The organism is Bradyrhizobium manausense (assembly GCF_018129685.1).
GTDB lineage: Bacteria > Pseudomonadota > Alphaproteobacteria > Rhizobiales > Xanthobacteraceae > Bradyrhizobium > Bradyrhizobium manausense_D.
The window spans coordinates 1-56,249 of sequence record NZ_JAFCLG010000003.1 but is presented as its reverse complement, the minus strand read 5'-3'; the positions used below and the strand labels follow the sequence as shown (position 1 = coordinate 56,249).

Here is a 56,249-nt window from a genome sequence, read left to right as displayed (position 1 = left end):
GCCGGCCATTGGTGACGCGATCGAGCGTCGCGGTCATGCGTGCGGCGACCGTCGGCGATTGCAGGCCGGGGCGGACGGCGACGAGATAGCACAGCCGCTCGGTGAAAGGCGCGACGCTCGAGGCGACGATCCAGGAGTCCTCGCAGGAGCGCCCGGTCGGCAGCAGCACGCCGTAATAGCCGAGCTGGTCGGCGGCCTGCGCGACCTGGCGCAGATAGTTGAAGTTGACCTCGCGGCCACCGATGCCGGTGCCGAGATAGCGGCCGTCGCCGTGGGTCGGCAGGAACCAGAGGATGTTGCTCTTGCTCATTGATCTGCTCCTATCCGTAGGACGTGCCGACAGCGGCAGCGACGATGCCGATCGACATGACGATGGCTGCGATCACGCGTTGAAGGATGCGCCTCATGTTGGGACCTCTTCATCTTTGCAGCATGATGGTGCGGGGCCGCAGGGGTGTCGAGACGCTCGGGAAAATAGCGATGCGAGCACTGCGCGCGAGGCGAGACGCATGATTAATCTTTCAAGCGCGCGCCACGATGCAGATGGAATTTTTCCGCACGCGAATGTGAGAGCTTACGCGCGCGGAACGAAGCCGCGAAAACAACCCCATGCACAGTAGCCGGAGCGCGCCAAAACAACGACTTGCGAATTATCCGAAATATATTTGACTCGTCGGGCAAAACAGGGATAGGATGGCATGATGGCAGCGTCCGGCTGGGGGGCCCTGCCCGGCTATTGCAGCCACCGCACCGGCAAATTCTGCAGGCCCCGGAACGCCCAGCCGCCGATCCGCACCGGCTCGTGATCGGACAGCTCGATATGCCCGGCGCGCGCGAATACGGTCGGCAGCGCGACGTCGGCGATCATCGCGCGTGAGGCCCAGGCGCCGGCGCAAAAATGCGGGCCCGCGCCGAAGGCGACGCTCTTGGAGGTATCACGCCGCACGTCGAACTGATCGGCACGCTCGAAATGCTTCTCGTCGCGGTTGGCCGAGCCGAACATCAGGAACACGCGCTCATCGATCTCGAACGACACATCGCGGATCGTCCACGGCTTCGCGATGCGCCGCGGCGACATGCCGATCGGCGATATCCAGCGGGCATATTCCTCGAACGCCGCGAGCCACGTCACCTCGCCTTTGCGAACGAGATCGAGTTGCTCGGGATGCGTCAGCAGCGCCCATACCGTGCCCGCGATCGCCTTGCGCGGCTCGTTCTGGCCGCCCGAGATGGCGAGTTTGACATTGGCACGCACGCTCTCCATCGGCATGCCTGAGGCAAGCAGAACACCGAGAATGCTTTGATCCGGATGCTTCCGCATCACCGGCAGGATGTCGTCGATCGCAGCATCGATGCCTGACGTCGCCGCATGACAGCGCGCCTCGATCGCGGGATCTCCGCCGTAATTGGCGATGCCCTCGATCATGCCCTGCGACCAGGCATCCATGTCGGCGAAACCGATGTTGGTGAGGCCGGTGATCGATTTCAGGCATTCGCCGGAGAACGGCAGCGCGAAGTCGCGCATGAAGTCGATCCGGCTGCCCGGCTCGATTGCATCGATGATGCGATCGGCGTGGGCCTGGAACAGCGCCGTCCAGTGCGCCTTCACCGTTTTCGGAGACACCGTCGGAAACATCGCGCGCCGCTCGACCTGATGCGCCTCGCCATCCTTGCGCATCATGTTGTGGCCCATCAGCCGGTTCATCAGCCCGGCCGGCTGGTGCGAGGAGAACACGTCGATCTGCTTTTCGGAGATCGAGATGTCGTCGCGGCTCGTCAGCAGCGTCGAGCCAAGCTGCGGCACGAAGGCGATCGGCGCCTCCTTGCGCATTTTGGCAAGCATCGGATAGGGGTCGGCCCAGAACGCGGCAGGGTCGATGTCGATGCGCGGCGCGGTGCTCAAGCGTGCGTCCCCCGGGCTGATTTGTACTCTCTGGCCTATTCGCACACCATAATGCGCCGATAACGCCTGTAAACGTAGTAGCAGCCGCTATCGGAGGAATAGCGCGAGCCACCATAGGCGTAGGCGGCGTAAGCGCTGGCCGCATAGGCGGCGCGATAGCCGTACCGGGATTCACCGTAGCGGCCGGAGCCTCCGATGCGGTTGTAGGTCACCGATGTGGAACGCGCCGCGTTCGCCACTGCCGGTCCGCCCCGACCGGCTACTCCGAGAGCACCGCGCGGCGCAGGCGCACCAAGGCCGGCACGCGGCGCACCGCCCGCCGCCATCGGAGGACGAACCGCGAAGGCCGGAGGACCTCCGGCTGCCGGCGGAGGCGGCCCGCCGGCCGCAACAGGCGGAGGCCCCGCCATCGGGGGCGGCGGAGGAAACTGTGCGAACGCCGCATTGGACAACAACGTCATGGTTGCGAATGCTGCGGGGATCGACAGCATCAATGATATCTTGCGGGACATGGTCGCTTCTCTCGTTAGGACTGAGTTTCGAGCACGGGCACCGGCCTGGAGACGGAGATCGCCTCCGTGGCCGGTGCGTCGTGCGCAGGCGGGACCGGCTCATCTGTGGATTGGTCATCGCTGTGGGCAGGGTGAATGCAGAACCAGGCCACATACAGCGCCGGCAGGAACAGGAGCGTCAGCAGCGTGCCGACGATGATGCCACCCATCATCGCGTAGGCCATCGGACCCCAGAAGATCTCGCGCGCGATCGGAATCAGCGCGAGACTTGCGGCCGCTGCGGTCAGCAGGATCGGTCGCATGCGATGCTCCGTCGCCTCCACGACAGCGTCCCACGCCGGACGCCCCTCCTTTCTCAGATCCTCGATCTGCACGATCAGGATCACCGAGTTGCGGACGAGGATGCCGATCAGCGCGAGGACGCCGAGGATGGCGACGAAGCCGAGCGGTGCGCCGCTCGGCAGCAGCGCCATGACGACGCCGATCACGGCGAGCGGGGCGACGGCGAACACCAGGAACAAGCGATGGAAGCTCTGCAGCTGGATCATCAGGACGGTGGCCATGACAAAGAGCATGAGCGGAACGACAGCCACGATCGGTGCCTGACTCTTGGCGCTCTCCTCCACGGAGCCGCCGAGCTTCACCGAATAGCCGGCCGGCAGCCCCCTGGTGAATTCCGCGACCTTCGGCGCGAGCTGATCCACCACCGTCTTGGGCTGCACGTTGCCAACGATACCGGCCTTCAACGTGATGGTGGGAATCCGCGCACGCCGCCAGATCGTCGGCTGCTCGAGCTCGTAACGCAAATTGGCCACGGCCCCGAGCGGCACGGATTGGCCGCCGAGCCCGGTCAGCTGCAGGTCGCGCAGCGTGTCGATGGACGCACGTTCCGGCGCGGTCGCGCGTCCCGTGACATTGACGAGATAGATGCTGTCACGCACCTGCGTGATCGGCGTGCCCTCGAGCACGGAGTTCAAGGTCGTGGCGATGTCTTCCGACGTGACGCCGAGCTGGCGCGCCTTGTCCTGGAGAACGTCGACCTTGACGACGCGGGCCGGCTCCATCCAGTCGAACACGACATTGCCGAGATCGGGATTGCTGCGCACGATGCCGGCGAGCTTCTGCGACAGATCCCGCACCTTCGCGATGTCAGGCCCGCTCAGGCGATACTGCACGGGACGCCCCACCGGCGGACCGACCTCGAGCAGCTTGACGTAGGTGTCGGTCCCCGGGAACGTCCTCTTCAGGTAGTCCTCGAACCGTGCCTTGACCTGGTCGCGCGCCTTGATACCGCCCTTGGTCACGACAACCATCTGGCCGAACCAGGTGTTGGCGGTCTGCACGTCGAAGGACAGGACGAAGCGCGGCGAACCGGTGCCGACATAGGTCGACCAGTGATCGACCGCATTGTCGCCCTGGAGCTGTTCGCGCTCGAAGCGCGCCATCTGCGCATTGGTATCGGCGATCGAGGCGTTCTGCGGCAGGTTCCAGTCGATCACGAGCTCGGCGCGGTCCGACGACGGGAAGAACTGCTGCTGGACGAAATTCATGCCGAACAAGGCGAGCAGGAAGGCCGCAACCGTCACGCCGATCGTCATCCAGCGGCGATGCATGCAGAACAGCAGGAGACGCGCGAACAACTGCGCCGCGCGCCCCTTCTGCTCATGATGACCCTTCATCCTGGCGGGCAGGATGGTGACACCGAGCAAGGGCGTGAACAGCACCGCGACGATCCAGGAAACGATCAGCGAGACGGCGATGACCACGAACAGCGTGAAGGTGAATTCGCCCGCATTGCTGCTGTTGAGCCCGATCGGAATGAAGCCGGCAACGGTCACCAGCGTGCCCGTCAGCATCGGGAACGCCGTCGACGTATAGACGTGCGTTGCCGCCTTCTCGAGGGGATCGCCGATCTCGAGCCGCGCCACCATCATTTCGACGGCAATCATGGCGTCATCAACCAGCAGACCCAGCGCGATGATCAGCGCGCCAAGCGAAATTCGCTGAAGCGAAATGCCGGCATAGGCCATCACGACGAAGGTGATGGCGAGAACCAGCGGGATTGCGATCGCCACGACAAGTCCGGCGCGCATCCCGAGGCTGAGAAAGCTGATGCCGAGAACGATGATCACAGCCTCGAACAGCGCCTCGGTGAAGCCGGAGACGGCATGCTCGACAACGATGGGCTGGTCTGCGACGAGGTGAACGCCGACGCCGACCGGCAAGTCGGCCGTGATTCTCGCCATCTGCTCCTTCAACGCCTCGCCGAAGTGCAGCAGGTTGGCGCCGGACTTCATGCCGATGGCAAGTGCGATCGCCGGCTCACCGTTGTATCTGAACAGGGTCCTGGCCGGGTCGGCATAACCGCGCGTAATGGTGGCGACGTCGGTCAGCGGAAAGAAGCGATCATTGATGCGCAGGTTGACCGCCTTCAGGCTTGCCTCCGACGTGAACTGGCCGTTCACCCGCACGCTGATCCGCTCCGGCCCCTCCTGGAACACACCGGACGGCGCGACCGCATTCTGCCCCTGCAGGGAATTCATGATGGCGTGCACGTCGAGACCGAGGGCGGCGATCTTGCGGGTGGAGAATTCGAGATAGATCACCTCGTCCTGCGCGCCCAGGATATCGACCTTGCCGACATCAGGCACGGTCAGGACCTTGGCGCGGATGTCCTCCACCTGGTCGCGCAGCTGACGTTGGCTCAGGCCGTCGCTGGTGAACGCATAGATGTTGCCGAACACGTCGCCGAAGCGGTCGTTGAAACCGGGTCCGATCACCCCTTGCGGAAAATCGCCCTTGATGTCCGCAATCATGTTGCGGACGCGAATCCAGGTGGGCTTCACGTCGGCAGCCTTGGTGCTGTCGCGCAAATACACGAAGACCGTGGTCTGGCCGGCGACGGTCACGCTCTTGGTGTAGTCGAGCGATTCCAGCTCCTCGAGTTTCTTCTCGATCCGGTCCGTGACCTGGCGCGTCATCTCCTCGGGCGAGGCACCCGGCCACTGGGCCTGGATCACCATGGTCTTGATGGTGAAGTCCGGGTCTTCCTGCCGCCCGAGCTGGAGATAGGCGAAAAGGCCCGCCGCCATGAACGCGATCATGAAATACCAGACGAGCGAACGATGCCCGAGCGCCCAGTCGGAAAGGTTGAACGACTTCATGGCTTTTCATCCTGTTCAATGCGGACTCGCTGTCCTTGCTTGAGGCTGTGGATTCCGGCGGTGACGACGCGCGCACCGGGCGCGAGTCCGCCGGTGACGCGCACGCCCGCCTGTTCAGCCACCAATTGGATTTCCTGCAGCAACGCCGTGCTGTCGCGTTGATCGACAGTCCAGACGAAATTCGCGCCGCCTTTGACGAGCACCGCGGAGGCGGGCAGGCGCAGGATCGTGCCCTGGTGCTTGTCGAGCTTTGCCGTGACGGTTGCACCGAGGCGAAAATTGTCAGGCGGATTGCTCAGCGCAATGCGGACCCGCCGCAGGCGCGTCATCGGATCGGCTTGCGGCGCAATCTCGCGAATCCTGCCTTCGGCCTGAACTGAAGGCAGCAGCTGCAAACTGACCGTGAATGGCAGGCCGACTTCCAGCGGCAGCGGGAATTCCTCGCCAATATCGACGACGGCCTCGCGAACATCCGGCCGTGCGATCGTCACCACGCTTTGGCCGGGAGACACCACCTGTCCGACTTCCGCACCGACGGCGGTGACCACGCCGGCGAAATCGGCCTTGATCTGCGAATAGCCGAGCTGTTCGATCGCCTTGGTCAGGTTTGCCTGTTCGTGCGCGACCGTCGCTTCGGCGCCGGCGCGCGCTTGCTCGGCGTTGTCGAGCGTCTGCTTTGTTGTCGCGTCGGTGGTGATGAGCGTTCGCTGCCGCTCCTCCGTGGCTCGGACGGTCGCAAACTGCGCCTCGGCCTTGGCAAGCTGCCCTTTGGCCGCGCGAACGGCGAGCTCAAGGGCCGTCGAGTCGACGATGCCGACCGTCTGTCCTTCGCTCACGATATCGCCGACATAGACCGGGCGCGCAGTCAGGCGTCCGAGCACGCGGAAGCCGAGATTGGTCTTGTAACGCGGCTCGATAACGCCGACCGCAACCACATCGTCGGCGTGGTCCGCCTCGAGCAGCACCGATTGGACGGGCCGCACGGGCTCCGGCGCAGCGGTCTCCTGCTGACATCCGGCAAGTGCGAGGGCGCATGCAAGCGGCCCTGCGACAATCACTGCACGGCGCGTCATGAGCGGTCTCCTTCATAAGTCACGGGCTGGCCCACGCTCAAAAGCTTGCCGCCGTCGACGACCACGCGCTCGCCCGGCTCGAGACCTGCCTTGATCAGGACTTCTCCGGCCTCGTAGCCACCGACCGTCACCGGCTTCAGCGAGGCTGTCCGCGTTGCCGGATCGACGGTCCACACTGCAGGCCTGGTGCCCGCTGCCATCAACGCACGCCAGGGCAACGCGATTTGTCGCTGGGCCCTTGCTTTCACGGATCCTGCGACGGGGCTTCCAAGCGTCATGGCGGCAGGCGGGTCCTTGATCGCCACCTTGACCCGAATGGTCGAACTCCTGGGGTCGACGGCCGGCGAGACCTCGCGGACCTCGCCGCTTGCGGTCACGCCCGCATCGGAGAGCAGCGTCAGCGAAACGCTGCGCTCGCCTTCATTGCCGAGGAAAATGGACTCGTAGACGTCAAAGACAGCGTCCCGCTCCCCATCCTGCGCCAGCGAAAACACGGGTTGCGCAGCCTGTACGACTTGGCCGGTTTCCAGATTGCGAGCGGTGACGACGCCGTCCGCTTCGGCGCGTAGCGCAGTGTAGCCAAGAGCGTCCTTCGACGTTCCGAGCTGTGCTTTTGCCGCTTCAAGCGCGGCCTCTGCGGTCCGCAATCCCTCCTGCGCCTGATCGTAGGCGGTACGCGTGGTGAAGCCGCTTGCGATCAGCGCTTTCTGCCGCTCGAAAGTCGCCTTCGCCACACGCAGCTGCGACTCCGCGGCGAGGACGGCCGCGGTCGCGGCATCCACATCCGCCTCCTGCTCGGAGGGATCGAGCAGCGCCAGCACCTCGCCGGCCTTGACGTGGGTCCCGACTTCGACATAGCGCGCGATCACGCGGCCGCTGACGCGGAACGACAGGTCGGCACGGAAGCGAGGCTGGACCTCGCCGGTCAGGGTGATCGAGGCTTGCCGGTCCTTCGGCTGAACGACCTCCGTGCGCACGAACGCGGCGTGCGCGGACGGAGCGGCGGTGCGATCGTTGCAGCCGCCGAGCGCCGCTACGATAAGCGCAAGCGCCAAGGCCGCGTGCGGCCTCGGCGCGCGGGCGATCGAATCATGTGTGGAATGGTTCGAGGAGCGGAATTTCATGACGCGTCCATAGGTTGAGAGGGTGACAACAACTCGCCCAGGACGTCCGCGCCCTTGCAAAGCGGAGCCTGTTCGTTCGGACGCGGTCGCAACACGTCCGGATCCGCTCCGACGGCGGCCGCTCGTCCGGCCTGTTCCGACGGGCCGGAGCCCAGGGCGGACGACGACCTGGCCTTCAGCAGGCGCGGCGACCTGATGTGGCGCCTCGCCATCGACCAGCTCGCCCGCTGCTCCCGCTCGCTCAAGTAAAACGAGAGAACGACGGAGGTGTAGTCGGCGGCGAAGCCGTGCTCGATCCGTCCACCGAGCCCCCTGGCAAGGTCGCTGCTGATCTCGAGCTCGCGGCCCCGAGGCGCCCGCGCCGACCGCGAGCCGTTGTCCAACACGACGCAGTTCGCCACGGCGCCGATGCGCGTCAGCTTGACCTTGATCTCGCCGCGGCGCGCGTCGAAATACGCATGCTTGGCTGCATTCAAGATGAGGTCGTGGAGGATCAGGCCAAGCCGATGGCACCGCTCCGACTGAAGCGGGAGAGATTCAGTGGTGAATGCCAGCCGGATCCCCATTCGATCGAGCAGAGTCTCGCGCAGAGCGCGTCCCAGTCTGCGGATGTAAGTCGCGGCGTCATTGAGGGCTTCGCCCCGGGGCGTCGCGAGCGCGCGATGCAGCTCGGCATGTCCGTGCAGCAGTTCGACCACATCGCTCAAGGCCGCCTTGGCTTCAGCCCCGTCGGCCCGGACGACGGCAGCGGAGACGAGTTCGATCGCCGAGGCGATCCCCTTATCGACCCTGTGGTGCAATTCGCGCAGCAGGACGCCGTCTTCCGGGCGGCGCGGGTCCTGGCTCAACATCGTCACGGCGATCTCCTGACCTCGATCTGTCGATCGGGACCGACCCGCACGCTCTCGCGGGCGTCCCTATTAAATAAACTATACCGTATATTTTCTTTTTCTTGCCTTTTCCGGGGAGGCGTGTCAAGTGCGATTCAGATGCGCACAGACTCGTGATTGGGAGATCGACGGATGGCAAAGAAGAGCAGCCCGAAGCGGGGCAGACCGCCCAAAGACCTGGCCGGCGACGTGCAGGCCCGCATCCTCGACGCAGCCCAGCAGCTCTTTCTCGAGAAGGGCTATCGCAGCGCGAGCATCGACGACATCTCCGAGATGGCACCCGCGAGCAAGCCAACCATTTATGCCCACTTTCCCGGCAAGGAAGCATTGTTCGCCGCCGTTGTGGCCCGCACGATCGGCGGGCTGACGGATTTCGGAGGCTTTGAACCCGAAGGCCGTACCCTTCACGACAAGCTGACGAGCCTCGGCACGGCGATCGTGGAAAAGGTCATGGAAGAATCGTTAGGCATGGTTCGCGCCACGATCGCGGAAGCGCAGCGCTTCCCTGAGTTGAGCCGCAACGTCCACGATGCAGCTCGCGACCGCTCCGTCAACGCCGTTTCCCAGCTTTTGAATGAAACGACGCAGAAGCTCGCGCGCGCGCCAAAAGGCCCCTTCAGCGGCAAGCGAAGCCTTGCCACCGCTCAGATCTTCCTGGATCTGATCCTGCTGCCTATGCTGTTCCGTTCGCTGGTGGGAGAGCCGCCGAGGGAACTGAGACGGGAGTTGTCGTCCTTCATGCACGAGCGGGTCGGCTTTTTCCTTGCGGCCTGCGAGGCGGACTGGACCCCGTGAGCGGGCAATCCGCCGCCTGAACTTTTCGTCTGCGCGTAAAAGACGTTCCAAGCCGGCGGGCAGTTTGCACGTTTCGGCAGGCTCTGTCTCAATGCGCCAGAACCGCGTGCATTTCGCGCCGGCAGGCCTCGCTGAACTCGCGCAACGGATCCATCTCCTCGATGAAGCCCGGCAGGTCGACGAACGATTTGTTCGGGGCAAGGTAGGTTTCCACGATCAGCCGGCCCACCCGCTCGGCGGCATGGACCACCTCATCGTCGGACAGGATTCGCATACGCCCGACCAGCGCATACAGATTCACCAGGGCCGGAATCTCGGATTTGTCGCTGATCAGCGCGTCCGCATAGAGCCGGGACGCCTCCTCGATGAAGCATCGATAGAGCTTTTCGCGCTTGGAGACCGCGTCGGCATGATGGCGCTCGCGCTGCCTGCGGCGACGTCTCGCCCACCCCGTCACGATCGTGGAAATCGCTCCAAAGGCCGAGCCCCCAAACGCCGCGAACGCGGGAGCATAGATCGTATTCATCCGGTCACTCCTCATCTTCGACGCCGCGATACCGCTGCGACCTCGTGGTCCTGAGCGAAGCAGCAGGTGCGGCATGGTCGAAGACCGCTCTGCAGGCCTCGCCGAGGTCCGACTTCCTTTGCCTGAGACAGGCTTCCACATTCGTGGCGTCGGGGATGTAGCTGGCGCACAGACGAAACGCGTCGGGCGTGCACGCCGCTCTCTGCTCCGGTGTGCCGCGGTCTTCCTGCGCGAGAGCGCTCCCCGCGCCCAGCGAAACCATCATCAGGGCTGCGAGCAGCAGCCGGTTCTTGAACATGTCGAATCCCTTTCTGGATTTGAGGCATCAATTTTCCGGACGGAAACCCGGGCCTCGCTTTCCAAGTCCCCGCCAGCTGACCAGGAAGAACACGGGCTTGTGAGCTTGCGCTCTTGACACATCCCGCGATCCGCGCTGTATATGAAATATACGGTGTAGTTTATTTAGGAGACGGAAGATGTCAAGCCTGTTCCTTGTGCTGCTGCGGGAAAATCCATGGCCGGGGATTGCTGTCGCGTCGCTCAATCTGATCGTGGGCGTGTCGCTCGTCGGTGTGAGCCTCGTGCTCGGTGTCACAATTTCGGTGCTGGCGTGGGTACATACGCTCGCCGATCGCGGAACTGCGCCGGTGCGGCATGCCGCCAACCGAAGGGGTTTCGCATGACCTCGAATCTCTTGCTCGCTCGCAATTGCATCATCTGCTGGGTCAACGTCTGGCTCGCGCCGGTCGAATGCATATTCGACATGATCGAGTCCGAACTGGTCCGCCGGGGCGTCGCGCTTGAAGGGGTCCAGCACCCTTCCCCATCCGCCGACTGAACAAGCTGGATTTCCAACATGCTCAACTTCATCGAGGTGTTCGACGTCATGGACGTGGAGCCGGACAGCGGCGCTTCCGTGTGGACCGGCCTCACGGGCACGCGGAAGGCGCTCGAGCGCGACGGCCACATGGTCGATCCGAAGGCGATGGCCTATTGCCCGATCGAATGGGTCGACGAGCGCGGCTATCTTGATGCCGACCTCGCGTGCCGGCACCCGCGGCCCTGGGGCATCTGACATGAGACGGAATCATGCGAGCTCCGGGAGGCGACTGCCGTGAGCAGGAAATCTGTGTTGTCGAGACAAGCGAGCCTTGTCGATCCGGAGCTTCCCTTGCGAGCCTATTTTCTGTCCGTGGGCGCAGCGTTGCTATTGCTGCTGCTGGCGGCCGACTGGGCGCTACCTGCACCTCTGCCGAACCGGCTCATCGACTCGCATTCTGCGCTGCCGCCGATCCGCATCCACAGCGAGCTGAAAGGACCGGAAGCGGTCATCATCGATACCAGCGGGTTCGGCCCCGTCCCGATCCCGAACACATGAAGGTCCGCAACATGAGGAGAGATGAAGTCGCCAGCGACGTCCTGCTTGCGACCCAACCCACGAAGGAATTCGTCAGCACGCCGCTCGATCTTGCCGGAGATCGGAAATTGTCGGACGCCCTGCGCCGCTGCGAGCATGCGTTCAACGAGGACGTATTGCCACCCCGCACCAGATTGGAGGAGCCGCGAGAATTCTACGCTGCGATCCACCTCGGTTGCATGCCGCACGGTCGGGACCAGGCTTCGCGCAGACAAGTCGCGCTCGGTAAAACGTCAGCGCTCCTTCCCGACGTCGCCGCGTGAGGTCGCCGGCCTTTGGCGGCATCGGGCAAGTTGACGTAGGTCAAGTCGCAGCCCGCACTGAACGATCATTGTTAACATACCAACTGGTCAACGGAGAACAGGCCATGACACAGCAGAGCAGCACGCATTTCTATTTCAATTGGGCCAAGGAGCGGATCGATGAAATGGAGGCCGCATTGGCCTCGTTCGAAGTGAAGGCGACCGCAACCAAGGCCGAGTCGAAGATCAAGCTGGACGAGATGATCGCGGATTTGAAGAAGCGGCGCGACGAATTTCAGGCGCTGTTCAAGACGAAGGCGGAAGCCGGCGAAACCGTCTGGGCGAGCGCGAAGACCGAACTGGAAAAGCACTGGGCCGGGTTCGAAGCGCAGATGAAGACCTACTTCGAAAGCGCCGGCAAGCAGATCGAGCAGCAGCAAGTCACGTTCAAGGACATTGCAGCGGCGCAAGCGAAAGCCTGGGGGGAGTCGGCCGAACAATTCAGAAAAGCGGCGGCCAAAGTGGCCGGGGCCCGGACGACCGATCTCGATGCAGCGTTAAAGCGGCTGAAATCAGAGGCGTCTGAAACAGAGGCCCGTCTGCAGAAGCTCAAGCAGGCAGGCAACGAGTCCTGGTCGGTGCTGAGCGCCGCGTTGGCAGAATCCCGCAAGTCGTTCGATCAGGCAAATCGCGCCGCGTGGAGCGCCTTGAAGGACCTGGGCCCGAAGAGCTGAGTCCGCGCGGACGGTGCTGAGCCCTGAAGCGCGACGCGATCGAGATGAATTGTCGTCGCGCTCGTTACTGCGCCGCGGCGAGCTTCGGTCCGGATGATGTTACTTGCGCGTTGGTTGCGAGAGGCCGGTTCGGAAGCACGATCACCTTCGCTCCGACCTTCACCCGTTCATAGAGGTCGGTGACGTCCTCGTTGGTCAGGCGGATACAGCCGGACGACACCCGCTTGCCGATCGTGTCGGGCTTGTTGGTGCCGTGAATGCGATATTCGGTCTCGCCCAGATACATGGCGCGTGCGCCGAGCGGGTTGGTGGGGCCGCCCGCCATGAACCGCGGCAGATAAGGCTGGCGCACCAGCATGTCTGCCGGCGGGCGCCAATCCGGCCATTCGGTTTTGCGGGCCACGGTCTGTTCACCGGACCAGGTGAAACCTTCACGGCCGACGCCGATGCCGTAGCGCATCGCCTGCGCGTCGTTCAGGATCAAATAAAGGAACGTGTTCTTGGTATCGATGATCACGGTGCCCGGGGCCTGGTGGCTGGCATAGTCGACCACCTGCCGGACCAATGCTCCGGGACCCTCAGCGGCTTTTGGCGGTTCAACCAGAGGCGCGGGAGCCGGAATCGGAGCTGGAACTGGCGCCGGCGCCGATGCATGGACCGGAGCGGCCACGTAAACCGGAGACGACGATGCCTGGGCCTCGTGCACGGACGGCTTCCGCGTCGGCTGAACGGTCTCGGTGCGAGCCAGCAAACCATATCCGACGACGGCGACGGCCACGGCAGCAATCGCAACGCGCGCGGCCGTCGGTATTGCGAGGGCCTCGGTCTTTTTGCGTTTGGCCCGCTTGGCCATATCTCTTTCCCCGGATAGTGCCTGGAAAGAGGTACCCAGCAAAATTTAAGAAACCTCGAAGCGATGTCCGCTCAGGCTGGAACTGTCATCGTGGTTAACGCCGAACTCTTGTTCGGCGGCTGAACCTTCGACGGTGTAATCTTGGGCGAGGCCGACAACAGACTTACGGGTTGGCCGCCGCAGCGGCGGTCGCCACATATTTCGTGTAGAATTCGGCGACCCGGCCGCGCCACATGCCGACGAACGCATCCGACGTCACGTTGTCCACCGATTTCCAGGTGCGCTTGAATGCCGGGAGTGCATTGCCCCAGATCGCGCGCTTGCACCACCGCTCGCCCTTCTCCTTGCCTTCGTCGGTGGCGCACATGGATTTCCAGGCGAGGCGCGCGGGCTGGCTGATGTGCTCGGCGGCGCCTTGCCAGCCCTGCTGATGGATCAGGTAGAGATCGCTCATATCAGGCTTGCGGTGCGTGATCCACTCGAACAGGACGCCTTCGGTGATGACCTTGTAGGCGGCCGCCACGGCGTTGTCCCGCGGATTGAGAATCTGCCCGGAGCCGAACTTGCCGAACTCATATTTGCTCAGCTGGAACAGCCCGATATACGAGCCCGTACGCTGAGTGGGGTTGAAGCCGGATTCGATCCTGGCAACCGCCATCATGAAATTGGCATCGAGACCGAACGCGTCGGCAACGCGCTTGATCTCCTCCTGCGGCGTTCCGAGGGGGGTGTCCTTGAATGCACGCAAGACAGTCTCCGCCGGTTTCTCGGCGGGTGGCACTTCGGACCAGATGTAATAGGTGAGATAGCGGAAGTCCGGCGCCGATGCCGCCTTGGGAGCACCGTCGGACGTGTCGCGTGCCGCCGGCAGCGACTGGACGATATCATCTCCCAACGACGCCAGTTTCGGCCCGGCGGGATGATCAGCAATGTCGGCTCCGGTGCTCAACGGCCCGGAAACTGCCGACGTCACCGAGGCAAGCTCTTCCCGCTCTGCTCGAAGCGCTGCCGCAAGCCTGGCGGATGCCTCAGCGTACAATTCAGGCGTCACCAAATTCGCAGGCGTCACCATGTTCGCTGGAGCGGCCATGTTTGCAGAAGCCGCAATGTTTGCTGCCGCTTCAAGCATGACATCCGGGACCGTCGCGGCCGGTCTGCTTGAGGCGGCCAGATAAAGTCCAACGGATGCGATGGCGCACGCGATGCAGCTGGTGTGCAACGCCTTCATTGCCCGAAGTCCACGGATGGCTTCTGTACGAAGACTGTTCGCATATCCCCTGCGGCCCTGTGGTGAGCCTCCTTCGTAAAATCTTAAGGTTTAAATGTGGTGAACGAGAGCGGATCGACTGCCTCGCCATTGGTCGAGGTGTCCCGTTATGGGGCACCAGCAGGGTTCCCGGCGCCGCCTCGCCTTGGTTCCCGGGCCCTTGGGACAGAAGGCAGCTTGAGGGCCCAGAAGTGGACATTGCTGCTCTATTCGATCACCTCGTCGGCCACCGTCAGCAGGCGGTCGGGCGGAGCGATTCCGAGGGATTTCGCCGTCTTGAGGTTGAGCACGAGCACGAACTTGCTGGCCTGCTCGATCGGCAGATCCGCCGGCTTCTCGCCGCCGAGGATCTTGGCGGCATAGATGCCGGCTCTGCGGAAGTCGTCGATCAGATCGGCCGAATAGGACATCAGCAGGCCTGCCCGCCCCCAGTCCGGATAGGTGCCGACCGTCGGTTTTCCGGGCGCCATCACCAAAGGCAGAACGCGCGGCATGTTGTTGTAAAGCAGCGGCTCGCCGGATACGTAGAGGGCGCCGACGCCATCGCGGATGCTTGCCGAAATCGAGTCCTCGACTTCGTCGAGTCCCGCAAGCGGATGACGCACGACCTCAAAGCCGAATTGACCTGCGACACTTCGCAAAGCGTCGAGCTCGGCCGTGGCAAGAAGGGACGACGTGCCGATGAAACCGATCGCTTTCAGATCGGGCACCAGCTCCTTGAACAGGTTCATCCGCTTTTGCGTCAGCGCCTCCTCACCGCCCAGCGCATTCATCACGTTGCCGGTCGCGTGGCCACCCGGGTGGATATAGCTTTCCGCAAATCCCGCCTTGATGGGGTCGGCGGCATAGGAGGTGAAGATCAGCGGCAAGTCGGGCAGGACCTTGTGCGCGACGGGCGCCGCAGCAGCCGAAGCAATCATGACGCGTGGCTTGAGAGCAGCAAGCTCGAGGGCAAGCGCGGGCAACCGATCGAAAACACCATCGGCATAGCGCGAAGCAAAGATGAAGTTGACGCCCTCGGTGAGGCCGGCCTCCCTCATGCCCTGACGGATGGCTGTGAGGCGATTTTCCGCGTTCTTCGCGGGACCCGGCACCAGCACGGCCACGATGGGCAAGCTCTTCTGAGCGCGCGCCACAACGGGTAGGGCCGCCGCACCACCCATAAGACCAAGAAGCTCGCGCCGCCGCATGTCTCGCCCCTGATATCAATGAGCGGCATCTTATCGGCGAGACCGATGGTTTGACCAGACCGGCCCCTACCCCGCCGCGGCCTTCGCCGCGGCAACGTTGATCGCGAGCTTGCCGTAGCGGTCGGTGAAGGCTTCGGTGTCGATTTCTTCGAGCTTGATCTCGCCGCTCATGACGCCCTGCTTCCAGGCGGCTTGTGCGGGATCGTTCTGAAACTCCGGCATCACTTCGCGGCCGAACAGCTCGAGCGACTCACAGATGTGCTCGTGACTGTTCTTGCCGGCTTGATTGAGCAGGATGACCTGATCGATATGCGAGGACTGGAATCGCTTCAACTTCTTGCGGATCGTCTCCGGCGAGCCGATCAGGCCGCCGCGCAGCGCGGCCTCCTGGGCTTGCGGATTGTCGCGCTTCCACTTGATGTACTCGTCCCACATGTTGACGGTGTAGGGCGCTGGCCGCTGGCGGTTTTGCGAGGCGCCGTAGAAGCGGAGCGCGAACTGGAAGAAGGTGGCGCCATCGGCACGCGCACGCGCCTCCTCATCCGTCCTGGCGCACATGAAGAACGACACCAGCGCCATGTTGGGGTTGATCTCGTAGTCCGCGAGCTTGTGCAGCCGTTTGGTCATGGCGTTGTAGTACGCATGCACCCAGGCATGTGCCGCGTCCGCGCTGACGAACTGGAAGCCGAGCGCGCCAAAGCCGTGGCGGCCGGCGCGTTCGATGGTCGGCAGTTGCGAGCAGGCCATCCACAGCGGCGGATGCGGCTTCTGCACCGGCTTCGGCACGACGTTGCGCAGGGGAATGTCGAAATATTTGCCGTGATGCTCGGAGCCGGCGTCCTTGAACATCGGGAAGATCGCCTGCACCGCCTCCTCGAACACCTCCTTCTTGGTCTCCATGTCGCGGCCGAACGGCGTCAGCTCGGTGATCGAGGCGCTCTCGCCCATGCCGAATTCGCAGCGGCCGTTGGAGAGCAGATCGAGCACCGCGACACGCTCGGCGACGCGCGCCGGATGGTTGGTCGTGAGCTGGAGAATGCCGTGGCCGAGCCGAATGTTTTTCGTGCGCTGGCTCGCGGCCGCGAGGAACGACTCCGGCGAAGGCGAGTGCGAATATTCTTCGAGGAAGTGATGCTCGACCACCCAGGCATGGTCGTAGCCGAGACGATCGGCGAGCTCCATCTGCGAGAGCGCGTTCTGGTAAAGGGCGAGCTCGTCGCCGGCCACCCACGGCCGCGGCAGTTGCAGCTCATAGAAGATGCCGAACTTCATGACGCCTCTCCCCGTTTTCTTGCCGGCTTGTTTCTTGTTGCGGGCATCTTACTGCGCGAGGCGGCGCTGTCTACGCGGTCGCAATTCCGCCTTGCGGGAGAATACGCTTTTCGGCGCGGCGCCCATTCAGCACCGCGCCGATGAAGGTGAAGCGCACCAGGAGATGATAGCTTGCGAGCATCGGCGGAAGCGCGACGACGAGGATGATCGCGAATTTGACCAGCCCCGGCCAGTCGAACTGCGACAGCGCGACCTGCAAGGCCATCACGATCGGTATGTGGATCAAATAGAGCCAGTAGGACGCATCGGCGAGGTATCGCCAGGTCGGGCTGAAGCCGGACATGAATCGGAGTACGAGACCGATTGCGGCAAACGTCGTAACCCATATCGCCGACGCATAGAGGACGATGGCCACAAGCCTGAGCGTCGCGAAACTATAAGGCAATTTCGGCGCGCCCGGCGCAGAGATCATCACGCCCGCGAGCACGAAGCAGGTCAGGATCAGAACGATTGCGAGCAGGAGATGCGCAAGCCAGCGCCGCTCGATCAACCGCAGCAGATCGACCCGCCGATGCAGCAGCCAGCCGACACCGAAGGCCGTCCCAAAGCAGATCCAGGCCTGCGCATTGGTAATGAGCGACTGATCAGGCGTCCTCACCTCCATCGAATAGCCCCATCGCGGATCGAGCCAGAACGCGATGCCGAACGGGATCGCCAGAACGAGCGGCGCCAGCGGATTGCGTATAGCGCTCGCAAAGAGGCGGTCGATGAGCGCTCGCAAGGCGCCTGACGCGTCAAGGCGGACAATCACCCCGCGCAACAGCAGCATGGCAACATAGAGCTCGAGCAGAACATAGAGAAACCAGAGATGGGTCAGGCGGAAATTCGGCAGCGCCGGCATCCAGCCGGATGCCCCCTGGAGCGGACCGCCATTCGGAAAGTTCGCCGCCCAGATCACGATCAGAGCGATGGGCACGTACACGAGCGGCCAGCCAATCACGAGCGGCAGGGCGATTCGCTGCAACCGGTCCCTGACGAAGCCCAAGCTGCCACGGCGACGAAAGCTCATGCGGGCGAAGAAGCCGGCCATCAGGAAAAAGGTCGTCATCCGGAAGACATGGATGGTGAAGGACAGCAGGTTCAGGATCAAGCTTGGATGGATGTCCTGGATGATCCAGAACCGGGGCGAGGCCCACACAAAGGACATTGCCGCGTGCAGAACGATGCCGAGCAGCAGCGCGATGGCCCGAAGCGCATCGAGCGCGTGGAGCCGTTCGGATGCGGACGTGACAGCGCTCGAATGAGACATGACAGGGCTCTCGCTGGCTGGACGGGCGATTCTGCCGCATAGTCTGCCCAGTCGGGGCAAGTCTCTCTTGCCCGATCCAAAAATCGGCTAGCCGATTTCTCGACGCGGCTCGCTGAGATCGGTCCTCTCCAGTCGGCTCAGCGCCTCGCGCCGGAATTCGGTTGGAGTGAGGCCGGTTTCCGCCTTGAAGGCGCGGTTGAAAGGTCCGATCGACTGGAAGCCTGCATCCATCGCAATGGTCAAGATAGGGACTTCCCGTTGCTCCGCATCAGCCAGCGCCAGCCGGGCATCCGCTATTCGATAGTGATTGAGGAACGCGTTGAAGTTGCGATAGCCCAGACCTTCGTTGATCGCCTGGCGAAGCCGATGCTCGGGCACGCCAAGCCGCGCGGCGAGCGCGCCAATCGCAAGGCCTTCCTGGCGGTAGGTCCGCTCCACGCTCATCAGATGGTCGAGGCGCCGCAGCAGGATCGGGTCGATGACGCCCCGATCCGCGGCGGCGCGTTCGGCGGTTTGGGCTTGCCTCGTCGCATTACCGGATGCGATCGCCGCCGTGACGTCGTTGACGGGCATGGCCGGCGGCATGGCGAGAGTCCCCGGTCCGGCGAGCATGGCAACCACGAACAGGCCGATCGCGGTGGGGAGACTGCCGGGCGCGCCCGGGATCGCGACGGGAATTGCGGCGAAGCCGGCGAGGGCGACGACCGCGATGAGCCCCAGATTGAACGCGAGCATCGCCAGCCGCAGCCGGCGGCGTCGCGCGACCAGGTCGGCACGCCAGGTCTTGACCGTCTGGACAGCGGCCGCGACGGCCAGCGCGAGGGCAATCAGCGACAGGGCACGACCGGCTGCCCCAGCCAGGGCCGGCGCGAAGGGCCAGCCGAGCGTGATCGCAAATCCGAAGGCCACGATGCTCAGCCACAGCGCGCCGTGCCATCGCCTGAGCACGAAATCGTCGTCGAACGCCGAGCGCGCCCACAACCAGAACACGGCGGGTTGCGCCGACAGCATCGGCAAAACCCACCACCATGACGATTTGGGAACGAACGGAGCGGTCGCGATGGCATAGAACACGCCTCCGGCCGACATGGCCACGCCCAGCAAAGCCTGCTGGCTGGTCGCACGGCGCAGCAGCGCGGCGAGAATAATCAAAAGGAACACGCCGCTCGTCGCGCCGCGAAGCCCGAGATCGATGGCCGTGAGCCCCATCACACCTGTCGTCTCCATCAAGGCTCAACTTTCGCATCGCCCACGCACGTGCACAATCCAAAATTGCACTTGCGGTCGTCGCGGCTGCGACATCGGCAACTCGAACGGTTGATCCAGATCAACGCGTCGGCCGGCCCGCTGCATCAAACATGCAGCAAGGCAACGGCCCGGATGCCGTCCCGATTCCCCATACCATTCATAGAGACCGAATATGTCGGCCCCTGACGACGCGACATCGCGCGTGCGCCGCAAGCGCATGGAGATTTTCGCTTTCCTGTTCCTGACCGCGGTCGTGATGCCCGCCCTCGCGGTCGGAACGGTCGGCTCATACGGCTTGAGCGTCTGGATCTACCAGATGTTCGCCGGCCCTCCCGGCCCGCCATCCTCCCCGCATTGATCCCCTCGCAGCGAAAGACAGGCATCATGGCTCACGCCACACTCAACCGCCGTGCATTGATCACCGGCCGGGTTCTCGGCACCGAGCGCGTCGTCACCCCGCCGGGCTGCGAGATCGCCAGCATCATCGTGCAGGCGCGCCCCGAGCGCCTCGCCGCGCTGGAAGCGGAGATCGCGGCACTTCCAGGCTGCGAGATCCATGGCCGCGACGCGCGCGGCAAGCTCGTCGTCGTCACCGAAGCGCCCGACGCCGGCAGCCTCGGCACCCTGCTCAACACCATCCAGTCGCTGCGCGACGTCTATTCCGCGGCGCTCGTTTTCCACGCCATCGAAACCTGAGGGACGGGAGAGCCATCATGACATCGCCAAAGCTCGATCGCCGCCAGATGCTGAAGCTCGAAGCCGCCGCCATCGCGGCGGCTGCCGCGGGCATGCCGGTGCCGGCGCTCGCCGCCAATCTCGTCGCCGAGCGTGACGTCGCCGAACTGAAATGGGACAAGGCCGCCTGCCGCTTCTGCGGCACCGGCTGCTCGGTGATGGTCGCGACCAAGGACAACAGGGTCGTCGCCACCCACGGCGACACCAAGGCCGAGGTCAACCGCGGCCTCAACTGCGTCAAGGGCTACTTCCTCTCCAAGATCATGTACGGCCATGACCGGCTGACGCAGCCGATGCTGCGTAAGACGAACGGCAAATACGACAAGAACGGCGAGTTCACGCCTGTCACCTGGACCGAAGCTTTCGACATCATGGAGGCGAAGTGGAAGGAAACGCTGAAAAAGCGCGGGCCGAACGGGCTCGCCATGTTCGGCTCCGGGCAATGGACGATCTGGGAAGGTTACGCCGCCTCGAAACTCTACAAGGCCGGCTTCCGCACCAACAACATCGATCCCAATGCGCGGCACTGCATGGCCTCCGCCGTGGCCGGCATGATGCGCACCTTCGGCATCGACGAGCCGGCCGGCTGCTATGACGACATCGAGGCCACCGATGCCTTCGTGCTGTGGGGCTCCAACATGGCGGAGATGCATCCGATCCTGTGGACCCGTCTTGCCGACCGGCGGCTGTCCGCGCCGCATGTCCGCGTCGCCGTGCTCTCGACCTTCGAGCACCGCTCGTTCGACCTTGCCGACATCGGCATGGTGTTCAAGCCGCAGACCGATCTCTACCTCCTCAACGCCATCGCCAACCACATCATCCAGACCGGCCGCGTCAACAAGGATTTTGTGGCCGCGCATACCGTGTTCAGGCGCGGGCAGACCGACATCGGCTACGGCCTGCGGCCGGAGCATCCATTGCAAAAGAAGGCGACCGGGGCGGCCAAGGCGAACGACTCCACCGACATGAGCTATGACGACTACGTCAAGTTCGTCTCGGACTACACGCTGGAGAAGGCTGCAAAGATGTCCGGCGTGCCGCTCAACCGGCTGGAGGCGCTGGCCGAGCTCTATGCCGATCCCAAGACAAAAGTGGTCTCGTTCTGGACCATGGGTTTCAACCAGCACACCCGCGGCGTCTGGTGCAACAACCTCGTCTACAACATCCATCTCCTCACGGGGAAAATCTCCTCGCCCGGCAACAGCCCGTTCTCGCTAACCGGCCAGCCCTCGGCCTGCGGCACCGCGCGCGAGGTCGGCACCTTCTCGCACCGCCTGCCCGCCGACATGGTCGTGACCAACAAGGAGCACCGCGACAAGGCAGAGCACATCTGGCTGCTGCCCGAGGGCACCATTCCCGACAAGAACGGCGCTCATGCCGTGCTGCAGAGCCGGATGCTGAAAGACGGCCTGATCAACGCCTATTGGGTGCAGGTCAACAACAACCTCCAGGCCGGTCCCAACGCCAACGAGGAAACCTACCCAGGCTTCCGCAATCCCGACAATTTCATCGTGGTCTCGGATGCCTATCCGTCGGTGACGGCGCTCGCCGCCGATCTGATCCTGCCGACCGCGATGTGGGTGGAGAAGGAAGGCGCCTACGGCAATGCCGAGCGGCGCACGCAATTCTGGCACCAGCTCGTCCAGGCGCCCGGCGAGGCCAAGTCCGATCTGTGGCAGCTGATGGAATTCTCCAAGCGCTTCAAGATCGAAGAGGTCTGGCCGGAGGAGCTGATCGCCAAGAGGTCCGAGGTGCGCGGCAAGACGCTGTTCGACGTGCTCTACAGGAACGGCCAGGTCGACAAGTTTCCTGTTACCGACATCGAGCAGGGCTATCTCAACGACGAGTCCAAGGCGTTCGGCTTCTACGTCCACAAGGGCCTGTTCGAGGAATATGCCAGCTTCGGCCGCGGCCATGGCCACGACCTCGCGCCGTTCGACACCTATCACCGGGAGCGCGGCCTGCGCTGGCCCGTCGTCAACGGCCAGGAAACCAAGTGGCGCTTCCGTGAGGGCAGCGATCCCTACGTCAAGCAGGGCGCGGACGTGCAGTTTTACGGCTATCCCGACGGCAAGGCGCGCATCTTCGCGCTGCCTTACGAACCGCCGGCGGAATCGCCCGACAACGACTATCCGTTCTGGCTCTCGACCGGCCGCGTGCTGGAGCACTGGCATTCCGGCACCATGACGCGCCGCGTGCCCGAGCTCTACAAGGCGTTTCCCGAAGCCGTGTGCTTCATGCATCCCGACGACGCGCAGGAGGCCAAGCTCCGGCGCGGCGACGAGGTGAAGGTGGAATCCCGCCGCGGCTTCATCCGCGCCCGCGTCGAGACGCGCGGCCGCGACCGGCCGCCGCGCGGGCTGGTGTTCGTGCCGTGGTTCGACGAATCCAAGCTGATCAACAAGGTGACGCTGGACGCCACCGATCCGATCTCGCTGCAGACCGACTACAAGAAATGCGCGGTGCGCATCGAGCGGGTGACCCAGTCATGATGAAACGATTTGGCATAGCCCTGCTCGCCTGCGCCATCGCCGCAGCCGCAAGCTCGCTGACCGCGCAGACGGTGACATCGGGCCTGCGCGGCCCGACCCCGCTCAATGACGAGGGCGCGGCGCCGCCGATGCTGCCGAACCGCAACACCTCCGAGCGGGAGGTGCGCAACTATCCGGAGCAGCCGCCGGTCATCCCGCATTCGATCGACGGCTATCAGGTCGACCTCAACGGCAACAAGTGCCTGTCCTGCCACGCGCGGGCGCGCATCGCCGAATCGCAGGCCCCGATGGTCTCGATCACGCACTTCATGGACCGAGACGGCCAGTTCCTGGCCTCGATCTCGCCGCGCCGCTTCTTCTGCACCGAATGCCACGTGCCGCAGAACACCGCGACGCCGCCGGTCAGCAACGACTTCACCGACATCGACACGCTGCTGTCGCGTGCAAGCCCGGGTGGCCGGCGATGACGACGGCCGCTGAAGAGCCAAAAGCGCAACGCGGCTTCATCGCGCGCGCCCTGGATTTCGCGCTCGAGCTGTGGGGCGTGCTGTCGCGGCCGAGCACGGTCTTCGCGCTCGGCACGCTGGTGCTCGCAGGCTTTGCCGCCGGCGTCATCTTCTGGGGCGGCTTCAATACCGCGCTGGAATTGACCAACACCGAGAAATTCTGCACCGGCTGCCACGAGATGCGCGAGAACGTCTTCGCCGAACTGAAGTCGACCATCCATTTCAGCAACCGCTCCGGCGTGCGCGCGACCTGTCCGGACTGCCATGTCCCGCACAAATGGACCGACAAGATCGCGCGCAAGATGCAGGCGTCCAAGGAGGTCTGGGGCAAGATCTTCGGCACGATCGACACGAGGGAGAAATTCCAGGACAAGCGCCTCGAGCTGGCCGCGCATGAATGGGCGCGCTTCAAGGCCAATGATTCCCTGGAATGCCGCAACTGCCACAGCGCCGATTCCATGGACATCACCAAGCAGTCGCCGCGTGCCTCGGTGGCGCATCAGCGCTTCCTGTTCACCGGCGAGAAGACCTGCATCGACTGCCACAAGGGCATTGCGCACCATCTGCCCGATATGCGCGGCGTTCCCGGCTGGCAGTAACCACCGACTAACCTCGTTGCGAGAGGCGGGCGCGCCAGCGTACGCGGCTACCAATTCTCGATAACAAAAATTCCATTCAAGGTCTCATCTTACCACCCCATTATCCGCTGTTTAAGCTGCCAGCGCGATCATGCCAAAGGACGGCCGAAAGCCGTGCTTTGTCCACTGCCATGGCCAGAACAGCGTGATGCAGCCGCAGACGAATTCCATCATCGACGAACTCGAGGACGCCGTTCGCAACGGCTCCTCCGCCAAGCGTGTCGAGACCTTGCGACGGGTGACCGACCTGTTTCTCGACCAGGGAGAGCGTCTCAGCGACGATCAAGTCGAGGTGTTCGATCATGTGCTCTCGCATCTGGTCGCTCGGGTCGAGAGCCGCGTCAGGGCCGAGCTCGGCGATCGCCTTGCCCCGCTGGATTACGCGCCGACGGGAGTGCTCGAAAGCCTCGCCTGGGACGACGAGATCGCCGTCGCCGGCAAGGTGCTGACCGACTCCGTGCGCCTGAGCACCCCGACGCTGGTCGCGATCGCCAAGGCGAAAGGCCAGGACCACCTGCTTGCTATTTCAGGCCGCCAAAACCTCCCCGAGGACGTCACCGACGTGCTGGTCGAGCGAGGTGAGCGCAAGGTCATCAGAAGGCTTGCCGACAACACGACGGCACGCTTCTCCGAGGCGGGCTATGGTGGAATGGTCGCACATGCGGAGGAGGACGAAAACCTCGCCGAGATACTTGGGCTGCGGATCGACCTCCCGATCAAATTTCTCCGCGACTTGCTGCAGCGCGCGACCGAAGCGGTACGCGCGCGTCTCGCGACGATAGCGCCTCCCGAGCTCGAGGAGGAGATCAAGCGCATCCTGGCCACGATCAAGAAGCACGTCGCCCCGGACTCCCCGACGCGGGATTTCGCGATGGCCGAAGCTGCGGTCAAGCGAATGAAAGGTCTCAACGAACTGAACGATGCAGCCATCGGCAGGTTCGCCGAGTACAAGAAGTTCGACGAGGTCGCCGCCGCGCTTGGCCTGCTCAACAACTGCGCGCCGACCGAATTGATGGCAAGGGTTCTGGAAGGTCCCCGTGCCGACCTTGTCCTGATCCCGTGCAAATCGGCCAGCCTGAGCTGGACAACGGTCGAGAAAGTTCTTCGCAATCGCCCGGCGAAGCACCGCATCGACGACGCCACCTTGAAGCTGGCGTGCGCCGATTTCGGCCGGCTATCCGCAGCGACCGCAGAGCGAACACTTCGGTTCTGGCAGCTTCACGACAAGATCGAGAAGTAGCTCCGGGAGCCGCTGCCGAATGGCAAGGCCTGCAGGACGGGCGAGCCTTGAACCTGGAGGGGGAATGGTTAGTTTTGAGCGGATAGCGAATCGCACCGCGCGGTTTCGCCGCTCCTCAAGACAGATATGGCCAATTTCACCCCGCATCAGGATGCCGCGCTCAAGGCCGTCGGCGATTGGCTCAAGGCAAAGCCCGGCCGCAACGGCACGCCGCCGGTGTTTCGCCTGTTCGGCTTTGCCGGCACCGGCAAGACCACGCTGGCGCGGCATATCGCCGAGGGCGTCGACGGCGAGGTGAAATTCGCCGCCTTCACCGGAAAGGCGGCCCTCGTCATGCGCAACAAGGGCTGCGACGACGCCTCCACCATCCACTCGCTGATCTACCGCGCCCGCGAATCCGGCGAGGAGCAGCCGAGTTTTGAATTGTGGGACGACGCTCCGGCCTCGAAGGCCAAGCTGATCGTGATCGACGAGTGCTCGATGGTCGACGCGGAGCTCGGTCGCGACCTGATGTCGTTCGACTGCCCGCTGCTGGTGCTGGGCGATCCCGCCCAGCTGCCGCCGATCCAGGGCGGCGGCTTCTTCACCAATACCGAGCCCGATGCGATGCTCACCGAGGTGCACCGCCAGGCCCAGGACGATCCGATCGTGCGGATGTCGATGGACGTCCGCGAGGGCCGCGAGCTCGACATCGGCCGCTACGGCGAGAGCGAGGTGGTGTCGCGGAAAGAACTCGATCCCGATCGCGTCATGGGCGCCGACCAGGTGCTGGTCGGCCGCAACAACACCAGGCGCGCCTACAACATGCGGGTGCGGCAGCGCCAGAACATCGAGGACGTCTTTCCGGTCGCCGGCGACAAGCTGGTCTGCCTGCGCAACAACCGCAAGAAGGGCCTGTTCAACGGCGGCCTCTGGCGCGTCAAATCACGCAATACCTCGCGCTCGAAATCGCGCATCCTCTCGATGCGGCTCTCGCCGGACGAGGAGTTCGGGCACAAGGTCACGAAGGTCTCGGTACGCGCCGATTGCTTCGAGGGCGGCGTCGAGCAGATCGCCTGGGAGCAGCGCAAGCCCTATGACGAGTTCGACTACGGCTACGTGCTGACCGTGCACAAGTCGCAGGGCTCGCAATGGGACGACGTCGTGCTGTTCGACGAGAGTTTTGCGTTTCAGGATTCGAGGGCGCGGTGGCTGTATACGGGCATTACGCGGGCGGCGAAGCGGTTGAGCATCGTGGTGTGACCCTCCGTAGGGTGGGTTAGCCGAAGGCGTAACCCACCCTACTTCCCCGCCACAAAATAAAAATCCTCCCTGCCCGGCGGCGAGCCGTAGGTGAACGGCTGCTGCACGTGCTGGGTGGCGGCCCAGACGTCGTCGCGGACGATGTCGAACAGCTTTCGGATCTCGACCTTCGGCACCTTCATCTCGCGGGACAGTGCGGTGGAGAACGGGCTGTCGGCGCCGTTGTCGCCGTCGATCGCGGTCTCGCCGTGCTTGGCGGCATAGACCACCATGAAGCCGGCGCCGGGCTCGATGTTGGAAAATCCCTTGTCCACGAGCTTCAGCGACAGTGTGTGCTGCATCGACGTGGCAAACGGGTTGTCACGGCAGGCATCGAGGATCACCAGGCGCACCTTTCTGGCAGCGCCCACCGCTGCGATCACCTGCTCGAGCGCAACGGCTTGCGTCTCGGCGTCCTTGTCGACGGCGAGCTTGGCATCGACGGGAACGAGATAATTCACCCCGCCGATCTCGAAGCCGTGGCCGGCATAATAGACCACCGCCCAGTCGGCCTTCTCCGCTTCGTCGGCAAACGACTTCAGCGCGTCGAAGAACTTGTCGCGTGTCAAATCGCTGACGGAGATCACCGTCTGGAAGCCGACATCATGCAGCACGCCCGCGATCAGTTTCGCATCGCGCGGCGGATTGGGCAGCGCGTGGACGTTCCTGTAGGCCCCATTGCCGATCACCAGCGCGACGCGGCGCCCGTTGGACGCGCCCCCCGATATTTGCGGCGTCAGCGCCGCGAGCCGCTCCTGCGCAATCGTGCGGGCGCGGGCGACGTCGTACTCGTCGAAGCTGGTCAGCGCATAGGCCGCCGCGCGGTAGTCCGCGCGGGCCTGGGCGAGATCCTTCTTGCGCTCGTAGAGCTGGCCGCGGCCGGAATGAGCACGGACATTGTTCGGGTAGAGCTCGATGACCGTATTGTAGTCCTTCAGTGCCGCGTCGAGATCGCCCTTCATCATGTAGACGTCGGCGCGATTGTTGAGCGCGAACCCGTATTTCGGCTGCTTCTCGACGAGACCATTGCAATCGGCAAGGGCCTGGTCGAACTTCCCCATCAAGCCGTAGGTGGTGCAGCGATTGCCGGCGATCTGCTGGGCGGTCGGATCGATCTTCTCCGCCTCCGCGAAATCGGCAATGGCGCCGTCATAGTCCTTCAACAGCGTGCGCACACGGGCCCGATTGGTCCAGCCGAGCAGGAATTTTGGCGTATATTTGATCGACAGGTTGAAATCGTCGAGCGCGCTTTGCAGCGCACCCCGGCGCAACTGGATGGTGCCGCGATTGTTGTAGGCGAAGCCGAAATTCGACCGCTTCCGGATGGCGAGATTGTAGTCGGCCATCGCCAGATCGTCCTCGCCCTTGCGCTCATGGGCAAGACCACGCACGTTGAGGGCACCGACATTGTCCGGATCGGCCTCGATCGCCGACGTCAGCGTCTCGATCGCGTGGTCATAGTCGCGCTTGTTGATCAGCGCCTGCGCGTGAATGACCAGCGCGAGCGACTTGTCCTTGCCGGTAACCCTGTTGGCCTTGAGCAGATTCTCGCAAGCCGTCGTCCGCGCCTGGGTCTCGGTCTGGCGGTCGCGGCAGGCGGCGAGGTCGTCGCCGGGCTGGGGCTCGGCCGCGGCAATCACGACGCCCGGGAGGAGTATGGCGACTGTCAGGCAAACGACGCGCAGCATGTAGTCGGACCCTTACCACATCCCTCGGGTCGATCATTGACCGTCGGGCTTCATCAGAAGCCCGCAGCTAACACAGCGCTGCGCTTCCGTCACTTCCCCGCCACGAAGTAAAAGTCCTCGCTGCCCGGCGGGGAGCCGTAGATGAAGGGCTGCTGCGCGTGCTTGGTCGCGGACCAAACATCGTCCCTGACGATGTCGAACAGTTTGCGAATTTCGACATTCGGTTGCTGCACCTCGTGGGCGAGCGCGAGCGCGAACGGGCTGTCTGCGCCATCGCCGTCCATTGCGGTCTCGCCGTGCTTGGCGGCGTAGACGACCATGAAGCCGATCCCGGGCTCGATGTTCGAAAAGCCCTTGTCGACCAGCTTGAGCGACAAGGTTTGCTGCATGGTCGGCGCAAACGGATTGTCACGGCAGGCGTCCAGGATCACAAGGCGCAGCTTGCGCGCGCCCCCCACTGCGGCGACCACCTGCTCGAGCGCCACGGCTTCCTTCTCGGCGTCCTTGTCGACCGCGAGCCTGGCATCGACGGGCACGAGGTAATTCACCCCGCCGATCTCGAAGCCGTGGCCGGCATAGTAGACGACGGCCCAGTCCGCCTTCTCCGCTTCCGCCGCAAAAGCATGCAACGTCTCGAAGAACTGGTCGCGGCCGAGGTCGTTCGACAACGTGACCGTCTGGAAGCCGACGCCGCGGAGCGCGTTTGCGATCAGCTTGGAGTCGCGAGGCGGATTATTGAGTGCATGAACGTTGCGGTAGGCTCCGTTGCCGACCACCAGTGCAACGCGACGCTGCGGCCCGCGCGCGGCCGGCGATTTCGGCTCGAGGGCGGCAAGGCGGGACTTGGCGCTGGCGCGCGCCATCGAGGTGTCGATCTCGTCGAACGGCGTGAGCGCAAAGGCGGCCGCGCGGTAGTCGGCACGCGCCTGGGCCAGGTCCTGCTTGCGCTCGAACACCTGGCCACGCCCGGCATGGGCACGGACATTGTTCGGGTTGATCTGGAGGATGACGTTGTAATCGTTCAGCGCTGCATCCACATCGCCCTTGGCGAGATAGGTGTCGGCGCGATTGGCAAGGACATACTGGTTCTTCGGCTGCTTTTCCAGAATGCCGTTGCAATCGGCGAGCGCCTCGTCGAAGCGGCGCATCGCCGCGAACGTCACGCAACGATTGCTGGCGATCTGCGGAGCGTTAGGGTCGATTTTGGCTGCCTCGGCGAAGTCCGAGAGCGCGCCATTGTAGTCCTTCATCATCGTGCGCACACGGGCGCGATTGGTCCAGCCGACCAGGAGTTTCGGCGCGTACTTGATGGTCGCGTTGTAATCATCCAGCGCGCTTTGCCAGGCGCCCTTGCGAATATACAGCAAGCCGCGGTCGTTATAGGCGCCTCCGTAATTGGGCCGCTTCTGCAGCGCGAGGTTGTAGGCGGCCATCGCAAGATCGTCCTGGCCCTTGCGCCAATAGACCTGGGCCTGACCATCGATGGCGCCGACATTGTCGGGGTCTGCTTCGCGAGCCGCGGAAAAATCGGCGAAGGCGTGGTCGAAATCGTTCTTGTTCAGCTCCGCGAAGCCGCGCACGAGCAGCGCGACGGCCTTGTCCTTGCCGGAGATCCTGTTGGCGTCGAGCAGGCTGTTGCAAGCCGGCAGCCGCACCTGATTGCTCGCCTGCCGATCGAGGCAGGTCGCGAGGTCGTCGCCAAGCTGGGGGTCGGCAGCCGCGATCGTCGCCAAGGACGAGACGATGAGAACGGTCAGAACGAGGCCACGCCACATGTTGAAAAGGAAGCTCCAGCGCCACATGTCGTAAGTCGATGGTCGGCCCCCGGGGTTCATTGAAGCCGGATTTCCCCCGCGCTGCCAACCGGGTTCCTTATGCCTTGCGTCTTTCACAGACTCGTGTCCACCGCACTGTAACAATTGCCGGTCCCGCCCGTAACTGAGGTGTCTGAAAATGCCGGGCAGGCTGTTCGCCCGCCTTTAACCGCCCTAAACTGTCAGGCCTTCCGAAAGAGGATCCGCCATGCGCCGCTCCGTCCTGTCCCTGCTCGCCGCCACCACTGCCTTGACGCTAGCCTTTGCCGCACCGACCCGGGCCGCCGAAGACGCCGTTGTGATCCCCGCCCCCGCGATGGACGCAGCCCCCGCGAGCGGTATCCAGACCGCGGTCATCGCCGGCGGCTGCTTCTGGGGTGTGCAGGGCGTGTTCCAGCACACCGCCGGTGTCGTCAACGCGGTCTCCGGCTACGCCGGCGGCACCAAGGCGACCGCTGACTACGAAACCGTCTCGACCGGCCGGACCGGCCACGCCGAGTCGGTCGAGATCAAGTTCGATCCGAAGAAGATCTCCTACGGCAAGATCCTGCAGATCTACTTCTCGGTGGCGCACGACCCGACCCAGCTCAACCGCCAGGGCCCCGACACCGGCACGCAATATCGCTCGGCCATCTTCACCACCTCCGACGAGCAGAAGAAGATCGCGGAGGCCTATATCACCCAGCTCAATTCCGCCAAGGTGTTCAGCAAGCCGATCGTGACCAAGGTCAGTGCGCTGGAGGCCTTCTATCCGGCGGAGGCCTATCATCAGGACTATCTGACGCTGCACCCGAACCAGCCCTACATCGCCTACAACGACATTCCCAAGGTCGAGAACCTGAAAAAGCTGTTCGCGGATAATTACATCGAGAAGCCTACGCTGGTGAGCGCCAGCAAGGCCACAAACTGATCTTTGAGATCATCGAAACAACGGGAGACCCATGCCCGACACCAGGACGAAAACCACAGAAACGAAAACCACCGACGACAAGGTCATCAAGAGCGAAGAGCAGTGGCGGCGCGAATTGACGCCGATGCAGTACGCCGTGCTGCGCGAGAAGGCGACCGAGCGTCCCTTCTCCGGCGAATACGAGCACGACCATCGTGCCGGCACCTATGTCTGCGCCGGCTGCGGCAACGTGCTGTTCGAGTCCGATGCCAAGTTCGATTCCGGCTGCGGCTGGCCAAGCTTCACCGCGCCGGCGGTCGAGAGCCATATCGACGAGGAGCGGGACACGACGCACGGCATGATCCGCACCGAGGTGCTTTGCGCCAAATGCAGCGGACATCTCGGCCATGTTTTCCCTGATGGTCCCGGGCCGACCGGCCTGCGCTACTGCATCAATTCGGCGGCGCTGAAGCTCGAGCCGAAATAAGATTGCGCCGCCGGGTTCCCCGATGGAACCCGGCGGGGCAATGTGCTTTTCTTCACTGGCGGTGCAGCCGTTGAGCGAAATCCGGCGGCCGCCAGGGAGGACACCATGACACTTGGGACCATCCTCATCATCCTGGTGATCATTTATCTGCTGGGCGGCTGGTCCGGCCGGATCGGCGGCTACGGCTATGGCCTTGGCCATTCCGGCATGGGGATCGGCGGCGTCATTCTGGTCGTGCTGATCGTCCTGCTGCTTCTTGGCAAGCTGTAAACCATACAAGTAGCTGATTTTACTAATCTTTCCGCGTCTGCGGACCTGCCATGCGTGGATTCATCATCTCCCATCGCAGGGGTCGCAATTTTGTCAAATCGGCTTATATTAGGGGGCGAAAATGACATGCGGCGGGCCCGCTCGATTGCGGCCCCGGCCCTCCCCAACCCCACGCGCTTAAAGCCCCAGAGAAGATCACGAGGTCTTTGACCATGCGTCCACTGCGTCCGTTCAACTTCAACACTTCCGCCGAACTCTTCCCCGCCGCCATCCGCAAGAAGAAGCGTGCAGGCTTCACCTATCGTCGGTTCGGCACCGCGGCCGAAGCCGTCCAGTTCGCGATGGAGCAGTTGCCGACGGATTCGCTGAACGGCGCCTATCTCCAGGTCGAGGAAGCCCGTTTCGACCAGAACGGCATCCGTTCGCTCTATGAGAGCGAAGCCTTCCCGCTGCCGCGCCGCCCCAAGCCGGCGCCGGCCGCCGAGACCGACGCCGACGCGGCGTAAGTTTCGCAAAGCTCCGATGCGGAAAGCGCGATGGCCGAAAGGCTGTCGCGCTTTTTGCGTTTTGGGGCGCCGCTCTTTCGCCTCCCTCGCACCGCTCTTGCGGGCTCTATCCTACTGACGCGGCTGCTTGTCGAGCCAGCGGCGCAAGAGACGGACGTTGCGCATGTTGGCGCGGAACATGACGTCGAAGGCGTCGCCTGCCAGCGGCACCAGGCCGACCACGCCGTCGACCGCGACATTGCCGAGCATGCGCGCGGTGATGTACCAGGGCGCTCCCAGCGCGCGGGCCTCGCGCACCAGCCACAGCGAGATCGCGGTGGTGATGATATCGCCGACGACGGGGATCAGGCCGATCAGCCCGTCGATGCCATAGCGGATGTTGGTGCCGGGCAGAATGAAGGCGACGTCGAGCAGCTTGGCGATCGCCTCGAGCCTGAGGATGCGCTGCTCGCGCGTCAGATTGCCGAACGGATTGCCAGAGAACTGGCCATCTTTTCCGAATTCGAAGCGAAACTCGCGAAACCCCTGTTCCAGGGTTTCAGGACGGATCTCATATCCGTCCTGGTCGATGATCGGCCCATCCGCCTTCCGGCCGGAAAGACCGGCGCGCGAATGCGGCCCGGAACCGGACTTGCGTGGCGCGAGAATGTCATCATCGGGCATGGTCATGGCCATCACGAAACGCGCGGGCGGCACCTAAGTTGCCGCGCCGCGTCCGAAGGTCGCGCACTCAGCTCGCAGCCGCCGCCGGTTGCGGCTCATCGACATAATGATGCACCAGCCAGGACGACAGCACCGCTGGTACGAAACCGACCAGCCCGTACAGGACGAACTGCACCGCGCCGGAATCCGACCCGCGCGAGCCGTAGGTGATTGCTGCGAGGATGAAGGCAAAAAGGCCGACCAACAGCATCCGCAGCCCCGGCCCGATCCGCCTGACATGGATCAGGATGTCGTCCACCGCGCCCATCATCAGCGCCGGCAGGAAGCCGAACAAATAGCTGTATTGCAGCGTCTTGAAGAACACCACGAACAGCTTGCCGACCTCGCCCCAATTGGTCTGGGTCCAGTAGCCGGACTGGTAGGTCGTTGTCAGCAGCAGCAGGAATCCGCCCACGAAGGGACCTACGAGCGCAAATACCAGATAGCGTTTCATCACGGACTCCTCGGACGCCGAGGCTTTTATAGCAGCCTGCCCGGAACCTTGAATAGCGGGTTGGGGGCCTCCAGTGGGAACAAGCGTCACGGCGAGGAGTTCAGCCAGGACCCTGAAATCGACCTCTCAAATGTGGAGCCACTGATGTCCCATAAACTGCTGTTGCTGGCGACGGTCACCCTCTCAGCCCTCAGCGGCGTGTCGAACGCACCCGCCTTCGCGCAGGGCCACATGGGGACACAGCAGGAGCAGCAGGCCTGCTCGCGCGACGCCTCGCGGCTCTGCCGCAAGGAGCTCGGCAATGACGGTGCGGTGCAAGGCTGCCTGCAAACCAACCGGGCAAAACTGTCGCGATCGTGCAGCAAGGTGTTCGAGAGCCATGGGATGTAAGATCGGAAAGTAAGATCGGAACGCGAGGCCGCGCCGGGATTTTGCGTGACGGCCGCGCAACAGCTGCGAATTCCTTTGCGCCGCCCATTGAAGCTTCTCGTCAATCGCGCATACTCAGGCCCGGGCGGCGCAGCACTTTTCGATTCGAATATCAAGAAATCGAGCGACCATGTCCGGACATGAGCTTCCGGCTATGGGCTTGCGACATGCGGCAGATCAAGCCGCGTGCGGCGTCCCAACAATCATGCGGTTCAAATCCGCGCAACCTGGGGGACGCATTTTTCATGACACGCTACCGGACCATCGCCACGCTGCTCGCCGTCGCCACCACCGCCATCGCTCTCCAGACATCCCCCGGCCTCGCCTTCTCGCCCGAAGCACAGCAGATGTGCTCGGACGACGCGATGCGGCTGTGCGCCAGCGAAGTCCCCGACATCCCGCGGATCACCGCCTGCATGGTGCGGAACAAGTCGCAGGTGAGCCCCGGCTGCCGCGCCGTGATGGACCGCGAAGCGGCGGCCACCGCGGCAGCGCGCAAGAAGGAAGCGGCCGCGCGGTAGGAGTCGCGTCATTCCAGGGCGATGCGGAGCGTCGAGACCGGAATCCATCGGGCAACGCGTGATGTGGAAAAACGGATTCCGGGTTCGTGCTACGCACGCCCCGGAATGACAGAGTGGTTAATCGCCCCACTGCGCGAAGGCGTCGTTGAAGGCGCGCTCGCCGGGAGCGCCCTTCTCGATGGCGATGATGGCGCGGCGCTGGTTGGCGTAGACCAGCGGCACGTCGAACCAGGAGCGCTCCTTCAGGAGCTGGACGTTGCGGGAGCGATCGGCGTCGACATTGGACAGGCCGACCAGGAAGAAGCCGTCGGTGACCTTGACCGCGAGTCCTGCGAGCGGCGTGCCGCGCGCTTGCTCGTTCGACTTCATCAGGATGCCCGGCACGTTGGAGACGCTGCCACCCGGAAAGTCCGGCGGCAGGACGAAGGTCAGCTCGGCCGTGTGACTCGCCGGCAGCGACGAGTCGGTGTTGCGGCGGAATGACATCGTCATCTTGAACTTGCGGTCCGGGATCTCGATCTCGGCTTTCACCGCAACGTCGGCCTTCTGGTTGCCCGACGCCTTGATCGGCTCGAGCCGCCACACCACCGAACCGACATATTGCTTGCCCTTCGGGTCGGACGGGTCCTCGTCATAGAGCACGACCTTCTGCGCCACCGGCGCGGCCGGCTGGTCGCTCGCCGAGGGCTGGCCGACGCGATCCGGAATCTTCGGCTTGCTCTGCGGCTGCGAGTTGTCCTTCGGCGCCTCCACCACCTGGGTGGGCGAGGACTTGAACAAATTGGTCGCGGTCTGGACCAGCTGCTTGCCCCATAGGATGCCGGCGCCGACCAGGATCAGCACGATGCCGATGGCGATCGCGCTCTTGAACGGGAAGACTGTCCCCCGGCCGCCCCGTTTCTTGGCATCGCGATCGGGCGCGATGCGTGGACGCGGCGACGGCGGCTGCGGCGTGTAGCGCTCGGCCTCTTCCATCGACTCGTCATACGAATAGGGCGCGTCGGGATCGGCGACACGGTTTTCCAGGCTCGGCTCGAGCCGGTCGAATTCCGGCGAGGGCGAGGGCACGTTGGCATAGGTGCGGCGCGCGGCACGGTTGGCCTGCGCGGCAGCGCCGCCGAGATCGTTGACGTCGGCGGTGATGTCGCGGAAGCCGCGCACGCCCGGCGCCGGCGGCACCGGCGGTGGCGGTCCGCCTTCCGGCGCGCGTCGTGCTGCCGGACGACCGGCCGGCGGTTCCGGCGGCGCCGGCTGGCGCGGTGCATCGAAACGCGGGGCGCGCGGCGGACGCGGAGCCTCACCCTGGTCGTCGGCGCCGAGCGGCGGGCGATCGTTGCGCGGTGGCGGCGCGGCCGGACGGGCCCGTGGCGGGGCGGCCGGCTGCGGGGCTGCGGGCGGGTTGTTTTCAGTCGCTCGGGCGCTGGCCCGGCGGAACGCATCGCCGCTGCCGCCACCACCGCTGCGGGCGCCGCCGCCGGAGCGCGACGCCTCGCGGGCGCGCTGGGCAGCCTCGGATTCGACCTTGCGAACGGCCTCTTCCAGCGACAACCGCTCGCGGGTGATCTCGGATTCGGAGAGCGGCGGCTGCACGCTGCGCAGCTGCGCGATCAGGGCCGTGCGCGCGCGTTCATAGAGCGCGCGCCGGCTTTCGCCGGGAGCGTTGGGGTCCAGGGCGGCAATAGCGCGGGCGATCAGCGGATAGTAATCAGCCATTTCAACTCAACTATACCCGCGTCCTGGTAAGAGATCGTTAAGCCTCAAACGGGTTTTGCACCAGGATAGTATCCTCGCGTTCAGGGCTGGTGGAAAGCAGTGCGACCGGGCACCCCACCAATTCCTCGATCCGCCGGACATACTTGATGGCCTGGGCAGGCAGGTCAGCCCAGGACCGCGCGCCCGCGGTCGGCTCCTTCCAGCCCTCGATGGTCTCGTAGATCGGCTCGACCCGGGCCTGGGCGCCCTCGCCGGCCGGGAAGTGATCGATCTCCTTGCCGTCGAGCTTGTAGCCGACGCAGACCTCGATCGTGTCGAAGCCGTCGAGAATGTCGAGCTTGGTCAGCGCAAGGCCCGTGATGCCACAGGTCCGCACGGTCTGGCGGACCAGCACGGCGTCGAACCAGCCGCAGCGGCGCTTGCGTCCGGTATTGACCCCGAACTCGCGGCCTCTGCGGCCGATCTCCTCGCCGATCTCGTTCGACAGCTCGGTCGGGAACGGGCCCTGGCCGACGCGGGTCGTATAGGCCTTGCAGATGCCGAGCACGTAGCCGACCGCGTTCGGACCGAGGCCCGTTCCGGTCGCGGCCTGCGCCGCCACCGTGTTGGACGAGGTGACGTAGGGGTAGGTACCGTGATCGACGTCGAGCAGCGCGCCCTGCGCGCCTTCGAACAGGATGCGCTTGCCGGCGCGCCGCTCGGTGTCGAGCAGGCGCCACACGGTCTCCGCATAAGGCAGCAGCTGCGGCGCGAACGCGGTCAGTTCCTTCAGGATCTCCTTGCCGTCGAACTCCGGCAGGTTGAGACCGCGTCGCAATGCGTTGTGGTGCGCCAGCAACCGGTCGATCTTGTGCGGGAGCGTGTCGAGGTCGGCAAGGTCCATCAGGCGGATGGCACGGCGGCCGACCTTGTCCTCGTAGGCAGGTCCGATGCCGCGGCGGGTGGTGCCGATCGCGGTCGCTGAATTGGACGATTCGCGCAGCGCGTCGAGCTCACGGTGCAGCGGCAGGATCAGGGTGACGTTTTCCGCGACGCGTAAGTTCTCCGGGCCGACCGCGACGCCCTGGCCACGCAGCTTGGTCACCTCGTCGAGAAAGGCCTGCGCATCGAACACGACGCCGTTGCCGATCACCGCCAGCTTCGACGGGCGCAGCACGCCCGAGGGCAACAGCGCGAGCTTGTAGGTCTCGCCGTTGATGACGAGCGTGTGGCCCGCGTTATGGCCGCCCTGGAAGCGCGCGACGATGTCCGCCTGCTCCGACAACCAGTCGACGATCTTGCCCTTTCCTTCGTCGCCCCACTGGGCGCCGACGACGACAACATTGGCCATTCGCGGGTAATCCTTCGAAGAATTTTCTCTATAGGCATGATCCAAACGGAAAACCGGTACCCACTTTTCCGGGATCATGCCTGCGCCCAGCCCAATTCCCGGCCTGGAGCCGTTCGTATGCGGGGCAGCCAACCGGATAAAGGAAGCAGCCTCTCTAGGCAAGCAAGAACGGGGCTTTTTTCGGGCCCAATATGCGATCCAAGCCTTTGATATCCCCTAAAAATCCGCCTTGCCGGAGGCCTTCTACGACGTTAGGCGCGAATGCGGCCGTCGACCACTTCGATGATGCGGTCGCAGCGCCGCGCCAGATCCATATTATGGGTGACGAGCAGGAAGCTCGTGCCGCTGTCGCGGTTGACCTGCCGCATCAGCTCGAACACGGCGTCGGCCGATTTGGTGTCGAGATTGCCGGTCGGCTCGTCCGCAAGCACGAGATCCGGGTTCATGGCCAAGGCGCGCGCCACGGCCACCCGCTGCTGCTGCCCGCCCGACATGTTGTTGGCGAGGTTGCCGGCGAATTTCTCCAGCCCGACCTGCGCCAGCAGCAGGTCCGCCCGCGCCTCGATCTCCGCCGATGGAAAGCCGCGATCGGCCAGCATCGGCATCATGACATTCTCCCGCGCGGTGAAGGCCGAGATCAGGAGATGGTACTGGAAGACGAAGCCGATGGTGTGCCCGCGCAGGTGGGTGATCTCGGTGTCGCCGAGAGCTGCGATGTCCTGGCCCTTGATCCGCAGCCGGCCCGAGGTCGGCTGGTCGAGCAGTCCGACGATGTTGAGCAGCGTGCTCTTGCCCGAACCCGAGGGGCCGATCAGCGCCAGGAACTCGCCATGGTCGAGCTCGAGGTCGATACCGTGCAGCACCTCGGTTTCCGTCGGCAGGCCGACATTATAGGCCTTGCACACGTTCTCGAGGCGGAGGATTTCGCTAGCCACGGATCGCCACCACCGGATCGAGTTTCGCGGCCCGCACCGCCGGCGCCATCGCGGCGAGCAGGCCGGTGACGGTTGCAAGCAGCGCCGTGTAGACGAACAGGCTGCGCTCCAGGATCAGCGGAAACAATTCGGTGCCGTCGGCTTGGCGCGCGACCGAGTGCCAATAGACCAGCGCGAACGCGCCCATGGCTGCGCCGAACAGCGAGCCGACGAAACCGAGCAGGCCGCCCTGAACCAGGAAGACGCGCAGGATCTGGCCGCGCGAGGTCCCCATCGCGCGCAGGATGCCGATGTCCTTGGAGCGCTGGATCACCGAGACGACAAGCACCGCCGCAATGCCGAATGCCACGGAGAGTCCGACGAACAGCCGAATCAGGGTGTTGGTGTTCTGCTGGGCCTGAACCGCGGTAAAGAACTGCGCGTTGGTCTTGATCCAGCTGTCGGCCTCGACCACGTTGGCGGCCTGGATGCGCTGGGCGATCTCCTCGGCCGCATAGATGTCACCGACCGTGATGTCGATCGTGGTGATGCCGCCGATCATGCCGAGCAGCGACTGTGCGGTGCGGAGCGCGACGTAGCAGACGCGCTGGTTGACGCTCTTGTTGCCGAGATCGACGAGACTGGAGACCGTGAGCACGCGCGTCGCGCCGGACGCCGCGCGAACGTTGAGCTTGTCGCCGACACTCGCCCCCAGGTCCTTCGCCAATTCGACGCCGATGATGATGTCCTCGCTGGTCAGACGCGGCTCGCCGGCGACGATGTAGTCCGGCACCTTGACGATCTTGAAATAGGAGTCCGGCTCGACGCCCGACAGGTTCACGGAGCGGCTGGCGTCACCCCGCACCGCGAGCACGGAGCCGAGAATCGTCGGCGACACCGCGACGATCTCGGGCATCGCCTGCATCTGGGCCCTGATCTTCGGCCATTGGTCGATCGAGATCACGCGCTGGCTCGGACGCTGCACCACCGCGTCCTCGATCTCGCCTGCGCTGTTGCGCAGCGGGCGCGCGACCTGGTCAGGCGTGAGCAGCTGGATCTGCGGCTGCGAGGTCAGCACGCGCTTGATGAAGTTCGCCTGCAGCCCGGCAAGCATCGCCGACATGAAGACGATGACGCCGACGCCGATCGAGATGCCGCCGATGATGAAGATGGTCTGGAGCCGGCCTTCGCGCAGAAAGCGCACGGCCATGGTCCATTCGAACGGCAGCCAGCGGTTCATTGCCGTATCGGCCGCACGCGCTGGCCGGTCAGAACGCCGGAACTTTGCGGGATCGCGACATCGCCGGCGGCGAGGCCGTCGGTGATCTCGACCTGGCTGTTGCCGTGCAGGCCGATCTTCACGGGCCTTTGGATGGCACGTCCATCCTTGACGCCGAGCACCCAGGGATTTCCCGACAGGACGTCGTGCACCGAGCGCAGCGGCAGGATCAGCGCATCCTCGCGTGCAGCCACTTCGATGTCGACCGAGACAGTCATGTCCTGCCGCAGATAGTCCGGCGCGTCGGCGACGGTAAGTTTCACTTCGACCGAAGCGCGCGAAATGTCGACGCCGGGATTGATGTAGGTGATCGCTGCGGAAAAGCGCCGGTCCGGGTACGCATCGGCGGAGGCGAGCGCACTTTGTCCGAGCGCGATCTTGCCGAGATTGCGTTCGTCGATCTGCAGCACGAGCTGAGCATTGCCGGCCGGCGCGAGCACGAGCAGCGCCTTGCCGGGCTGCACCACCGTGCCGCGCTCGACGCTGCGCGTGATCAGGACGCCGTCGCGCGGCGCCGTGATCGTAGCATAGCCGAGCCGGGATTCGGCGGTGTCGAGATTGGCGCGCGCCTGGTTGGCCTGCGTCTGCGCCATCACGTAATCGCTGCCGCCGGGGCTTGCGGTATAGACCTGAAACTCGGCCGAGCGCTTCACCGCGCTGGCGACATCGAGCGTCTTCTGCGCATCGTCGAGCGCCGCGCGCGTCGCATAGCCGTTGTGCTCGAGCGCTGCGGTGCGGTCGTAAGTCTGCTGCGCGTTGCGCAAGGTCGCATTCGCCTGCGTCAGCGCTTCCCTCGCCGACGGTAGCGTCAGTTCCTCGAGCTGCCTGATGCGGGCCTCGGCCTGCGCCACCGCGCCCTGCGCCTGCACCACGGCTGCGTTCAATTCGCGCGCCTCCAGCGAAATCAGCGGCTGGCCCTTGCTGACTTTTTCGCCTTCCTGCACCAGCACCTCCTGCACCGTGCCGGTGATCTGGCTGCCGATCTCGACCCGGTACGGGGTCTCGACATGGCCGCTGGCCACCACCGTCTCGATCAGGTGGCCATGTCTGACCTCGTCGACGACGACCGCGGGTCCCAGAATCATGCGCACGCTTTGCCAGGCGGCGAAGACCAGCAGGACGGCAACCGCCAGGATGAACCATTTGTGACTGAGGAATCCCGACCATAGCGCCGCAACGGAAAGCCGGCTGTTACGTTGCGGCAGGATGACTGTTTGCTCGACCATGACAACGCCATGCGAATCGCGCCGCACTGACCGACGGATCCACGCCTCGATTTCGATTGCTGGCCCGGCCAGGCCGGGGTGATCGTTGGCGACGCTAGCGTGCCGTCGGGATACGAGATTGCTTTAGGTCAATAGGTTACGCCGAATATAAGGGCATGTGGCCGCCACAAGACGCCTTGAAACCGGGAGCTTCGCTTGCTGGACAGTCGAACCCGCGCCGACACCAGGTTCTGGCGTTTATCACCCCCTGAGCTTGGCAATCGACTGGGCTGCGGGCTCACCGGTCTGTCGGCGGCGCAGGCCCGCGAACGCCTCGACCGTTTCGGGCCGAACAGCGACGCACCGGCGCGCATCGAGGGCGCGGCGCGCGCGATCCTGCGCCGCCTGCTCGAACCGTTGTCGCTGATCCTGCTGGTCGCCGGCATCATCTCGATGCTGACCGGCGACGACATCGGCGGGCTCATCATTGTCCTGATCCTCGCGCTGTCGATCGGCCTCGACACCATCCAGGAGGGCCATGCGGTCCGCGCCGCCGAGATTCTCCGCCGCTCGGTGGCCCTGAAGGCCGAAGTCAGCCGCGACGGCGCGTTTGTCGATATCGATGTCGAGCACGTCGTGCCCGGCGATCTGCTGCGCGTCCGCGCCGGCGACATCATTCCGGCCGACGCGCTGATCCTGGAGAGCACCGCCTTCACCGCAGGTGAAGCCGCGCTGACCGGTGAGCCCTACCCGGTGGCGAAACATGCCGGTGCGACGACCGGCCCCGACGACACCACGAATGCGCTGTTCCGCGGCGCGGTGGCCCAAACCGGCGAGGCGATCGCACTCGTGGTCCGAACCGGCCGCGACACGGTGTTTGGAGCTGCGGCCTCCGCACTGGCCGAGGCGCAGGCGCCCTCGCCGTTCGAGCGCGATTTGCGCGAATTCGGCCTCGTGATCGCGCGCGCCACGCTGGCGCTGGTGCTGGTCGTGCTCACCATCCGCGTCGTGTTCGGTCGCCCGGTGCTCGATTCGCTCCTGTTCGCCGTGGCGCTCGCGGTCGGGCTGACGCCGGAGCTGCTGCCAATGATCACCACGGTGACGCTGTCACGCGGCGCGCTGCGCATGGCCGGCCGCAAGGTGATCGTGAAGCGGCTGGCTGCGATCCACGACCTCGGCTCCATGACCGTCCTGTGCACGGACAAGACGGGGACCTTGACCTCGGCGGAGATCACTCTGGCAAAAAGCCTCGATGCCGACGGCAAGGACGACGCGCGCGCCGCGCGGCTCGGCGCCATCGCCGCAGAACTCGGCGGCGATCGCGGCGCGCTCGATGCGGCGCTGGTTGCGGGCCAGTCGGATGCTGCAAAAGGCTGGTCGCTTGCCGGCAGGCAGGCGTTCGATTTTTCGCGCCGGCTGGGATCGGTGCTCGCGACCGGTCCCGAAGGCGCACTGCTGATCGTCAAAGGCGCGCCGGAGACGGTGCTGGAATTGTGCACGACGCAGCGCAGCGGCATAGTGGACGACAAGGCACGAGCGGCCGCAATGGCGCGCGTGCATCAGCTCGCGGCAGAGGGGCTGCGCTGTATCGCCATCGCCTCGCGCCCCTGGAGCGACGCAACGCGCGAGGTCGAAACCGAGGACGAGACCGATCTGGTCTTCGAGGGCCTCTGCGCCTTCGCCGATCCGCCGAAGCCGACGGCCGCAGCCGCGATCGCCCGGCTCGCGGCGGGCGGCGTGAGCCTGAAGATCCTGTCGGGAGACGATCCGGTGGTGGTGAAGCGGCTCGCCGGCCTGGTCGGGCTCAACGCCGAGCGCGTGCTGTCGGGAGCCGACATTGCCGAGCTCAGCGACGAGGCGCTCGCGGTGCAGGTGCGCTCCGCCGATGCGTTCGGCCGGCTCGCGCCCGACCAGAAATCGCGCATCGTCAAGGCGCTTCAGGCCGGCGGCGAGGTGGTCGGCTTCCTCGGCGACGGCATCAACGACGCGCCGGCCTTGAAGGTTTCGGATGTCGGGCTGTCGGTCGACGGCGCCACCGGTGTGGCGCAGGCGGCAGCCGACATGATCCTGCTGGCGTCGGATCTCGAAGTCGTTGCCGACGGCGTCGAGGAGGGCCGGCGCACCTTCGCCAACATCCTCAAATATGTCCGCATGGGCGCGAGCTCGAATTTCGGCAATATGCTGTCGATGGCGATCGCCTCGATCGCACTGCCGTTCCTGCCGATGCTGCCGACGCAGATCCTGCTCAATAACCTGCTCTACGATCTCTCCGAGCTCGGCATCCCGTTCGACCGCGTCTCGACGCAGGCGACGGCGCAGCCGCAGGTGTGGAGCATGTCACGCCTGGTGCGCTTCGCCGCGATCATGGGGCCGCTGTCGTCGGTGTTTGACTTTCTGACCTTTGGCGCGCTGCTTTATTTGTTCAAGGCGTCGCCGGAGGAATTCCGTACCGCCTGGTTCGTCGAATCCATGGCGACGCAGATTCTGGTGATCTTCGTCATCCGCACCAACGGGCGGCCCTGGCGCAACTGGCCCGATCCCGTCCTCGCGGCCTCTTCGCTGATCGCCCTGTTCGCCGCGATGGTTCTGCCGTTCACGCCGCTCGGGACCTGGTTCGGCTTCGTCGCGCCGCCGCCGATCATGATGGCCGGCATCGCGCTTCTCGTCGTCGTCTATCTCGCCTGCGCCGAGCTGCTGAAGCCGCTCGCGATCCGCACGGGACCGAAGGGCTGAGGTTCCTGTTGCACCGCCCCGCGCATGATGGCGTTGCGCGGCGCGCCATTGATATCGGGCTCGTTTCCGTGTCTTTGGGCACGGCCGGGCCGGGAGCCCTGGTGAATCATGCGGGGCCATAACAATCACAATGTCCGCCACCGGCCAGACCACGAGCGCGGAGCCTTCCGGCCATGGCTGGATCGCCAACCAGCCTTATCTGCTGCTCAGCATCACCGCGATGTGCTGGGCCGGCAATGCGGTTGTGGGGCGACTCGCCGCCGGCCACATCCCGCCGGTGACGCTGTCCTTCCTGCGCTGGACCTTCGCGTTCCTGCTGGTGCTGCCGTTCGCCTGGAAGCACCTCGCCCAGGACTGGCCCGCGATCCGCGAAAAACTCGGCCTGATGATCGTGCTCTCGATCACCGGCATCGGCGCCTTCAACACCCTGCAATATTGGGCGCTGGAGCACACCCAGGCGCTCAACACCCTGCTGCTGCAGTCGGCCGCACCGCTGGTGGTGGCGCTTTGGTCGCTGATCATCCTCGGCATACGCCTCACCGCGGCGCAGGCCTTCGGCGTAGCTCTCTCGATGTGCGGCGTGTTCATCATCCTGCTGCATGGCGATCTCACCACGCTGTCGAACATCGCCTTCAACAAGGGCGATTTGATCTTCATCGTCGCGCTGATCATCTTCGCGCTCTACTCGGTGCTGACCCTGAAGCGGCCGCCGATCCACGGCCTGTCCTTCCTCGCCTTCACCTTCGGCTGCGGCGCGGCCTGCCTGATCCCGCTGGAGATCTGGGAGCTCACGGCGCGGCCGCTGATGAAGCTCGACGGGCCGAACCTGCTGACACTGTTCTACGTGGCGGTGTTTCCCTCGACACTTGCCTATCTCTGCTTCAACCGCGGCGTCCGCCTGATCGGTGCCAACCGCGCCGCGCCGTTCTTCCATGTCGTGCCGGTGTTCGGCTCGATCATGGCGATGGTGTTCCTTGGCGAGCTGCCACGGGCCTTTCACTTCATCGGCTTCGCGCTGGTGCTGTCAGGCGTGTTCGTGGCGTCGAGGAAGCAGACGAGCTAGCTCGACTTGAATTTGCTGTAGGCCTCGCTGGTCGCGATGATGACGTGCTCGGCGCAGCCGTTGACGCGATGCGGATCGGCATCGCGCTCGTAGGCTTGCGACGTCATCATGTCGCGGAATGCGGTGACCGACGGATAGAACACCAGCGCGACGAAATCCCATTCATTGCCGTGATGCGGGCCGAGCGCGACGACCCTGGCCTCGCCGGTCCACAGCAGCGTGCCGCCGCGCGCCTTGATCATGGGCACGGTAATCGCACTATAGCGCAGATATGCGTCCCAGCCGGAGCCGTTGCCATCAAGCGAGCGTGCGTGGAAGCGCATCAGGTTCAGCATCACCACGGGCGCATGCTGGTCGAGCCTGTCCAGGCCCTGGATGTTCAACATATTGACCGCCAATGGCACCTCCTCTGGTCGCGCCTGCATTGTAGCATTGCGACGGCGTGACTTGTGTCATAACGGCGATCCGGCGCAAGCTTCCATCCGACGCCAATGACCCTTGCCTCACCCGCGCCATCAGCCACGAATCCGGCCGGCTGGCTCAACAACCAGCCTTATCTGCTGCTCAGCCTGAGCTCGCTGTTCTGGGCGGGCAACATCGTGATCGCGCGCCATGTCGGGGCGCATGTGCCGCCGCTGACGGTGACGACGATCCGCTGGTTCGGCGTGTTCCTGATCCTGCTGCCGTTCTCCTGGCCGCATCTGAAGCGGGATTGGCCCGCCTTGCGCAAAAGTCTGCCGCTGATGCTGTTCCTGTCGCTGGTCGGATTTGCCTTCAACAACGCGATCTCATACTGGGCGCTGCAATATACCGAGGCGCTGAACGCGTTGTTGATCCAGTCGGCCGGACCGCTGTTCGTGGCGCTGTGGTCGCTGGTGCTGTTCGGCGTGCGGCTGACGGCCGGGCAGCTCGCCGGCATTGCGATCTCGCTGGCGGGCGTGCTGATCATCATCCTGCGCGGCGATCTGTCGGCGCTCGCGAGCATCTCGTTCAACAGGGGCGACATCATGTTCGCCTCCTCGCTGGTCGCCTTCGGGATCTACTCGGCGTTCATCCCGCGGCGGCCGAAGGTTCACCAGCTCTCCTTCCTCTCCTTCACCACCTGCTGCGGCGCCATGATGCTGTTGCCCCTGGCGATCTGGGAGGGATTGAGCGGCAGGTTGCTGCAGTTCGACACCATGACCCTGATGACGCTCGGCTACATCCTGATCTTCCCCTCGACGCTCGCCTATCTGTTCTTCAACCGCGGCGTCGCGCTGATCGGGCCGAACCGCGCCGCGCCGTTCTTCCATCTTGTGCCGGTGTTCGGCTCGGCCATGGCGATCCTGCTGCTCGGCGAAAAGCTGCAGCCGTTCCATTTGATCGGCTACGCGCTGGTGCTCGCGGGCGTCGTCATCGCCTCGCGCCAAGGCTCTGCGACGAGGTAATTCCGTACGACGGACACGGCACGGACCATCTTCCAGTTTGGGTGTGTAGCAGCTAGGTTCCCGCCAACGAAAAAGAGAGGGAACGCCCGAACATGCTGTCATCGTTCATCCGCGTGATGCGCACGATCGGCGCCGCCGCGCTGTGCCTTGCTGCTGCATCCGCCGCGCAGGCCGATAATTGGCCGAGCCGCAACATCACGCTGGTGCTGCCCTTCGCGGCCGGCAGCGGCACCGACACTACGACGCGACTGATCTCGCAACATTTGTCGCAGGCGCTCGGCGTCGGCATCGTCATCGAGAACAAGGCGGGCGCCAACGGCATGATCGCGGCGACCTATGTGGCCCGGTCGGCGCCCGACGGCTACACGCTGCTGGTGACCACCAATACGACGCATTCGGCCAATCCCTATCTGCTCAAGAGCCTGACCTACGATCCGGTGAAGGATTTCACGCCGATCGCGCGCACCGGCGATCTGCCCTTCATGCTGGTCGTGCACCCTGACGTGCCGGCGCGGTCAGTCGCCGAACTCGTCGCCTACGGCAAGGCCAATCCGGGCAAGCTGAGCTACGCCTCGGGCTCTTCCTCGGCCATCGTGTCGGGCGCGACCTTCGCGCACAATGCCGGTCTCGACCTCCTGCACGTACCCTACAAGAGCTCGCCGCCGGCGCTCAACGACGTCATGGGCGGTCGCGTCTCGATGATGTTCGTGGACATCCTGACCGGCCTGCCGCACGTCCAGGGCAACGCCCTGCGTGCGCTCGCCGTCACCACCAAGGACCGCACGCCGCTGATCCCCAGCCTTCCGTCGATGCAGGAGGCCGGCGTTCCCGACCTCGACATCTCGTCATGGCAGGGCTATTTCGGCCCCGCCGGCCTGCCGAAGGAGATCGTGACGCGGCTCAACGCCGAGATCAGGAAGATCGTCGAGAACCCGGAGATCAAGGCCCAGCTCGCCACGCTCGGCATGGACGCCTTCTCCGGCACGCCGGAGGAGCTCGGCAGGTTCGTAAACGAGCAGCTCGTGCTGTGGGAGAAGCTGATCACGAACGCGGGGATCGAGAAGCAGTAAGGGCAACTGCTCAATCGGTCTCCGTCATGGCCGGGCATAGCCGTCCGAAGGACGGCGTCGCTTCCGCTCGCCTATGTCCCGGCCATCCACGAGCATCCGCGCGCAGTCTTAAGAACGTGGATGCCCGGGACAAGCCCGGGCATGACGACGGAGCGGAATGCTCGCGGCTTACGCCGCGCGCACCTTAGCGAGGAAGCCGTCCACCGCGCTGCGTAGCGCGCTGGACTGGTTGTCCAGCTCGCGGGCGTTGGTCAGCACGTCGCCGGCGGCGGTGCCGGTCGCTTCGGCGGCCGAGGTGACGCTGCCGATATGGGCGTTGATCTCGCTCGAGCCGGCCGCGACCGACTGGATGTTGCGCGCGATCTCGCGGGTCGCCTCGCCCTGCTGCTCGATCGAGGCCGAAATGCCGGCGGTGATCTCGCTCATCTCGGCGATGGTCTGGGTGATGCCGCCGATCGCCGCGACCGCATCGCTGGTCGAGGTCTGCATCGCCGCCACCTGCGCGGAGATTTCCTCGGTGGCCTTGGCGGTCTGGTTGGCCAGCGCCTTGACCTCGGATGCGACGACGGCGAAGCCCCGGCCGGATTCGCCGGCGCGCGCCGCCTCGATGGTCGCATTGAGCGCGAGCAAATTGGTCTGCGCCGCGATCGAGTGAATGAGCTTGACCACCTCGCCGATCTTCTCGGCACCGGTCGACAGCTCCTGCACCGTTGCGTTGGTGCGCTCGGCGTCGCTGACGGCGCGGCTCGCCACTTCGGTCGAGCGCGTCACCTGGCGGGAGATTTCCGCAACCGAGCTCGACAACTCTTCGGCGGCCGCGGCAACCGTGCCGACATTGCCGGAAGCCTTCTGCGAGGCCGCGCCGACCGTTGCCGCACGCGAGGAGGCGTCGCTGGCGGTCGCGGTCATCGACTGCGCCGTCGACTGCATGCCGGCTGCGGCCGAAGAGACCGAGCGGACGATGCCGTTGACGCTGCGCTCGAAGTCGTTGGCGATGTCTTCCATCGCGCTGCGGCGTTCCGCAGCGGCGCGCTCCTTGGCAGCCGCCTCGCTCTTTTCGATCTCGCGGATACGGACCGCATTGTCCTTGAAGATCTGGACGGTCGCGGCCATCGAACCGACCTCGTCGCCACGGCCGACGCCGGGGATGTCACCGTCGAGCTTGCCGTCGGCCAGATCCTTCATGCGGGTCCCGAGCAGGGCCAGCGGCCGGCTGATGCTGCGGCCGAGCATCCAGGCGACGCTTCCGGCGACGATGACGATGCCGAGCATGGCGAGGCCGAGCAGCCAGTAGACCGGGCCCATCTTGGCGTCGATGTCGTCCAGATAGGCGCCGGTGCCGAGATACATCTCGAGTTCGGGCACGGCCACCGCGTAGCCGATCTTCCGGATCAAGCCCTCCTGGCCCGGTTTGGCGTATTCATAAGTCAACAGAATTGAACCGTTGGCCTTGGCGCCGTTCATCAGCTCCCAGGATAGTTTGCGGCCGTTGGTCAGGACTTCCATACGATTGGTGCCGATCTGCTTTGGATCTGGCGCCAACTGGGTGATGCCGTCATAGGACGTCCCGAACAGGTAGCCGGCGCCTTTATCATAGGTCATCGCGTTGCCATAGCGGCGAAGATCAGCCATTGCGGCCTCCTTCGTCATCTCGCCGGCATCCACCCGCTTCTTCAGCGCCACCGCATAGTTGCGACCCATCTCGACGATGGCTTTGGCCTGCTCGATGCGCGCATTCACCATCTCCTGCTTCATCAAATATCCGGCCAGGACTCCGGAGATGCACAGGCCGAACAAGGTGACGCCGACAAGGATGCCAAGCTTGGGTGCGATCTTCAGATTGCTCAACTTCAAGGGGTGGCTCCGGAGATGAAAGAGATGAGGGCGCGCGAGTGAATCGATCGAAATTGAATCAACTTTTAGTGCTCAACACTTAGCAAGTTACTTACGAGCCTCCTTAGTAGGCCCGATAATGCAGCCAAAACGGCAAATACCACCGCACTTGACAACCGGGAATTGTACGCAACCGGATCGATTTCGCGTAAAAGACGTAAAGGCCCGCCCCACAGGGGCGGGTCACAACAAGAACCGACAAACCAAATCGGGAGCAGGAAATGCCGAAATACAAGGTGGTGACGCCGAAGGGCGCGAGCTTCACGGTCGCGGGCAGCGATTATTCCTACGAGCGCGAGGCGCTCGATCCGATCGATGCCGAGATCGTCGAGGGACCGGCCAACGAGGCGGAGTTCATCGCCGCCGCAAGGAATGCCGACGCGATCTACGCCAAGGGCATTCCGATCACCAAGACCATCATCGACGCGCTGGAGAACTGCAAGGTCATCACGCTGGGCTCGGTCGGCGTCGACAGCGTCGACGTGAAGGCCGCGACCGCGCGCGGCATTCCCGTGACCAACATCCCCGACACCTTCATCGAGGAAGTCGCCGACCACGCCATGATGCTGCTGCTGTCAGGCTTCCGCCGCCTGGTCGAGCAGGACAAGATGGCGCGTACCGGACGCTGGAGCGAGGGCCGGCCGGCACTTCTGAAGATTCCACGGCTGATGGGCCAAACGCTCGGCTTCATCTCGTTCGGCCGCGTCGCGCGTGCGGTTGCGAAACGCGCCGCACCCTTCGGCTTGCGCATGATGGCCTACGATCCCTTCATCCAGGAAACGCTGATGTGGGACCACGGCGTCATTCCCGCAACGCTGAACGAAGTGCTGTCGCAATCGGACTTCGTCTCGATGCACGCCCCCGCCCGGCCCGAAGTGCATCACATGCTGACCGAGAAGCATTTTCGGCAGATGAAGAAGGGCTCGGTCTTCATCAACACCGGGCGCGGCGCCACGGTGGACGAGGAAAGCCTGATCAAGGCACTGCAGGAGGGCTGGATCGCCCATGCCGCGCTCGACGTGCTGGAGAAGGAGCCGCCCTCGCACAACAACCCCCTCCTCGGCATGGAGAACGTGACGCTGACCGCCCATGTCGCCTCGGCCTCGGCACGGTTCGACGAGGCACGCAAGCGCCGGGTGGGCTACGAATTGTCACTGGTGCTTCAGGGCATGTGGCCGGTAAGCTGTGTCAATCCGTCGGTGCTGCAGAACACCGCGCTCCGCCGCTGGCAGCCCGTCGGCATGGACCGCGGACCGAACAGCTAAGACGGCCGGCGCAAAACGCCCCGAAAGACCCGCAAGGGACTGACAAGAGACTGAAACGGCCCTTCACCGGCGATCAACGCCGGGAAGGGAGACATTACAGGGAGGAACTCATGAGGAACGACATCACGCGTCGTGATGCCTTGGCGCTGGGCCTGTCCGCTGCGACGTTCGCCGCCACAGGTGCGCCCGCAAACGCACAATCCGCGATCAAGGCCGCCGACGTACCGGCGCCCAAATGGGCGATCGAGAAAGGCGCATCGCTGAAAATGCTGCGACCCGTCCGCTTCGTCCAGGCCGACGAAGACGTGTTCCGCGCCAATGCGGCCAAGTTCACCAAGGACACCGGCGTCGAGGTCAAGGTCGACTTCGTCGGCTGGGAGGACATCAACCAGCAGACCGCGGTCACAGCCAATTCCGGCGCCGGCCCCGACATCATCATCGGCTTCTCCGATGCACCGCACATCTATATCGACAAGCTGATCGAGCTGACCGACGTCGCCGACTATGTCGGCAAGCGTTACGGTGGCTGGCTGCCGCTCGCGCAGCGCTACGGCAAGAAGAGCAAGAGCGACACCTGGATCGGACTGCCGTTCGGTGCAACCGGCGGCCCCCTCGTCTACCGAAAGTCCATTCTCAAGTCGGTCGGTTTCGACAAGGCTCCGGATGACGCGGCGGGCTTCCTTGACCTTTGCAAGAAGCTGCAAAAGGCCGGCAAACCCGCGGGGTTCGCTCTCGGCAATGCCGTCGGAGACGGCAACGGCTTCGCGGATTGGATGATGTGGTCGCATAACGCCTCGCTGCTCGACGAGGATGGCAACGTCACCATCAACAGCAGGGAGACCATCGCGGCGCTGAATTACGTCAAGGAGCTCTATCCGACCTTCATCGCAGGCACTCCTTCCTGGAACGACGTCAGCAACAATCGCGCCTATTCTTCCCAGGAGCTCGCCCTGACGGCCAATGGCGTGTCGCTGTATTTCTCGTTGAAGAACGACCCCGCGACCGCCGCGATCGCCGAGGATACGGAACACCAATTGTTGCCCAAGTTCTTCGCGCCGGCGTCGCCGATGTCGGGCTTGACGCTGAATGCCATGGTATTCAAGCACAGCCAGTACCCCAATGCAGCAAAGGCCTTCCTTCAATACATGCTGGAGAAGGACCAATACGAGCCGTGGCTCAACGCCAACAGCGGTTACTGGTCGCAGCCCCTCGCGGCCTATGCCGACGCCGCTGTCTGGAAAGCAGATCCCAAGGTTGCGATCTTCAAGGACACGATGAACAGCACCTATTACGCCGGCTACAAGGGACCGATTTCAACGGCCACCGGCGCGGTTCGCGCTGACTACGTCACGGTCCAGATGTTCGCCTCGGTTGCCACCGGCGCGGCCACGCCCGAGGCCGCAGCCGCGGAGGCCGAGCAGCGCTGCAAGCGGTATTTCAGGCGGCAGAAGTAACGGCCGACAGGCCGTCATTACGAGGAGCACTTGCGACGAAGCAATTCAGACTTTCACCGCGGAAACAGACTGGATTGCTTCGCTACGCTCGCAATGACGGTGGTCTGACTTCTCTGACTTCCAAGAACAGGACAACGACCCGATGTCCGTGACCACACTCTCTTCCCCGGCGCTGGCCCAGCGGCAACCGAACTGGCTGGTGCGCCTGTTCGACTACAAGCCGTTCCTCGTCGTGATGTGCCTCGCGCCCGCGATCGGGCTGCTCGCAGTCTTCCTGACCTATCCGCTCGGCCTCGGCATCTGGCTCGCCTTCACCGACACCACGATCGGCCGCAAGGGTGAGTTCATCGGCCTTGAGAATTTCCAGTATCTGCTCACCGATTCCCTGTGGTGGAACGCGGTGTTCTACAGCGTGGTCTATACCGGGATCGCGACCTTCGGGAAGTTCGCGCTCGGCTTCTGGCTCGCGCTGCTGCTCAACAATCATTTCCCGTTCAAGAGCCTGCTGCGCGCGATCATCCTGCTGCCGTGGATCGTGCCGACGGTGCTCTCGGCGCTGGCGTTCTGGTGGATCTACGATCCGCAATTCTCGATCATCTCCTATCTGCTGGTCGACGTGCTGCATTGGCGCACGAGCAATGTCGACTTCCTCGGCTCGCCCTGGCCGGCGCGCTTCTCGCTGATCGCGGCCAACATCTGGCGCGGCATTCCGTTCGTCGCGATCTCGCTGCTGGCCGGCCTGCAGACGATCTCGCCCTCGCTCTACGAGGCGGCCATGCTCGACGGCGCCAGCGCCTGGCAGCGCTTCCGCTACATCACCTTCCCGATGATGATGCCGATCCTCGCCATCGTCATGACGTTCTCGATCATCTTCACTTTCACGGATTTCCAGCTGGTCTACGCCATCACCCGCGGCGGCCCCGGCAATTCGACGCACCTCTTGGCGACGCTGGCGTTCCAGCGCGGCATCGCCGGCGGCGAGCTCGGCGAAGGCGCGGCGATCGCGGTGTCGATGATCCCGTTCCTGGTGTTCGCGACGCTGTTTTCCTATTTCGGCCTGGCGCGCCGCAAATGGCAGCAGGGAGAGGCCAATGACTGACACCGTCGCGCCCCCCTCCGCCGTGGCGGACTCCAAGGCCGCGCCAGACACCATGGCCTGGGATTCCGGGCTGCGGCGGCTGATGATGATCTATCTGCCGCTCGGCTGCTTCGTGCTGATCCTGCTGTTTCCGTTCTACTGGATGGCGATCACGTCGTTCAAGCCGAACGCGGAGCTGATGAATTACAAGGAACACAATCCGTTCTGGATCACTTCGCCGACCCTCGCACACATCAAGCATCTCTTGTTCGACACCGCCTATCCGCGCTGGCTGTGGACCACAATGCTGGTCGCTGTCGGAGCGACCACGCTGTCGCTGGTCGCGAGCACGCTGGCAGCCTACGCGATCGAACGCCTGCGCTTTCGTGGCAGCCCCTATGTCGGCCTTGGCATTTATCTCGCCTATCTCGTGCCGCCGTCGATCCTGTTCATCCCGCTCGCAACCGTCGTCGTGCAGTTCGGCCTGTTCGACTCGCCGCTGGCGCTGATCCTGGTCTATCCGACCTTCCTGGTGCCGTTCTGCACCTGGCTCCTGATCGGTTATTTCAAGTCGATCCCTTACGAGCTCGAGGAATGCGCGCTGGTCGACGGCGCGACGCGGCTGCAGATCCTGCGCCGGATCACGCTGCCGCTCGCGGTGCCCGGGCTGATCTCCGCCGGCATCTTCTCCTTCACGCTGTCCTGGAACGAGTTCATCTACGCGCTCGCCTTCATCCAGAGCGGCGCCAACAAGACCGTGCCGGTCGCGATCCTGACCGAGCTGGTCACCGGCGACGTCTACCAATGGGGCGCGCTGATGGCCGGCTCCCTGCTCGGCTCATTGCCGGTTGCGCTCTTCTACTCGCTGTTCGTGGACTACTACGTGTCCTCGCTGACCGGCGCGGTGAAGGAATAGCGCCGGAAGCTGATCGTGCAATCCTGATAGACCGCCCACGTCTTTGGTTCCACCTTCCACGACGACGGCGGGACCAATCATTGGCGCGTAATCGCCGCTTGAGAAAGCGAGAATTGCATGAACACGCCACAACCTCACGCATTGTCCCGGCGCGGCTTTTGTCTGTGTTGCGTCGGTGGCGCCGCTTTCGCCGCGACGGGGGGATGGCTCAGCCCCCGGCAGGCCTACGCGGAAGCACGCGGGATCGTCAGCCTGATCAAGGACAGCGCGGCGACATCAGAGATCGCGACCTACAAGCTGCGCAACAATATCAGCGTGCTGGAAGGATCCGGCGGCAACATCGCCGTCCTCACCGGACCCGACGGCAAGCTTCTGGTCGATGCCGGAATCGGCGTTTCGCGCCCACAGCTCAGCAAGGCGCTTGCCGGGCTCAGCGGCGAACCGATCGCGCATCTGATCAACACGCACTGGCACTTCGACCATGCCGATGGCAATGAATGGCTGCACGCCGCCGGTGCGAAGATCATCGCCCACGAAAACACCCGCAAGCATCTTTCCGTCGTGCAACGGGTCGACGACTGGGACTATAATTTCCTCGCTTTGCCCCCTAGCGCGGTGCCGGCCGAAGTCTTCGCCAGGGAACACAACCTCAAGCTCAATGGCGCATCGATCGCTCTGAAATACTACGGGCCCGCTCACACCGACAGCGACATCTCGGTCATGTTCGCCGAGGCCAATATCCTGCATGCCGGCGACACCTTCTGGAACGGCATCTATCCCTTCATCGACCATTCGACCGGCGGCAGCATCGACGGGATGATTGCGGCCTCCGAAACCAATCTTGCGGCAGCCAACAACGACACCATCATCATCCCCGGTCACGGCAAGCCTGTCAGCAACAAAGCCGAGCTACAGAGCTTCCGCGACATGCTGGTCGCAATCCGTGACAATGTCGGCAATCTCAAGAAACAGGGAAAGACACGCGACGAGACGGTTGCGGCAAAACCAACCGCCGCGTTCGATGCCAGGTGGGGACAGTTCCTCGTCGACCCCGGCTACTTCACCAGACTGGTCTACGAAACCGCCTGAGAGGCCGCGGTAAGGGAATAAAGTGCGCCTGCGGCGTTTGGCCCGGCTTCACAAAACTGCAATACGCGATCCGCATAAGGCGTCGTCCGCCAACAGGAGACGCCCATGCGCGCGAGTTTTCTCAGCACCGTCGCAACGATCATCCTCACCGCGAGCGCCGCGCTCGCGCAGAACGAAGGTGAATTCCCGGCCAAGCTCGCCGGCCACGTGGTGATGCCGGCCGCGTCATTCATCGACGCGCCGGCCGACGCACCCGCCGACCTCAAGACCTCGGGGAAATACACCACCGGAAAACGCGTCGACGCGCTCGGCACCGTGATGGGCAAGTCGTTCGAGCGTCCGACCGGTATCTCGCTGCCATTCAAGGGCCAGCCGCTGCAGGGACACTCCGGCATCAAGCACATGCCCGACGGCACCTACTGGGTGATCACCGACAACGGCATGGGCGCGCGCGCCAACTCGCCGGATTCGATGCTGTACCTCAACCGCTACAAGATGGATTGGGCCAGCGGCAAGATCGAGCGGCAGGAGACCATCTTCCTGCACGATCCCGACAAGAAGGTGCCGTTCCGCATCGTGCACGAAGACACCGAGAAGCGCTATCTCACTGGCTCGGATTTCGATACCGAAGGCTTCCAGATCATCGGCGACACCTTCTGGATCGGCGACGAGTTCGGCCCCTACATCCTGAAGGCCGACAAATCAGGCAAGATCCTCGCCGTGTTCGAGACCATCGCCGACGGCAAGCCGGTGCGCTCGCCCGACCATTGGGCGGTGGCGACCCCGGGCGCGCCGGGGGCGACCTACACCAACGTCAACCTGCGGCGCTCCAAGGGTTTTGAGGGCTTCGCCTCGTCGAAGGACGGCAAGTTCCTCTACGGCCTGCTCGAGGGCCCGCTGTGGGACGCCGACAAGAAGGACTGGGAGCGGGTCGACGGCAAGGAAGCATCCCGCATCCTGGAATTCGACGTCGCCGCCGAAAAATTCACCGGCCGCTACTGGCAATATGTGTTCGAGCAGAACGGCAATGCCATCGGCGACTTCAACATGATCGACCCAAGCGCGGGCCTCGTCATCGAGCGCGACAATGGCGAAGGCACGCCCGACAAGGCCTGCCCGGCGGGAACCCGCGGCGAGAACTGCTTCCCTGACGTCGCCAAGTTCAAGCGCGTCTACAAGATCGAGCTCTCGGACGCCAATGTCGGCAAGCCCGTGCGCAAGATCGGCTATATCGACCTCATGAAGATCCAGGACCCCGACAAGAAGGCGCGGAAAGCCCTCAATGACGGCGTCTACACCTTCCCGTTCTTCACCATCGAGAACGTCGATCGCGTCGACGACACCCACATCATCGTCGGCAACGACAATAACCTGCCGTTCTCGTCGAGCCGCGATCCCAACAAGGCCGACGACGACGAGTTCATGCTGCTCGAGGTCGCGGATTTCCTGAAGGCGAAGTAGGACGCTCTTTCCTCTCCCTCCCCCGCTTGCGGGGGAGGGCCGGGGAGAGGGTGTCTCGACAACGAAGACTCCCCCAGAGGAGAAAGCCCTCACCCCAGCCCTCTCCCGCTTGCGGGCTACGATATTCACACATCGCAGTTGAAGAGCGAAGAAATGGCTGATTCCATGTGGTCTTCCTGAAGAGGAGG

The 56,249-nt window shown here is 64.2% G+C and carries 56 protein-coding genes (1 of these 56 running past the window's edge); 30 read left to right on the top strand and 26 right to left on the bottom strand.

Annotated features, from left to right (window positions below):
- The 7 genes from ssuD to JQ621_RS10560 all read right to left on the bottom strand — a co-directional run.
- On the bottom strand, positions 1–310 hold the 5' portion of the coding sequence (ssuD, locus tag JQ621_RS10590) for an FMNH2-dependent alkanesulfonate monooxygenase (RefSeq protein ID WP_212234418.1). Its footprint begins 848 nt before the window's first position; only the first 310 of its 1,158 coding nucleotides appear in the window; its start codon is at positions 308–310; its stop codon lies off the left edge, out of view.
- Positions 311–733: 423 nt separating this feature from the next.
- A complete protein-coding gene (locus tag JQ621_RS10585) occupies positions 734–1,903 on the bottom strand; it encodes a cytochrome P450 (RefSeq protein ID WP_212234416.1) in 1,170 nt (389 codons plus the stop codon).
- 35 nt (positions 1,904–1,938) lie between these two features.
- Complete coding sequence (locus tag JQ621_RS10580) at positions 1,939–2,415, bottom strand: hypothetical protein (RefSeq protein ID WP_212234415.1); 477 nt, start codon at positions 2,413–2,415, stop codon at positions 1,939–1,941.
- Between the two features lie 14 nt (positions 2,416–2,429).
- Entirely contained in the window at positions 2,430–5,579 is a 3,150-nt protein-coding gene (locus tag JQ621_RS10575; protein ID WP_212234413.1) for an efflux RND transporter permease subunit, read from the bottom strand.
- On the bottom strand, positions 5,576–6,652 hold the full coding sequence (locus JQ621_RS10570) for an efflux RND transporter periplasmic adaptor subunit (protein WP_212234411.1): 1,077 nt from the start codon (positions 6,650–6,652) through the stop codon (positions 5,576–5,578). Before JQ621_RS10570 ends, JQ621_RS10575 begins: the two co-directional genes overlap by 4 nt.
- Complete coding sequence (locus JQ621_RS10565) at positions 6,649–7,776, bottom strand: efflux RND transporter periplasmic adaptor subunit (protein ID WP_212234410.1); 1,128 nt, start codon at positions 7,774–7,776, stop codon at positions 6,649–6,651. Before JQ621_RS10565 ends, JQ621_RS10570 begins: the two co-directional genes overlap by 4 nt.
- Entirely contained in the window at positions 7,773–8,627 is an 855-nt protein-coding gene (locus JQ621_RS10560; RefSeq protein ID WP_212235011.1) for a sensor histidine kinase family protein, read from the bottom strand. The genes JQ621_RS10565 and JQ621_RS10560 overlap by 4 nt, the downstream gene beginning before the upstream one ends.
- Before the next feature lie 171 nt (positions 8,628–8,798).
- On the opposite strand from JQ621_RS10560, the gene JQ621_RS10555 reads away from it, so the two are divergent.
- Positions 8,799–9,461, top strand: a complete 663-nt coding sequence (locus tag JQ621_RS10555; RefSeq protein ID WP_212234408.1) for a TetR/AcrR family transcriptional regulator — start codon at positions 8,799–8,801, stop codon at positions 9,459–9,461.
- Between the two features lie 88 nt (positions 9,462–9,549).
- On the opposite strand, the gene JQ621_RS10550 is transcribed toward JQ621_RS10555, so the two are convergent.
- Together JQ621_RS10550 and JQ621_RS10545 are read right to left on the bottom strand one after the other, a co-directional pair.
- A complete protein-coding gene (locus JQ621_RS10550; protein WP_212234406.1) occupies positions 9,550–10,062 on the bottom strand; it encodes a hypothetical protein in 513 nt (170 codons plus the stop codon).
- Positions 9,992–10,285: a hypothetical protein gene (locus tag JQ621_RS10545; RefSeq protein WP_212234404.1), complete on the bottom strand. Its 294-nt coding sequence runs from the start codon at positions 10,283–10,285 to the stop codon at positions 9,992–9,994. Before JQ621_RS10545 ends, JQ621_RS10550 begins: the two co-directional genes overlap by 71 nt.
- Before the next feature lie 178 nt (positions 10,286–10,463).
- Between JQ621_RS10545 and JQ621_RS10540 the strand changes: the two genes are divergently transcribed.
- The 6 genes from JQ621_RS10540 (at position 10,464) to JQ621_RS10515 (ending at position 12,380) form a co-directional block, all read left to right on the top strand.
- A complete protein-coding gene (locus tag JQ621_RS10540) occupies positions 10,464–10,670 on the top strand; it encodes a hypothetical protein (RefSeq protein ID WP_212234403.1) in 207 nt (68 codons plus the stop codon).
- The gene (locus JQ621_RS10535; RefSeq protein ID WP_212234401.1) at positions 10,667–10,825 is read left to right on the top strand and encodes a hypothetical protein; all 159 of its coding nucleotides are present in this window, start codon (positions 10,667–10,669) and stop codon (positions 10,823–10,825) included. The genes JQ621_RS10540 and JQ621_RS10535 overlap by 4 nt, the downstream gene beginning before the upstream one ends.
- Positions 10,826–10,843: 18 nt before the next feature.
- A complete protein-coding gene (locus tag JQ621_RS10530; RefSeq protein ID WP_212234399.1) occupies positions 10,844–11,062 on the top strand; it encodes a hypothetical protein in 219 nt (72 codons plus the stop codon).
- Between the two features lie 57 nt (positions 11,063–11,119).
- The gene (locus JQ621_RS10525) at positions 11,120–11,365 is read left to right on the top strand and encodes a hypothetical protein (protein ID WP_212234398.1); all 246 of its coding nucleotides are present in this window, start codon (positions 11,120–11,122) and stop codon (positions 11,363–11,365) included.
- A gap of 11 nt (positions 11,366–11,376) precedes the next feature.
- Positions 11,377–11,667: a hypothetical protein gene (locus tag JQ621_RS10520; protein ID WP_212235033.1), complete on the top strand. Its 291-nt coding sequence runs from the start codon at positions 11,377–11,379 to the stop codon at positions 11,665–11,667.
- Between the two features lie 104 nt (positions 11,668–11,771).
- The gene (locus JQ621_RS10515; RefSeq protein ID WP_212234396.1) at positions 11,772–12,380 is read left to right on the top strand and encodes a sll1863 family stress response protein; all 609 of its coding nucleotides are present in this window, start codon (positions 11,772–11,774) and stop codon (positions 12,378–12,380) included.
- Positions 12,381–12,444: 64 nt separating this feature from the next.
- Here the strand turns inward: JQ621_RS10515 and JQ621_RS10510 are convergent, their stop codons facing one another.
- From JQ621_RS10510 to JQ621_RS36010, 6 genes are all read right to left on the bottom strand, one after another.
- Complete coding sequence (locus JQ621_RS10510; protein ID WP_212234394.1) at positions 12,445–13,233, bottom strand: L,D-transpeptidase; 789 nt, start codon at positions 13,231–13,233, stop codon at positions 12,445–12,447.
- Between the two features lie 163 nt (positions 13,234–13,396).
- On the bottom strand, positions 13,397–14,323 hold the full coding sequence (locus tag JQ621_RS10505; RefSeq protein ID WP_249125164.1) for a transglycosylase SLT domain-containing protein: 927 nt from the start codon (positions 14,321–14,323) through the stop codon (positions 13,397–13,399).
- Positions 14,324–14,706: 383 nt separating this feature from the next.
- On the bottom strand, positions 14,707–15,690 hold the full coding sequence (locus tag JQ621_RS10500; RefSeq protein ID WP_212234391.1) for an ABC transporter substrate-binding protein: 984 nt from the start codon (positions 15,688–15,690) through the stop codon (positions 14,707–14,709).
- A gap of 66 nt (positions 15,691–15,756) precedes the next feature.
- Positions 15,757–16,962: an LLM class flavin-dependent oxidoreductase gene (locus JQ621_RS10495; RefSeq protein ID WP_212234389.1), complete on the bottom strand. Its 1,206-nt coding sequence runs from the start codon at positions 16,960–16,962 to the stop codon at positions 15,757–15,759.
- A gap of 70 nt (positions 16,963–17,032) precedes the next feature.
- Entirely contained in the window at positions 17,033–18,271 is a 1,239-nt protein-coding gene (locus tag JQ621_RS10490; RefSeq protein WP_212234388.1) for an acyltransferase family protein, read from the bottom strand.
- Positions 18,272–18,358: 87 nt separating this feature from the next.
- Entirely contained in the window at positions 18,359–18,715 is a 357-nt protein-coding gene (locus JQ621_RS36010) for a helix-turn-helix domain-containing protein (protein ID WP_409334221.1), read from the bottom strand.
- A 976-nt stretch (positions 18,716–19,691) separates the two neighbouring features.
- Here JQ621_RS36010 and napE point away from each other — a divergent pair.
- The 7 genes from napE (at position 19,692) to JQ621_RS10450 (ending at position 26,372) form a co-directional block, all read left to right on the top strand.
- On the top strand, positions 19,692–19,877 hold the full coding sequence (gene napE / locus JQ621_RS10480; RefSeq protein WP_212234386.1) for a periplasmic nitrate reductase, NapE protein: 186 nt from the start codon (positions 19,692–19,694) through the stop codon (positions 19,875–19,877).
- 26 nt (positions 19,878–19,903) lie between these two features.
- The gene (locus JQ621_RS10475) at positions 19,904–20,215 is read left to right on the top strand and encodes a chaperone NapD (protein WP_212234384.1); all 312 of its coding nucleotides are present in this window, start codon (positions 19,904–19,906) and stop codon (positions 20,213–20,215) included.
- Between the two features lie 17 nt (positions 20,216–20,232).
- On the top strand, positions 20,233–22,746 hold the full coding sequence (gene napA, locus JQ621_RS10470) for a nitrate reductase catalytic subunit NapA (protein WP_212234382.1): 2,514 nt from the start codon (positions 20,233–20,235) through the stop codon (positions 22,744–22,746).
- Positions 22,743–23,213 carry a nitrate reductase cytochrome c-type subunit gene (locus JQ621_RS10465; protein WP_212234380.1) on the top strand — a complete coding sequence of 157 codons (471 nt, stop codon included), beginning with the start codon at positions 22,743–22,745 and terminating at the stop codon, positions 23,211–23,213. The genes napA and JQ621_RS10465 overlap by 4 nt, the downstream gene beginning before the upstream one ends.
- On the top strand, positions 23,210–23,851 hold the full coding sequence (locus JQ621_RS10460; RefSeq protein WP_212234379.1) for a NapC/NirT family cytochrome c: 642 nt from the start codon (positions 23,210–23,212) through the stop codon (positions 23,849–23,851). Before JQ621_RS10465 ends, JQ621_RS10460 begins: the two co-directional genes overlap by 4 nt.
- Positions 23,852–24,038: 187 nt before the next feature.
- Positions 24,039–25,130 (top strand): DUF2336 domain-containing protein, encoded by a 1,092-nt coding sequence (locus JQ621_RS10455; RefSeq protein WP_212234377.1) that lies wholly within the window; start codon positions 24,039–24,041, stop codon positions 25,128–25,130.
- Between the two features lie 126 nt (positions 25,131–25,256).
- Positions 25,257–26,372, top strand: coding sequence for an ATP-dependent DNA helicase (locus JQ621_RS10450; RefSeq protein ID WP_212234372.1), 1,116 nt, complete (start codon positions 25,257–25,259; stop codon positions 26,370–26,372).
- Positions 26,373–26,410: 38 nt separating this feature from the next.
- On the opposite strand, the gene JQ621_RS10445 is transcribed toward JQ621_RS10450, so the two are convergent.
- Together JQ621_RS10445 and JQ621_RS10440 are read right to left on the bottom strand one after the other, a co-directional pair.
- Entirely contained in the window at positions 26,411–28,099 is a 1,689-nt protein-coding gene (locus tag JQ621_RS10445) for a caspase family protein (RefSeq protein ID WP_212234370.1), read from the bottom strand.
- An 89-nt stretch (positions 28,100–28,188) separates the two neighbouring features.
- Positions 28,189–29,874 (bottom strand): caspase family protein, encoded by a 1,686-nt coding sequence (locus JQ621_RS10440; protein ID WP_212235009.1) that lies wholly within the window; start codon positions 29,872–29,874, stop codon positions 28,189–28,191.
- A 247-nt stretch (positions 29,875–30,121) separates the two neighbouring features.
- On the opposite strand from JQ621_RS10440, the gene msrA reads away from it, so the two are divergent.
- From msrA to JQ621_RS10420, 4 genes are all read left to right on the top strand, one after another.
- Positions 30,122–30,823, top strand: a complete 702-nt coding sequence (gene msrA, locus JQ621_RS10435) for a peptide-methionine (S)-S-oxide reductase MsrA (RefSeq protein WP_212234368.1) — start codon at positions 30,122–30,124, stop codon at positions 30,821–30,823.
- A gap of 31 nt (positions 30,824–30,854) precedes the next feature.
- The gene (gene msrB, locus JQ621_RS10430) at positions 30,855–31,289 is read left to right on the top strand and encodes a peptide-methionine (R)-S-oxide reductase MsrB (RefSeq protein WP_212234367.1); all 435 of its coding nucleotides are present in this window, start codon (positions 30,855–30,857) and stop codon (positions 31,287–31,289) included.
- 105 nt (positions 31,290–31,394) lie between these two features.
- On the top strand, positions 31,395–31,559 hold the full coding sequence (locus JQ621_RS10425; protein ID WP_212234365.1) for a DUF3309 family protein: 165 nt from the start codon (positions 31,395–31,397) through the stop codon (positions 31,557–31,559).
- 212 nt (positions 31,560–31,771) lie between these two features.
- Entirely contained in the window at positions 31,772–32,065 is a 294-nt protein-coding gene (locus JQ621_RS10420) for a hypothetical protein (protein WP_027560969.1), read from the top strand.
- Positions 32,066–32,176: 111 nt separating this feature from the next.
- Here JQ621_RS10420 and JQ621_RS10415 read toward each other — a convergent pair whose 3' ends face one another.
- Positions 32,177–32,734 carry a DUF4112 domain-containing protein gene (locus tag JQ621_RS10415; RefSeq protein ID WP_212234363.1) on the bottom strand — a complete coding sequence of 186 codons (558 nt, stop codon included), beginning with the start codon at positions 32,732–32,734 and terminating at the stop codon, positions 32,177–32,179.
- Between the two features lie 61 nt (positions 32,735–32,795).
- Positions 32,796–33,221, bottom strand: a complete 426-nt coding sequence (locus JQ621_RS10410; protein ID WP_212234361.1) for a DUF5413 family protein — start codon at positions 33,219–33,221, stop codon at positions 32,796–32,798.
- A 144-nt stretch (positions 33,222–33,365) separates the two neighbouring features.
- Here JQ621_RS10410 and JQ621_RS10405 point away from each other — a divergent pair, with 144 nt between their 5' ends.
- Positions 33,366–33,611 carry a hypothetical protein gene (locus JQ621_RS10405; protein ID WP_212234359.1) on the top strand — a complete coding sequence of 82 codons (246 nt, stop codon included), beginning with the start codon at positions 33,366–33,368 and terminating at the stop codon, positions 33,609–33,611.
- Positions 33,612–33,895: 284 nt separating this feature from the next.
- A complete protein-coding gene (locus tag JQ621_RS10400; RefSeq protein ID WP_212234357.1) occupies positions 33,896–34,171 on the top strand; it encodes a hypothetical protein in 276 nt (91 codons plus the stop codon).
- Between the two features lie 117 nt (positions 34,172–34,288).
- On the opposite strand, the gene JQ621_RS10395 is transcribed toward JQ621_RS10400, so the two are convergent.
- The 5 genes from JQ621_RS10395 to JQ621_RS10375 all read right to left on the bottom strand — a co-directional run bounded on the left by JQ621_RS10395 (position 34,289) and on the right by JQ621_RS10375 (position 40,633).
- Complete coding sequence (locus tag JQ621_RS10395) at positions 34,289–35,884, bottom strand: hypothetical protein (protein ID WP_212234355.1); 1,596 nt, start codon at positions 35,882–35,884, stop codon at positions 34,289–34,291.
- A 37-nt stretch (positions 35,885–35,921) separates the two neighbouring features.
- Positions 35,922–37,214, bottom strand: a complete 1,293-nt coding sequence (locus JQ621_RS10390) for an adenylosuccinate synthase (protein WP_212234353.1) — start codon at positions 37,212–37,214, stop codon at positions 35,922–35,924.
- A gap of 251 nt (positions 37,215–37,465) precedes the next feature.
- Positions 37,466–38,149 carry an ABC transporter ATP-binding protein gene (locus JQ621_RS10385; RefSeq protein ID WP_212234352.1) on the bottom strand — a complete coding sequence of 228 codons (684 nt, stop codon included), beginning with the start codon at positions 38,147–38,149 and terminating at the stop codon, positions 37,466–37,468.
- Positions 38,142–39,368, bottom strand: coding sequence for an ABC transporter permease (locus JQ621_RS10380; RefSeq protein WP_212234350.1), 1,227 nt, complete (start codon positions 39,366–39,368; stop codon positions 38,142–38,144). The genes JQ621_RS10385 and JQ621_RS10380 overlap by 8 nt, the downstream gene beginning before the upstream one ends.
- On the bottom strand, positions 39,365–40,633 hold the full coding sequence (locus JQ621_RS10375; protein WP_212234349.1) for an efflux RND transporter periplasmic adaptor subunit: 1,269 nt from the start codon (positions 40,631–40,633) through the stop codon (positions 39,365–39,367). The genes JQ621_RS10380 and JQ621_RS10375 overlap by 4 nt, the downstream gene beginning before the upstream one ends.
- Before the next feature lie 195 nt (positions 40,634–40,828).
- On the opposite strand from JQ621_RS10375, the gene mgtA reads away from it, so the two are divergent.
- Together mgtA and JQ621_RS10365 are read left to right on the top strand one after the other, a co-directional pair.
- Positions 40,829–43,345 (top strand): magnesium-translocating P-type ATPase, encoded by a 2,517-nt coding sequence (gene mgtA, locus JQ621_RS10370; protein WP_409334217.1) that lies wholly within the window; start codon positions 40,829–40,831, stop codon positions 43,343–43,345.
- 130 nt (positions 43,346–43,475) lie between these two features.
- A complete protein-coding gene (locus JQ621_RS10365) occupies positions 43,476–44,408 on the top strand; it encodes a DMT family transporter (RefSeq protein WP_212234347.1) in 933 nt (310 codons plus the stop codon).
- Here the strand turns inward: JQ621_RS10365 and JQ621_RS10360 are convergent.
- On the bottom strand, positions 44,405–44,806 hold the full coding sequence (locus tag JQ621_RS10360) for a DUF1330 domain-containing protein (RefSeq protein ID WP_249125144.1): 402 nt from the start codon (positions 44,804–44,806) through the stop codon (positions 44,405–44,407). The two genes, JQ621_RS10365 and JQ621_RS10360, sit on opposite strands and share 4 nt — an antisense overlap.
- 93 nt (positions 44,807–44,899) lie before the next feature.
- Between JQ621_RS10360 and JQ621_RS10355 the strand changes: the two genes are divergently transcribed.
- Together JQ621_RS10355 and JQ621_RS10350 are read left to right on the top strand one after the other, a co-directional pair.
- Entirely contained in the window at positions 44,900–45,835 is a 936-nt protein-coding gene (locus JQ621_RS10355) for a DMT family transporter (protein WP_212234345.1), read from the top strand.
- A gap of 92 nt (positions 45,836–45,927) precedes the next feature.
- Positions 45,928–46,905, top strand: coding sequence for a Bug family tripartite tricarboxylate transporter substrate binding protein (locus JQ621_RS10350; protein WP_212234344.1), 978 nt, complete (start codon positions 45,928–45,930; stop codon positions 46,903–46,905).
- A gap of 168 nt (positions 46,906–47,073) precedes the next feature.
- On the opposite strand, the gene JQ621_RS10345 is transcribed toward JQ621_RS10350, so the two are convergent.
- Positions 47,074–48,759 carry a methyl-accepting chemotaxis protein gene (locus JQ621_RS10345; RefSeq protein WP_212234343.1) on the bottom strand — a complete coding sequence of 562 codons (1,686 nt, stop codon included), beginning with the start codon at positions 48,757–48,759 and terminating at the stop codon, positions 47,074–47,076.
- 260 nt (positions 48,760–49,019) lie between these two features.
- Between JQ621_RS10345 and JQ621_RS10340 the strand changes: the two genes are divergently transcribed.
- From JQ621_RS10340 to JQ621_RS10315, 6 genes are all read left to right on the top strand, one after another.
- The gene (locus JQ621_RS10340) at positions 49,020–50,063 is read left to right on the top strand and encodes a C-terminal binding protein (RefSeq protein ID WP_212234341.1); all 1,044 of its coding nucleotides are present in this window, start codon (positions 49,020–49,022) and stop codon (positions 50,061–50,063) included.
- A 110-nt stretch (positions 50,064–50,173) separates the two neighbouring features.
- Positions 50,174–51,517, top strand: a complete 1,344-nt coding sequence (locus JQ621_RS10335; protein ID WP_212234339.1) for an ABC transporter substrate-binding protein — start codon at positions 50,174–50,176, stop codon at positions 51,515–51,517.
- Positions 51,518–51,659: 142 nt separating this feature from the next.
- Positions 51,660–52,616 (top strand): carbohydrate ABC transporter permease, encoded by a 957-nt coding sequence (locus tag JQ621_RS10330; protein ID WP_212234338.1) that lies wholly within the window; start codon positions 51,660–51,662, stop codon positions 52,614–52,616.
- Positions 52,609–53,511, top strand: coding sequence for a carbohydrate ABC transporter permease (locus tag JQ621_RS10325; RefSeq protein WP_212234336.1), 903 nt, complete (start codon positions 52,609–52,611; stop codon positions 53,509–53,511). The genes JQ621_RS10330 and JQ621_RS10325 overlap by 8 nt, the downstream gene beginning before the upstream one ends.
- Before the next feature lie 117 nt (positions 53,512–53,628).
- Positions 53,629–54,600: an MBL fold metallo-hydrolase gene (locus JQ621_RS10320; RefSeq protein WP_212234334.1), complete on the top strand. Its 972-nt coding sequence runs from the start codon at positions 53,629–53,631 to the stop codon at positions 54,598–54,600.
- Between the two features lie 105 nt (positions 54,601–54,705).
- Positions 54,706–56,061: an esterase-like activity of phytase family protein gene (locus JQ621_RS10315; protein WP_212234333.1), complete on the top strand. Its 1,356-nt coding sequence runs from the start codon at positions 54,706–54,708 to the stop codon at positions 56,059–56,061.
- Positions 56,062–56,249: the final 188 nt, after the last annotated feature.

Coding starts and splice junctions, on each gene's coding strand:
- JQ621_RS10580 (WP_212234415.1), bottom strand. CDS start 2,415: ATGTCCCGCAAGATATCATTGATGCTGTCGATCCCCGCAGCATTCGCA.
- JQ621_RS10575 (WP_212234413.1), bottom strand. CDS start 5,579: ATGAAGTCGTTCAACCTTTCCGACTGGGCGCTCGGGCATCGTTCGCTC.
- JQ621_RS10570 (WP_212234411.1), bottom strand. CDS start 6,652: ATGACGCGCCGTGCAGTGATTGTCGCAGGGCCGCTTGCATGCGCCCTC.
- JQ621_RS10565 (WP_212234410.1), bottom strand. CDS start 7,776: ATGAAATTCCGCTCCTCGAACCATTCCACACATGATTCGATCGCCCGC.
- JQ621_RS10560 (WP_212235011.1), bottom strand. CDS start 8,627: ATGTTGAGCCAGGACCCGCGCCGCCCGGAAGACGGCGTCCTGCTGCGC.
- JQ621_RS10555 (WP_212234408.1), top strand. CDS start 8,799: ATGGCAAAGAAGAGCAGCCCGAAGCGGGGCAGACCGCCCAAAGACCTG.
- JQ621_RS10550 (WP_212234406.1), bottom strand. CDS start 10,062: ATGCCGCACCTGCTGCTTCGCTCAGGACCACGAGGTCGCAGCGGTATC.
- JQ621_RS10545 (WP_212234404.1), bottom strand. CDS start 10,285: ATGTTCAAGAACCGGCTGCTGCTCGCAGCCCTGATGATGGTTTCGCTG.
- JQ621_RS10540 (WP_212234403.1), top strand. CDS start 10,464: ATGTCAAGCCTGTTCCTTGTGCTGCTGCGGGAAAATCCATGGCCGGGG.
- JQ621_RS10535 (WP_212234401.1), top strand. CDS start 10,667: ATGACCTCGAATCTCTTGCTCGCTCGCAATTGCATCATCTGCTGGGTC.
- JQ621_RS10530 (WP_212234399.1), top strand. CDS start 10,844: ATGCTCAACTTCATCGAGGTGTTCGACGTCATGGACGTGGAGCCGGAC.
- JQ621_RS10520 (WP_212235033.1), top strand. CDS start 11,377: ATGAGGAGAGATGAAGTCGCCAGCGACGTCCTGCTTGCGACCCAACCC.
- JQ621_RS10515 (WP_212234396.1), top strand. CDS start 11,772: ATGACACAGCAGAGCAGCACGCATTTCTATTTCAATTGGGCCAAGGAG.
- JQ621_RS10510 (WP_212234394.1), bottom strand. CDS start 13,233: ATGGCCAAGCGGGCCAAACGCAAAAAGACCGAGGCCCTCGCAATACCG.
- JQ621_RS10505 (WP_249125164.1), bottom strand. CDS start 14,323: ATGGCCGCTCCAGCGAACATGGTGACGCCTGCGAATTTGGTGACGCCT.
- JQ621_RS10500 (WP_212234391.1), bottom strand. CDS start 15,690: ATGCGGCGGCGCGAGCTTCTTGGTCTTATGGGTGGTGCGGCGGCCCTA.
- JQ621_RS10495 (WP_212234389.1), bottom strand. CDS start 16,962: ATGAAGTTCGGCATCTTCTATGAGCTGCAACTGCCGCGGCCGTGGGTG.
- JQ621_RS10490 (WP_212234388.1), bottom strand. CDS start 18,271: ATGTCTCATTCGAGCGCTGTCACGTCCGCATCCGAACGGCTCCACGCG.
- JQ621_RS36010 (WP_409334221.1), bottom strand. CDS start 18,715: ATGAGCGTGGAGCGGACCTACCGCCAGGAAGGCCTTGCGATTGGCGCG.
- napE (WP_212234386.1), top strand. CDS start 19,692: ATGTCGGCCCCTGACGACGCGACATCGCGCGTGCGCCGCAAGCGCATG.
- JQ621_RS10475 (WP_212234384.1), top strand. CDS start 19,904: ATGGCTCACGCCACACTCAACCGCCGTGCATTGATCACCGGCCGGGTT.
- napA (WP_212234382.1), top strand. CDS start 20,233: ATGACATCGCCAAAGCTCGATCGCCGCCAGATGCTGAAGCTCGAAGCC.
- JQ621_RS10465 (WP_212234380.1), top strand. CDS start 22,743: ATGATGAAACGATTTGGCATAGCCCTGCTCGCCTGCGCCATCGCCGCA.
- JQ621_RS10460 (WP_212234379.1), top strand. CDS start 23,210: ATGACGACGGCCGCTGAAGAGCCAAAAGCGCAACGCGGCTTCATCGCG.
- JQ621_RS10455 (WP_212234377.1), top strand. CDS start 24,039: ATGCAGCCGCAGACGAATTCCATCATCGACGAACTCGAGGACGCCGTT.
- JQ621_RS10450 (WP_212234372.1), top strand. CDS start 25,257: ATGGCCAATTTCACCCCGCATCAGGATGCCGCGCTCAAGGCCGTCGGC.
- JQ621_RS10445 (WP_212234370.1), bottom strand. CDS start 28,099: ATGCTGCGCGTCGTTTGCCTGACAGTCGCCATACTCCTCCCGGGCGTC.
- JQ621_RS10440 (WP_212235009.1), bottom strand. CDS start 29,874: ATGTGGCGTGGCCTCGTTCTGACCGTTCTCATCGTCTCGTCCTTGGCG.
- msrA (WP_212234368.1), top strand. CDS start 30,122: ATGCGCCGCTCCGTCCTGTCCCTGCTCGCCGCCACCACTGCCTTGACG.
- msrB (WP_212234367.1), top strand. CDS start 30,855: ATGCCCGACACCAGGACGAAAACCACAGAAACGAAAACCACCGACGAC.
- JQ621_RS10425 (WP_212234365.1), top strand. CDS start 31,395: ATGACACTTGGGACCATCCTCATCATCCTGGTGATCATTTATCTGCTG.
- JQ621_RS10420 (WP_027560969.1), top strand. CDS start 31,772: ATGCGTCCACTGCGTCCGTTCAACTTCAACACTTCCGCCGAACTCTTC.
- JQ621_RS10415 (WP_212234363.1), bottom strand. CDS start 32,734: ATGACCATGCCCGATGATGACATTCTCGCGCCACGCAAGTCCGGTTCC.
- JQ621_RS10410 (WP_212234361.1), bottom strand. CDS start 33,221: ATGAAACGCTATCTGGTATTTGCGCTCGTAGGTCCCTTCGTGGGCGGA.
- JQ621_RS10405 (WP_212234359.1), top strand. CDS start 33,366: ATGTCCCATAAACTGCTGTTGCTGGCGACGGTCACCCTCTCAGCCCTC.
- JQ621_RS10400 (WP_212234357.1), top strand. CDS start 33,896: ATGACACGCTACCGGACCATCGCCACGCTGCTCGCCGTCGCCACCACC.
- JQ621_RS10395 (WP_212234355.1), bottom strand. CDS start 35,884: ATGGCTGATTACTATCCGCTGATCGCCCGCGCTATTGCCGCCCTGGAC.
- JQ621_RS10390 (WP_212234353.1), bottom strand. CDS start 37,214: ATGGCCAATGTTGTCGTCGTCGGCGCCCAGTGGGGCGACGAAGGAAAG.
- JQ621_RS10380 (WP_212234350.1), bottom strand. CDS start 39,368: ATGAACCGCTGGCTGCCGTTCGAATGGACCATGGCCGTGCGCTTTCTG.
- JQ621_RS10375 (WP_212234349.1), bottom strand. CDS start 40,633: ATGGTCGAGCAAACAGTCATCCTGCCGCAACGTAACAGCCGGCTTTCC.
- JQ621_RS10365 (WP_212234347.1), top strand. CDS start 43,476: ATGTCCGCCACCGGCCAGACCACGAGCGCGGAGCCTTCCGGCCATGGC.
- JQ621_RS10355 (WP_212234345.1), top strand. CDS start 44,900: ATGACCCTTGCCTCACCCGCGCCATCAGCCACGAATCCGGCCGGCTGG.
- JQ621_RS10350 (WP_212234344.1), top strand. CDS start 45,928: ATGCTGTCATCGTTCATCCGCGTGATGCGCACGATCGGCGCCGCCGCG.
- JQ621_RS10340 (WP_212234341.1), top strand. CDS start 49,020: ATGCCGAAATACAAGGTGGTGACGCCGAAGGGCGCGAGCTTCACGGTC.
- JQ621_RS10335 (WP_212234339.1), top strand. CDS start 50,174: ATGAGGAACGACATCACGCGTCGTGATGCCTTGGCGCTGGGCCTGTCC.
- JQ621_RS10330 (WP_212234338.1), top strand. CDS start 51,660: ATGTCCGTGACCACACTCTCTTCCCCGGCGCTGGCCCAGCGGCAACCG.
- JQ621_RS10325 (WP_212234336.1), top strand. CDS start 52,609: ATGACTGACACCGTCGCGCCCCCCTCCGCCGTGGCGGACTCCAAGGCC.
- JQ621_RS10320 (WP_212234334.1), top strand. CDS start 53,629: ATGAACACGCCACAACCTCACGCATTGTCCCGGCGCGGCTTTTGTCTG.
- JQ621_RS10315 (WP_212234333.1), top strand. CDS start 54,706: ATGCGCGCGAGTTTTCTCAGCACCGTCGCAACGATCATCCTCACCGCG.